The organism is Pseudorhodobacter sp. W20_MBD10_FR17 (genome assembly GCF_052119765.1).
Taxonomy (GTDB): domain Bacteria; phylum Pseudomonadota; class Alphaproteobacteria; order Rhodobacterales; family Rhodobacteraceae; genus Pseudorhodobacter.
In genome coordinates this window covers 1-56,948 of the sequence record NZ_JBGQOQ010000024.1, presented here as the reverse complement: position 1 = coordinate 56,948, position 56,948 = coordinate 1, and the positions used below count along the sequence as shown (strand labels likewise).

Sequence of the window (56,948 nt, the reverse complement as noted above, 5' to 3'; positions counted from 1 at the left end):
CGTATTCATCGACGATCACCAGCGGGTCGATGACGTTACCACGGGTTTTCGACATCTTCTCACCCTTCTCGTCGCGGACGAGCTGGTGAAGGTAGACGGTGTCAAATGGCTCTTGGCCCACCACAGCAAGCTGCATCATCATCATGCGGGCGACCCAGAAGAACAGGATATCCTGACCGGTCACGAGCACGTTGGTTGGGAAATACTTCTGCAATTCCGGCGTGTTATTCGGCCACCCTAATGTGCCGATTGGCCAGAGGCCCGAAGAGAACCATGTGTCGAGCACGTCTGGGTCGCGCCAAACCGGAAAGACCAGATGTGTTGGGTCCTGGTTAATGTTGTATTCGGCAAGGCTGGCGGCGAGCGTTTCAATCGCTGTTTGTTTGTCGGCAACCTCAACAATCCGCGCATGGCTGAGCGGGTTCGGAATATCGGCATTGTCGTCGAAAAAGCCGTTTTGCACGTCCTCAAACGACGCGGCGCAATGTTGAACCGTTCCGCGCTGAACCATGCCATCCGACAACAAAAGTCCAAGAAGATCGACTTCATCAAGGTCTTCGTCGTCTTCAAGTTTGGTCTCATAGCTTAGGTCAAGGCCGTACCAAACCGGAATTTGATGGCCCCACCAAAGTTGGCGGGAAATGCACCATGGCTCGATGTTTTCCAACCAGTGGAAATACACCTTTTCACCCGATTCCGGCATGATTTTGGTGCGGCCTTCGCGCACGGCATCCAGCGCGGGGTCGACGATTTTAGCGGTATCGACAAACCATTGGTCGGTCAGCATCGGCTCGATCACCACTTTGGACCGGTCGCCAAAGGGCTGCATTACGGGCTTATCCTCAACATAGGGGATCAGTTGAAGGTGTTCGGAATTGGTTTCTGGATCAATCGATTTGACCAGCTTCGTCACGGCGAGGCCCTCATAGGTGATGTCGGCGATCACCTTTTTGCGCGCCTCAAACCGGTCGAGGCCGCGGTATTCTTCGGGCACAAGGTTCATCGCGGCGATCTTGGCCTCGTCAAAGCTCTCGGTACCGTTTGCAATGGCTTGGGCAGTCGCGGCTTCCTCAACATAAGGGCGACCATCGGCACGCATCGCGCCCTTGGTGTCCATCAAGGAATACATCGGAATATTGTTGCGCTTGGCGACTTGGTAGTCGTTGAAATCATGCGCGCCAGTGATTTTTACGGCACCCGAACCAAAAGTTTTATCAGGATATTCATCGGTGATGATCGGAATCAGGCGGCGCTGCGCCTTGGGGCCAACCGGAATTTCGCATAATTTTCCGACGATTGAGGCGTAACGCTCATCCGATGGATGAACGGCTACCGCGCCATCGCCCAGCATAGTTTCGGGGCGCGTGGTGGCGATGGAAATGTAATCACGCGTCTCGCGCAGGGTGACATTGCCATCCTCGTCACGCTCGACATATTCATAGGTCTCACCGCCCGCCAGCGGGTATTTGAAATGCCACATATGGCCCGCAACTTCGATATTCTCGACCTCAAGATCGGAAATCGCGGTTTCAAAATGCGGGTCCCAGTTGACCAACCGCTTGCCGCGATAGATCTGGCCCTTGTTGTACATTTCTACGAAAACTTTAATCACGGCATCGTGGAAACCTTCGTCCATCGTAAAGGCATTGCGCGACCAATCACAGGAGGCACCCAATCTTTTCAACTGGTTGATGATCGTGCCGCCAGATTCCTCTTTCCATTCCCAGACCTTTTCCAGAAACGCAGGGCGGCCCATGTCCACACGTTTGGGCAAGCCAGCGGCGGCCATCTGGCGTTCAACTACCAGCTGGGTTGCGATGCCTGCGTGGTCTTGGCCGGGCTGCCAAAGCGTATCATAGCCCTGCATCCGCTTCCAACGTATCAGAATGTCTTGGATCGTGTTGTTGAACGCGTGCCCGACGTGCAAAGAGCCAGTGACGTTCGGCGGCGGGATCATGATGCAGAATGTTTCATCTTTTGAAGCATTTGCCCCCGCGCGAAAGGCACCATCGGCCTCCCACTTGGCAGAGATACGGGCTTCGGCCTCGGCGGCGTCAAAGGTTTTTTCCATCGGCATCTTGCGGCTCTTTCTATCAGGCGTTTGCAAGGGTTTTAGCGCGGTCTTGCGCGAAGGGGAAGCGCGGTTTCGTCAATCGACATGGCAGGTCGTTTTCGGCAAGGTTGCAAAGCATTCAGCGTATCTTTACCAAATCAATCATATGCTTGACGCGAGTATCCGAAAGAGGGGCCGGTTTTGAACCTTATACGCCGCATTCGTTCGTGGTTTAGCCAGCCCACATCCGCGATTTCCGAGGGGCTTTCGGACCATGGCCATGTGGTGCGCGGCGCGGTCGATCACATCATCATTTTAGATGGCACGATGTCATCCTTGCAGTCGGGCCATGAAAGCAATGCGGGGCTGGCATTCAAGCTTTTGGCCGAGGCCGGGCCAAGCGCCCATCGCAGTCTGTATTATGAGCCGGGCGTGCAATGGGTGGATTGGGCGCACATTACCGATGTTGCGCGGGGCCGTGGGATAAATCGGCAAATTCGCCGGGCCTACGGCTTTTTGGCCAGCCATTATGAACCGGGCGACCGCGTATTTTTGCTGGGGTATTCGCGCGGGGCCTATGCGGTGCGGTCATTGGCGGGGGTGATTGACCAAGTGGGCCTGCTGCGGCGTGACTGCGCGACCGAGCGTAATGTGCAACTGGCCTATCGGCATTATCAATTAGACCCAGTAGGCCATGCCGCCAAAGCCTTTGTGCGAAAGTTTTGCCACAGCGCAGTGCCTATTGAAATGGTCGGCGTTTGGGATACGGTCAAAGCCTTGGGCGTGCGACTGCCGTTTTTCTGGATGCTGAGCGAGCATGAGCACGCGTTTCACAACCATGCGCTTGGCCATTCGATCAAGCACGGCTTTCACGCCTTGGCGCTGAATGAAACGCGGGTGGTGTTTGAACCTGTTTTGTGGACCTGCCCGCCGAACTGGGCCGGCAATATTGAACAGGTTTGGTTTCGTGGCGCACATGCTGATATTGGCGGGCAGATCGGCAGCTTTCAGGCGGCGCGACCGCTGTCTAATATCCCTTTGGTCTGGATGCTGGAACGGATGGAGGCCTGTGGCACCTTGCTGCCCAAGGGCTGGCATGATCGCTTTCCATGTGACCCCGCCGCGCCGATGGTCGGAACATGGCGGGGCTTTGGCGCGTTTTTTTTGCTACGCAAGCGGCGGTACGTGGGGCGCGACCCGTCCGAGCATTTCCATCCCACAGCTCTGGCCAAACCATCGCGCTGGCGGTTGGGGCCAAAGGTTGTGCCAGGGCATTTGCGCCTGCCTTAGGGGGCTTGTCTGTTGCTGGGCGGATGGGCCAAGGTGAGGCGAACCAACCGGAGACCTGATATGCGCCCTGTTACCCTAGCCGCAACCCAATTCGCCTGTAGTTGGGATTTGCCCGCCAATGCAGATAAGGCCGAGGCTTTGGTGCGCCAAGCTGCGGCCAAGGGGGCGCAGGTGATCTTGATCCAAGAGTTATTTGCGACGCCCTATTTTTGCATCACCCAACGGCCTGAATATTTCAAACTGGCGCTGCCTATGGCTGGGCATCCGTTGATTGCGCGCTTTACCGATTTGGCCAAGGAACTCGGGGTTGTGCTGCCCCTGTCGTATTTCGAGGCGGCGGGGCAGGCGTATTTTAATTCCATGGCGATGATTGATGCCGATGGGCGCGTGCTGGGCAATTACCGCAAAAGCCACATCCCGCAGGGGCCGGGGTATGAGGAAAAATACTATTTCAGCCCCGGCGATACCGGATTCAAGGTGTGGGATACGGCGTATGGCTGCATTGGCGTGGGTATCTGCTGGGATCAGTGGTTTGCTGAGGCCGCACGCTCTATGGCACTGATGGGGGCGGAAATGTTGCTGTACCCAACCGCGATTGGATCCGAGCCACCAAGCCCCGGTTATGACAGCCAGCCGCATTGGGAAATGGTGATGCGCGGCCATGCGGCGGGCAACATCATGCCCGTTATGGCGTCAAACCGGATCGGGCGCGAGGTGGCGCCTGAGGGGCGGGATGTGACGTTCTATGGCACGTCGTTTATTTCCGACCATACTGGCCAGCTCTTGGCGCAGGCCGGGCGCAGGGAACAAGAGGTGATAACCGCGACAATCGACCTTGAGGCAGTTGCCGATTTGCGCAGCACTTGGGGCATTTTCCGCGATCGGCGCCCCCGACTGTATGGCAGCCTTCAGGGCATGGACGGGAAATAAAAAACGGCGGCCCCAAGGGCCGCCGTTTTCAATTAGGTTAAAAGGCTTAGCGCTTCTCTACCGGAACATAATCACGATAGGTTTCGCCGACATAAAGCTGGCGTGGACGACCGATTTTCTGTGTGGGGTCGCCGATCATCTCTTTCCACTGCGAAATCCAACCAACGGTGCGCGACAGCGCAAAAATCGGGGTGAACATCGCAGTTGGGAAGCCCATCGCATCCAGAATGATGCCCGAATAGAAATCAACGTTCGGGTACAGCTTTTTCGAGATGAAATAATCATCCTCAAGCGCGATCCGTTCCAGTTCCTTGGCAACTTGCAAGGTTGGGTTGTTGTGGATGCCCATCAGTTCCAAAACTTCGTCGGCGCTTTCCTTCATCACGGTCGCGCGCGGGTCAAAGTTTTTGTAAACGCGGTGGCCAAAGCCCATCAGACGGAAAGGGTCATCCTTGTCCTTGGCGCGGGCGATGTATTCAGGAATACGGTCGACAGTGCCAATTTCGCGCAGCATTTCAAGGCAGGCTTGGTTTGCGCCACCATGCGCCGGGCCCCAAAGGCAGGCGATACCAGCCGCGATACACGCAAAGGGGTTTGCACCAGAAGAGCCCGCCAAACGCACGGTCGAGGTCGATGCGTTTTGTTCGTGATCGGCGTGCAACATCATTATCCGGTCCATCGCTTTGGCGAGGATCGGATTCACTTTGTACTCTTCAGCCGGAACCGAGAAACACATGTGCAGGAAGTTTTCGGCATAATCCAATGAATTCTTTGGATAAACAAACGGTTGGCCGACCGAGTATTTGAACGCCATAGCCGCAATTGTCGGCAGCTTGGCGATCATCCGAATGGCGGCGACTTCGCGCTGCCAAGGGTCGTTGATGTCAAGGCTGTCATGGTAGAACGCGGACATCGCGCCAACAACGCCAACCATCGTGGCCATAGGGTGGCTATCACGGCGGAACCCACGAAAAAACTGGTGCATTTGTTCATGCACCATAGTGTGGTTGGTCACGCGGTGCTCGAAATCTTCCATCTGCGCTTTGTTCGGCAGATTTCCGAACAGCAGCAAGTAGCAAACTTCGAGGAAATGCGAATCCTCAGCCAATTGTTCAATCGGGTAACCGCGGTACAGCAACTCGCCTTTGTCGCCATCAATATAGGTGATCGCGCTTTCGCATGCGGCGGTAGAGGTAAAGCCGGGATCATAGGTGAACACATTCGCTTGCGCATAAAGCTTGCCGATATCAACAACATCCGGCCCAAGGGTCGGCGTGTAAATCGGAAGATCAATCGTTTTATCGCCAAGCTTGAGTTGCGCAGTTCCCGTCGATTCTACCATGGTTCAGCTCTCTTTCGGTTTAGGGCCAATCGCTGGATGCGTTGGGCCTTGTATTGAAATTCCCTTGCGGGTGTCGAGACCGATGGAAAGACGCCACGGATTAGGCGACGTCTTTCAATCGGGCAATCGTCTCATCCTGGCCCAAAACCAGCATCATATCGTAAACGCTGGGAGTTGCCGTGCGGCCTGCCAAAGCGGCGCGCAGGGGGGCTGCCAACTTACCAAAGCCGATGCCATGGGCGGCAGCGGCCTCAGTTAAAATGGGCTCCAACGTCTCTTTTGTCCAGCTAACATTTTGCAAGCGCGGCGTCAATGTTTTCAGTATACCACGGGATACCGCATCGAGCGATTTCGCCGATGCCTCATCCGCAACCACGGGCCGTGCGTTCAAAGCAAATTCAGCCTTTTCAATAAGATCGGGGAATTTCTTAGCACGGTCTTTCAAGCAATACATCGCGCGCGACATGCGGTCGCGTTGGCCATCATTTAGGGGTGTAAGACCTGCGGCGTTCAAATATGCCTCTAATTCATGCAGCAGTGCAGCATCGTCGCTGGCGGCGATATGCTGACCACAAAGGTTTTCCAGTTTCTTGAAATCGAGTCGCGCAGGGGCACGTCCGATTCCCTCAAGATTGAACCACTCTTTTGCCTGCTCAGTGGTAAAGAATTCGTCATCACCATGCGACCAACCTAGCCTTGTGAGGTAATTTCGCATCCCCGCAGCCGGATAGCCCATGGCCTGATACTCTTCTACACCCGTCGCACCGTGGCGTTTCGACAGTTTTTTGCCATCGGGGCCAAAAATCAGCGGGATATGCGCCCAAACGGGAATCTCCCATCCCATCGCGGTGTAAACCATGGTTTGGCGGGCGGCGTTTTGCAAATGGTCGTCTCCGCGAATGACATGGGTGATGCCCATATCATGGTCATCGACCACCACGGCCAACATATAGGTTGGTGTGCCATCCGAACGTAACACAATCATGTCATCCAGCAGATCGTTGCGGAAGGTTACCGTGCCTTGCACCGCATCTTCGATCACAGTGTCGCCCGTTTGCGGGGCTTTCATGCGGATCACATAAGGCAGGTCGGGAAATGTCGCCGGATCGGCATCACGCCAAGGGCTGCGGTAAAGGGTCGAGATTTTTTGCTCGGTGGCCTCTTGGCGAAATGCCTCAATTTCATCTTGCGTGGCAAAGCACTTATAGGCAGCACCACGCGCAAGCATTTCATGCGCAACCTCGGCATGGCGGTCTTTTTGGTCAAACTGGCTGACGGCCTCACCATCCCAATCAAGGCCCAACCATTTCATCCCGCGCAAAATCGCGTCGGTCGCCTCGGGGGTGGAACGTTTGCGGTCGGTATCTTCGATCCGCAGCAGGAATGTACCGCCGTGGCCACGGGCAAAAAGCCAGTTGAACAGGGCAGTTCTGGCCGTTCCGATATGCATATATCCCGTGGGCGAAGGGGCGATACGGGTGACGACAGGACGGGCAGAAGACATGAGGCATTAACCTTTCAGAAACCAAGCAGAGCGTAGGATTGGCCATTGTCTAGGCAATCATGCAAGGAGTGACAAGGTGGGCAGGCTGATCGCGCTGGTCCAGATGCCGTTTATCGCCCTTGCGCAAGCGTTTGAAACCGCACGGGGGCGGCTGTTTCCATGGGTTCCTGTGCTGATGGGCATTGGTGTTGGGCTGTGGTTTAGCCTGCCGATGGAGCCTGAGGGCTGGCACTACGCGTCGTTGGTGTTCGCGCTGTTGGTTGCAGTGCTATGCTACCGGATTGGGCCAGAGCTACTGCATCCGGTGCTGATCGCATTTATGTGCGTGATGCTGGGAATGTTGGCGGCGGGGGCGCGGGCGCATTTGGTAGAGGCACCGGTGCTTGGGTTTCGCTATTACGGCGCGGTTCAGGGGCGGGTGGTCATGATTGATCGTTCGCAATCCGATATGGTTCGGCTGACCTTGGATCAGGTCGTTCTGGCGCGCGTTTCCCCAAACCGAACACCTGCAAGGGTGCGCATATCGCTGCATGGCCAACAAGGATATGTTGCGCTGCGACCGGGGCAAGTGGTTGTAACAACAGCCCATTTATCGGCCCCCGAAGGCCCGGTGGAGCCGGGCGGTTTTGATTTTCGGCGCATGGCATTCTTTGACCGGCTTGGGGCGGTGGGATACACGCGGGTGCCTGTCCTGTTGCTTGCACCGCCTGCGGCTAGGTCGCAGTGGATCAACCGGTTGCGCGCGCAGATATCGGCGTCGGTTGAGGCGCGGGTCGCGGGCGACGCGGGCGGATTTGCGGCGGCTTTGGTGACGGGCGATAGGGCAGGGATAAGCCGCACGGCGCAGGATGATTTGCGGGCCGCGAACTTGGCGCATTTGCTGGCGATTTCGGGCCTGCACATGGCCTTGCTGACAGGGTTTATCTTTGCAACCTTGCGGTATGGCTTGGCGCTGGTGCAGGTTTTGGCGCTGCGGGTGAACTCGAAAAAGCTGGCAGCCGCCTTGGCATTGGCTGCGGGGGCCGTGTATTTGCTGCTCTCGGGCGGGAATGTGGCCACCGAGCGGGCCTTTGTCATGGTGGCAGTGATGCTGGGTGCGGTGCTATTTGACCGGCGCGCGCTTTCCATACGGTCGGTCGCATTGGCGGCCTGTGTATTGTTGCTGGCGCAACCAGAAACGTTGTTGGAACCGGGGTTTCAGATGTCTTTCGCGGCAACCGTGGCGTTGATTGCAGGCTATGGGGCATTGCGCGGGCGCAAGCGGCCCGAGCGCGTGCCGGGTTGGATAATGCCGCTGTTGGCGGTTGTGTTTACATCATTGCTGGCAGGGCTGGCAACGGCGCCGATTGCGGCCGCACATTTCAACAGGGTATCTGGATATGGACTGATTGCCAATGTCTTAGCCGTACCTGTTATGGGAACGGCGGTCATGCCTGCTGCGGTTTTGGCCGGTGTCTTGGCGCCCTTTGGGCTTGAGGGGCCCGCACTTTGGGTGATGGGCAAAGGTACGGCATGGATTTTATGGGTCGCCAATACCGTTGCGGGGTGGGACGGTTCCGTAAACGCAGTCGTCAGCCCACCTTGGTTTGTGCTTCCTGTGATGGCACTGGCTGCGCTTTGGGTCATCTTGTGGCGTGGCCCATTGCGTTTCGCGGGTCTGGCGCCATTGGCTTTTGCATTCGGTATGTGGGGTTTGACCGACCGTCCGCCGGTATTGATAAGCGACGATGGCAATTTGATCGGGCTTGCCACCCGCGAAGGCCGTGCGCTTTCAGCGCCGAAAGGCGCGGGGTTTTCTGCAAAGCAATGGCTGGAAAATGATGGCGAGATGGTCGACCAAATGACAGCTGCGGCCCGCAAAGGGTTTGAAGGGCCGGCCAAGGCGCGCCAATTCGAATTGGCGGGCTGGAAAATCATTCAGCTAAAGGGGAAAGGCGCCGAAGTAGCGGTGTCCGAGGCCTGCACAAAGGCGGATCTGGTGATTTTAAGCGCAAAACCATTGGGGGTGTATCCCATTGGATGCAGCGTTATAGATGAACAGATGTTACGCGCAACTGGCGCTTTGGCGCTTTGGCCACATGAAAATGGCGAGATGCGCGTTTCTCAAACAGAAACGCAAATGCGTTTATGGACAGGGCAAAACCGCGCACCAACCCAACTTGTGCTGCCAATGCGCGTGAGACCGGTAAAGCTAAACCTCGAGGATCAGTAGCTTCGGATCAAGCCAACCAAGCGACCTTGGACTTTTACCTGATGGTCAGGTAAAACGCGGGTTTCATAGACGGGGTTTGCTGCTTCAAGCGCGATCATATTGCCGCGGCGACGAAACCGCTTCAGCGTGGCCTCAGAATCATCGACCAAAGCGACAACGATATCACCATTTTCGGCAGTGGTTTGTTCGCGGATCACAACAATATCACCATCATTGATGCCGGCCTCAATCATCGAATCACCCTTCACCTCAAGCGCGTAATGCTGGCCCTTGCCCGATAGCATTGAGCCAGGTACGGCAACATGATGTGAGATCTCTTGAATAGCCTCAATCGGCACCCCTGCCGCAATCCGGCCCATGACAGGCAGTTCGATTGCATCGACGGTAGCAATGGGCATCGCGCCTTTGGGGGGGGCGACCTTATCGCCTTCGATCACTTTGGGCTTAAACCCTACGCGTTCCATCGCCTCGGGCAGTTTTACAATTTCAATCGCGCGGGCACGGTGGGCCAGACGGCGAATAAAACCACGTTCTTCAAGCGCCGTGATAAGGCGGTGAATCCCCGATTTCGATTTCAAATCAAGCGCCTCTTTCATTTCGTCGAAAGAGGGCGGAACCCCTTCGGCATCCATCCGTATCCGAATGAAATCCAATAGTTCCAATTGTTTGCGCGTCAGCATCGGCCCGTCCTTTTTAAAAGGTTGCCTGCCTGTTCTGCCCGTGTTCTTGTTTTGTGTCAAGTGTTTTGGCTAAATTGGCAGATATTCCACGATGTCGCCCGCGGCGCGCGGGCCATCCGCAACAGGCCGTAACAGGAGGGCATCAGCCTGCGATAAAATCGATAGCAGGGCCGAGTCTTGGGCCTTGAACGCCGTAATCATGGGCAAGCCTTCGGCCATTTGCAATTTCGCGCGCATGTAATGGGCGCGCGGGCCGTTTGCGGGCAAAGCTTCGGCCAAAACGGCCCGCTGCATCTGTGGGCCTTGCGCACCCAGACCTTGCAGAGCACGCAGCATTGGCAACATGAAGATGTGGCCACAAACAATTGAAGACACGGGGTTTCCGGGCAGTCCCAACATGGGCACACCGTTCAACTTGCCTGCCATCAACGGCTTGCCGGGGCGCATCGCGATTTTGTAAAACGAACGCTCCATGCCAAGGGTGGCTGCGACTTTGGCAACCAGATCATGGTCGCCAACCGACGCGCCGCCGATGGTGACAATCAGGTCGGCATCGGCTGCGAGTTCGAATACTTTGGACAGGCTCGCCTCATTGTCGCGGGCAATAGGCAGCAGACGGGCAATGCCACCAGCCGCCTCGATCATCGCCTTTAGGGCAAAGCTGTTGGAGGCAATGATTTGGTCATCACGCGGGGATTCGCCCGGCATGACCAGCTCGTCGCCGGTGGCGATAAGGGCTATGACGGGGCGAAGAATGACGGAAACTTCGGCCACATTCATCGCGGCCAAAAGGGCGATGTCACTTGGGCGTAGCAGGCGGGGGGACAGGCTGTCGCCCGCCAGAAAATCTTGGCCTTTGGCGCGGATGTTCAGCGAATCATCCACGGTACTGGACAGGATGATTTGGTCGCCCGAGCGGGTTACATCCTCTTGGATCACCACACGTTCGGCGCCAATTGGCACGGGCGCGCCGGTGAAAATACGGATCGTTTGGCCTGGGGTCAGCGCGCCGTGCCAAGCGTGCCCGGCGCTGGCCTCACCGATCACATGAAATGCAGGGCCGGTGCCGCAGGTGGCGTAACCATCCATCGCCGAGGCGGCAAAGGGGGGCTGATCGCGCTTGGCGGTTGCGGGCGCCGCCATCATACGGCCAGCGGCATGGGCCAATGGCACGGTTTCGGCCCCCAATGGGCGGACCAGGTCAAAGGCGCGAGACAGCGCCTCATCGACCGAAATCATGGGGCAGCCTCATAGCGGCCCGATTTGCCGCCGTCTTTCAGTATCAGCTTGGTTCCGGTGATTTCCATAGCCTTATCAACGGCTTTTACCATGTCATAGATGGTAAGTGCCGCGATGGAAACGGCCGTTAGCGCCTCCATCTCAACCCCGGTTTGGCCGCCGGTTTTCACCGTGGCGGTGATGATGATACCGGGAAGCGTGGCGTCGGGCATCAGATCAATTGCAACCTTGGTGATCGGCAACGGGTGGCAGAGCGGGATCAGGTCGGCGGTTTTTTTGGCCCCCATAATCCCCGCAAGGCGCGCGACGCCCAGCACATCGCCTTTGGCGGCGCGGCCATCGGTGATCATCGCCAGCGTCTCAGCCGTCATTTTCACCGCCCCTTGGGCAACGGCGATGCGGGCCGTCACAGGCTTTGCCGACACATCGACCATATGCGCGTGGCCTTCGCCATCAAAATGCGAGAGCGTGGGGCCCGTCATGTCAAAGCCCACCTTGCGCGACATTCGGTTTGGAAAGGATGGTACGGGTGGCCGCCTCGACATCCGTTTGCCGCATCAGGGCCTCGCCAATCAGGAAGCAGCGCGCGCCAAAGCGGGCAACATCGGCCAGATCATCAGGCGTGAACAGACCGGATTCGGACACGATCATCCGGTCTTCGGGCACGCGGCGGGCAAGATCGCGCGTGGTTTGCAGCGTCACGTCAAAGCTGTGCAGATTGCGGTTGTTGATGCCGATCATCGGCGATTTCAACAAAGCCGCGCGTTCCAGTTCAGCCGCGTCATGCACTTCGATCAGCACGTCCATGCCCAGCTCAAACGCGGCCTCTTCCAACTCGCGGGCTTGTGCGTCTGAAACCGAGGCCATGATGATCAAGATGCAATCGGCCGAAAGCGCACGGGCCTCGATCACCTGATAGGGGTCGTACATGAAATCTTTACGAAGGCAGGGCAGGTCGGTGGCATCATGGGCGGCGACCAAAAACTCATCGGCCCCTTGGAAGGATGGGATATCCGTCAGCACGGAAAGGCATGTGGCACCGCCGGCCTCATAAGCGCGGGCAAGGGCAGGCGGGTCAAAATCGGGGCGGATCAGGCCTTTGGACGGGCTGGCCTTTTTGATCTCGGCGATCAGGCCGTAGCCTTTGCTGGATGCCGCAAGCAGCGCGTGGTGAAAGCCGCGCGGCGCGGGGGCTGCATCGGCAAGGGCCTGAACTTGCGACAAGGGTTTTGCCGCCTTGCGGGCGGCAATCTCTTCCAACTTATAGGTTTTTATTTTGTCAAGAATCGTGCTCATCAGGGGCCCGTTCGGTTTAGGGATGGATTAGGCCGCAGCGGTTGTGATGCGGGCCACGGTTTCAAGGCGGGTACGCGCGGCACCAGAATCGATGCTGGCATTGGCTAGATCAACGCCTGATTTCAGGTCAGCCGCTTTGCCCGCCACTACAAGCGCTGCGGCAGAGTTCAGCAAAACCGCATCACGGTAGGCCCCTTTGGCCCCGTTCAGCAGCGCCCGCAAGGCCACCGCGTTTTCCGCAGGGCTGCCGCCCATAATTGCCTCAAACGGATGCACGGGCAGGCCCGCATCTTCGGGGTGGATGTCAAATTCGGTGATAGCGCCGTCTTTCAGCGCGGCCACCTTGGACGGCGCCGCGATTGACAGCTCATCCGTGCCATCGCCGCCGTGGACCAACCATGCCGAGGTGGATCCAAGCGCCAGCAGCACCTCGGCCATCGGCCGGATAAGATGCGGAGCATAGGCCCCTGTTAGTTGCATTTTAACGCCTGCGGGGTTGGTCAGCGGCCCAAGGATATTGAACAGCGTGCGGGTGCCCAGCTCGATGCGCACAGGGGCGACATGGCGGGTGGCGGGGTGGTGCATGGGGGCCATCATAAAGCCGATACCAGCCTCGCGCAGGCAGGCTTCAACCACCTTTGGGCCGACCATCACGTTTAATCCCATTTCGGTCAGTGCATCGGCCGCCCCTGATTTTGACGACAGATTGCGGTTGCCATGTTTGGCCACAACCACGCCAGCGCCCGCCACAACAAAGGCGGTGGCGGTCGAAATATTCAACGTACCCTTGCCGTCGCCGCCGGTGCCGACAATATCCATAGCCCCCTCAGGGGCCATCACGGGGTTACACTTGGCGCGCATTACATGGGCGGCGGCGGCGATCTCATCCACCGTTTCGCCGCGCGTGCGCAGGGCAATCAGCAAGCCACCAATCTGTGCGGGGGTCGCATCGCCCTCAAACAGCGCGGTAAAGGCGGTTTCAGCCTCGGCCCGAGTAAGCGGGCGGTCGCAGGCAATGCCGATCAGAGGTTTCAGACGGTCACTCATACAGGCTCCTTTTCGGGCGCTTTGGCGCGGTCCAGAAAGTTGCGCAACATCTGGTGGCCATGCTCGGATCTGATGCTTTCGGGGTGAAACTGCACACCCTCAATCGGCAAGGTTTTGTGGCGCAGACCCATGATCGTGCCGTCTTCCAGCCAAGCCGTGACTTCCAAAGCATCGGGCAAGCTGTCGCGATCCACCACAAGGCTGTGATAGCGCGTCGCAAGGAAGGGCGAGGGCAGTCCTTTGAACACGCCTTGGCCGTTATGGTGCATTGTGCCCATTTTGCCATGCACAATCTCGTGGCAGCGCACCACCTTGCCGCCAAACGCCTCGCCAATGGTTTGATGCCCAAGGCAAACGCCCAACAGCGGGATGCCCGCCTCGGCTGCGGCGAGGGTCAGCGGCAGGCAAATGCCCGCCTGTGCCGGTGCGCGCGGGCCCGGCGAAAGCACAATCATTTCAGGGCGCAGCGCCATTGCGGCCTGCACATCCAGCGCATCATTGCGCACAACGCGAATATCCGCCCCCAACTCGCCCAAATAATGCACGAGATTGTAGGTAAAACTGTCATAGTTATCGATCAAAAGCAGCATATTGCCCAGTCCGTGCTCTCTGATGTCTGTTTGGGGGTGAACCCGGCTCAGTGTCGCGCTATACATGGGCCGAGCGGTATAGGGGCGTCAAGGGAAACCATTCCTTTTAGATCCCATCCGAATAAGAGCAGGCAGGAGGGTTGCGGGTGGGCCGTGGGTTTTTAGCAGGGGCAGGATGGGGCACCGTGGTTGCGGGCCTGGGTTTGGTCGTGGCATCGCAAGTCACAGAGTTTGATCCAGCGGCGGGGACAAAGGTGGCCGTTGATGCCGCCGTGTCTAGTGCCGTGTCTAGGGCTGCGCCAAATGCAACAGCTGTTGCGCCTTTGGCCGAGGAGCAGCTTGTCTCCAAGGTGCCGAATGCGCCGCAAGATGCCATGCCTGTACTGACTGCGCCACCTACTGGCGTTGAAACTATGCCAGAGCTTCCAAACGATAATTCCGAGCCAAACATGGTGTCGGCGCCTGCATCGGTTGCCGCTGAAACCATGGGCACGGATGTACTGGACGGCGTGGCAACCAATGCCCCCGAGGCCATGCCCGCGCCAAAAACCGATTTGGCCGTGTCTGTAGCGCCAGAGCAGGGAACCGCGCCCGATGTGCCAAGTGTTACGGAGCTGGCACCAAACGCGGCCAGAATGGCGAGCGCTACGGCACCGCAACCCGGACCTGCGGATGCCGCGCCAGAACCGGCAATGCTGCCTGCCGAACCTGCCGCCGCCGATGCTGCTCCCGATGCCGATGCCGGTGACGCGGCGCAAGTTCAAGATATGACGGTGGCCAATACCGAAGGCACGCCTGTTGAAAGCCTCCCTGCTGAAAATTCCGTTTCAGAGCCCGCCGTTCCGGAGGCAGCGGTTCCAGAGACCACAGAGCCTGAGGTAGAAATTGTTGTCATTGACCCGCCTGTTGCCCGTCCTGAACCGGGTTTTGCTGTGGTGGATGGCGTAAAGACGGGGCGTTTGCCGACGATTGCCGCGACACCGGCGACCCAACCCGAGGACTCTGTGGTAAATGACGCCAATTTGCCGCCGATCGAACGGTATGCCAGAGAGTTTGCAAACCCCGCGCAAAAGCCGCTGTTTGCCATTTTGTTACGCGATACCGGCGGTCCGGATCTGGACCGTGAGGCCTTGGCCGCGATTCCCTTTCCGGTGTCGTTTGTGATTGATCCAACCCGACCTGATGCCGCCGTTGCGGCCCAGATCTACCGTGCGGCAGGCCAAGAAGTGCTTATGCTTGGGGCGGGTATTCCCGCGGGGGCGACCGCCTCTGATTTGGCAGTCAGCTTGGAAGCAATGAATGCGATCTTGCCCGAAGCGGTGGGCGTTGTTGATACCGAAACCAATGGGTTTCAGGGCAACCGCACCCTTGCAACCCAAGTGCTAGCTTTGATCGCCGACCAGGGGCGTGGCGTGATTTCTTGGGATAAAGGCCTGAATGCGGCGTCGCAGGTGGCGCAGCGCGAAGGGATTCGCAGCGCGGTGATTTTCCGCGCGATGGATGGTGCTGATGAAAAAAGTCCTGTCATCCGGCGCTATCTTGATCGTGCAGCCTTCAAGGCCGCGCAGGATGGACGCGTGGTGGTTGAGGGGCAAACCCGCCCTGAAACCGTGACGGCCTTACTGGAATGGGCGGTTGAGGGGCGTGCGGCGACTGTCGCGATTGCGCCCGCAACAGCGGTTATGACGGCGCAATAGTAGCTTTGGCCAAAGAATATTGCCTGATAGGCAGGTACAAAAAAGGGGCCAATGAGGCCCCTTTTGCGCTACACAAGATCGGTTCAACGCCTATCCGTTTATCGGTTTCCGGTGGCAAACAGGCCCGCATCCTCGGCCGCTTTGCGCAGGGCGTTGGACTTGTTGACGGTCTCTTCAAACTCGGCCTGCGGGTCGCTGTCATAGACAACGCCGCCACCGGCTTGGATATAAAGCTGCTCGTCTTTCAGCACGGCAGTGCGCAGGGCGATGCAAAAATCCATCTCGCCATTGGCGGCGAAATAACCCACGCCACCGCCATAAACGCCGCGCTTTTCGGGCTCTAGCTCATCAATGATTTCCATCGCGCGGACTTTGGGCGCACCGGAAACCGTGCCTGCGGGCATACCCGCCAACAGGGCCGAAAGCGCATCTTCGCCGTCGGCAATCTGCCCAACCACGTTGGACACGATGTGCATCACATGGCTGTAGCGTTCGACGATGAACTCTTCGGTTGGGTGAACCGTACCAATTTTGGCCACGCGGCCTACGTCATTGCGGCCCAGATCCAACAGCATCAGATGCTCGGCCAGTTCCTTTTCATCGGAAATCAGGTCCAGCTCATTCGCGCGGTCTTCCTCGGGCGTTTGGCCACGTTTGCGGGTGCCGGCAATCGGGCGCACAGTCACCTCACCATCGCGCAGGCGCACGAGGATTTCGGGGCTGGCGCCGATCACTTGGAAACCGCCGAAGTTAAAGAAAAACATAAACGGCGACGGGTTGGTGCGGCGCAAGGACCGGTACAGTGCGAAAGGCGGGGCCTCAAAGCTTTGGGTCCACCGCTGAGACGGCACGACCTGAAAGATATCGCCCGCGCGGATGTATTCTTTGGCGGCCTCAACCGCCTGAAGATACCCTTCATGGGTAAAATTCGACTTGGCCTCGCCCACAGGGGCAACTTCGCCAAAGTCACGGTCGGCACGCGGTGCGCGGTCAAGATCGCGCAGGGCGTCCATCACACGTTCTGCGGCTTGGGCATAGGCGGCACGCGCCGACAGGCCCGAGGCGGCCCAAGCCGGGGCGACAACCGTTACCTCACCCTTAACACCGTCAAGCACGGCCACGACCGAGGGGCGCATCAGCACCGCATCGGGCAGGCCCAGCGGGTCGGGGTTCACATTCGGCAGGTTTTCGACCAGCCGGATCATATCATAGCCAAGATAGCCGAACAGGCCCGAAGCGATGGCCGGTAAATCCACCGGCATCTCAATCGCGCTTTCGGCGATCAGCGCGCGCAGGCTTTGCAGCGGCTCGGCAGTGTCTGGCAGATAGGCTGATTGGTCAAAGCGGGCCTCGCGGTTAATTTCAACCGCGGTGCCGTCGCAGCGCCAGATCAAATCGGGTTTTAGGCCCACGACCGAATAGCGCCCGCGAATTTCGCCGCCGGTCACGGATTCGAGCATGAACGTATCGCCACGCGCCTCACCCAGTTTCAGCATAAGCGAGACAGGGGTATCAAGATCGGCGGGAATGCGGGCATAGACCACTTGGTTTTGCCCTGCGGCCCATGCCTGCTCGAAGCTGGCGAAATCGGGGGTTAGCTGTGCCATTTTATGCCGTTACCGAAATTGGGAATGCACGGCGTTGATCGCCGTAGTGTTCAACGTGATCCCTGCGTCTTGGGTCAGCGCGTTGGTGTAAAGCGTGAAAGCGTCTTGCGACAAGGCCTGTTCGACCTGCGCAGAAATCGCACCCTTTAGCGCGTCGGCGTCTTCACCGCTGGCCACACCGGGGGTGATGCTTTGCAATTGGACCAGACCAACATAGCTGGCATTGTCAGGCGTGTTGCCTTCGACCACGCGGGTTTCGCCGGTATCGATTTTGAACGTTTCGGTCAGGACTGCGGCCGGAACACCCTCAATCGTGCTGGATCGGGTAAGGTTGGGGATAACTTCGGTCACACCAAATCCGCCCAACGATGCGCCGGCGTCAACCTGCGCTTTGATCTCAGCCGCGAGGTCAGAGAGGGCCTTTTGGATTGCCTGCACGCGCCAGCTGCTATCAACCGCGTCATGGGCATCGGCCAGTGGGATCGGGGTTGGCGGCACGATTTCTTCGAGACGCAGGGCGAAAATGCCACCATCATCGGTTTGCACGACTTCGGGGAAATCGCCTTGTACGGCCTCTTCGGCGGCTGTGCGAAACGCAGGATAGGCAGCCATACCTTCGCTGGATTGGCCAGAGAAATCGATCTTGCCCAAGGTCATGCCAGACTCTTTGGCCAGATCCTCCAGCGTGGCTCCGCTGGCAAGTTGGTCATCAATCGCTTCGATCTTGTCGGCAATAGCGCGGCGGGCAGCATCGGTCGCCAGTTCCGCAGCCAGGTCGGGGCGGGCCTCATCAAAGCTGATGTTTTGGGCGGCCAAAATGCCGTTCATCCGAAACAAGGCAGGCCCGAGATCCGAGGCAAAGGGGCCAACAATACCGGGTTCGGCCAGTGCAAATACGGCTTCGCCTGCGGCACCAAGATCGGCCTGCGACTGATCGCCAAGGTCAATATCGGACAGTTTTATCCCGCGCTCGGCCACCAGATCCTCAAACGAGGTGCCTGCATCAAGCTTGGCTTTTGCGGCATCCGCAGCCTCTTGCGAGGGATAGACCAAACGCTCAACCAAGCGGCGCTCGGGCTGTACAAAATCGGCAATGCGCTCATCGTAAAGCTTTTTCAGTGCGGTTTCATCCAGCGTCATCGTGCCGGCGAGGTCTTCGGGAAGCAGAGAGGCATAGGTGATACGGCGGGCCTCGGGGGCGGTGAATTGGGCGATATTGGCGTCGTAATAGGCTTTCAACGCGTCTTCGGTCGGGTCGGCGACCGGTGTGGTCAAATCCGCCTCGGTCAGGTGCAACAGGTTCAAGCTGCGGCGTTCCGAGATATAGGCGTAAAGCGTTTCGGTCAGGGCAGCAGGGGCCGCAAAACCACCACTGACCGAGCCTTGGATCAAGGCGCGCGACAAATCTTCGCGCATTTTGCTTTCATATTGGGCTTCGGTCAGGTTGTTGTTTTGAAGGGTAAAGCGATAGGTATCGCGGTCAAACTTACCCGAAGCGCCTTTGAAGGAATTTGAGTCTGTAATCTCTTTGGCGATACGCGCGTCGCCAGCAGAAATGCCGATGCGATCGGCCTCATTGTCAAGGGCGGCCGCGCTGATAAGCTGTTGGCGCACTTGTTGGTCAAGGCCCAAAGATTGCGCCTGCTGCATGGTCAGTGCCGTGCCGAACTGTGCCGACAGCGCGTTCATCTGCTGTTGCAGGGCGCGCGCGTAGTCATTTACGTCAATCTCGCGGTTACCCACTGTGCCGATGGCGCTGACGCCGCCACCGAAGTTGGTGATGCCAAAGCCACCGAGGCCAAGGACGAGCATGGCCATAAGAGCCCAGACAACAATGCTGGTGGCTTTGCCCTTTTTGCGACGTGGTTCTTCGGTCGGATTTGACATGTGCTTTGCCTTCAGAAACTGGTTTTGCCCTATCTATGGGCTTAGGCGGGCGGGGGCAAGCGAGGCTTGGTCGGCGCTGGGTGGCTTCACGCCCCCCAGACCCCCCGTGGGATATTTGTAAACAGATGATAAGGTTAGAGATTAAGCGATTTGAGGCGGCTGAAGAATTGTGTAATTTCACTGCCGCCGATATTGGCAAAGGCTATGCGGAGCTGGCGTTTGCCTGCCGATGCGCCTGTGGGTTGAAACATCGTGCCGGGCAAGGTGAGCAGGCTGGCTTTTTGAACCAATGCTTTGGCAAGTTGGTCAGAGGGCATCGGGTAGGGGTGCTCGACATAGGCAAAATACGCGCCGCAACCCAGCAGGGTCCAATCGTTCAGGGTCTCGAAGCCACTTACCATTGCTGCGCGGCGGGAGAGGATTTCCAAACGTTCTGTTGCGACCCAGTCGCCTAGGTTTTGCATGCCCCATAACGCGCCGATCTGGCCAAGTTGGTTGGGGCAAATGGCGACCGTATCGAGGAATTTTTCAACCTGAACGAGGCGGCTTTCCGAGGCAACAATGGCACCCACGCGGTGGCCGGTCAGGCGATACGCCTTGGAAAAGCTGTAGAGGTGGATCAGGGTATTGGCCCATTGCGGATCTGTGAACAGCTGATGCGGTGCGCCTGTGCGGCTGTCAAAGTCGCGGTAGGTTTCATCGACGATAAGACTGATGCCACGCTCGCGGGCCAAGGCCATGAAATCAGCCAAGGTTTGGGCCGGATACTCGGCCCCGCCGGGGTTGTTGGGGCTGACCAGAACAATCGCGCGCGTGTTTGGGGTGATCAGGGCTGCGGCATCGGTGGCCTGCGGGATAAGGCCTGCGCCGGTGGCAAGCGGAACGGTGCGCACGCCTTGCATATCAAACCACATTTTATGGTTGAAATACCATGGCGTTGGCAAAATCACCTCATCCCCTGCGCCTGCCAAAGTGGACATGACAGCCGTAAAGGCCTGATTGCAGCCTTGGGTGATAGCGACTTGATTGGGTTGGATATTTCCGCCGTAGGAGGCTGACCACTGCTGTGCAATTTCCGTCCGCAGGGCGGGCAGGCCAAGCACAGGGCCGTAAAGGTGTGCCGCGTCATTGTATAGGGCGGCATCGGCAATCGCTTGGCGCAGAGCGAGCGGCGGCGGCTCGACCGGCGCGGCTTGGGAGACGTTGATCAGGGGGCGATCCTCGGGGAACACCACGCCATCAAGCCAGCGCCGCGCCTCCATCACGGGGGGGCTTTCGGTGGCGGCCATAGCGGGATGGAGAGGTGTTGTCATGGCGCGCTCCGGCATCTGGGTTAACGTAAATCTTGTGCCGCCAGAAGGGTGCCAGAACATGTTCTGACCCTGTGGCGGCAAAAGGTGGTTTTAATCTTTGCCACGGTAGGGCTGGACATATTGCAGCGCCATATCCCACGGAAAGAAAATCCATGTGTCTTGGCTGACCTCGGTGATAAAGGTTTCAACCATCGGGCGGCCCTGAGGCTTAGCATAGACTGTGGCGAAATGCGCCTTGGGGTAGAGCGACCGGACGAGTTCCAGCGTTTTGCCGGTATCAACAAGGTCATCGACGATCAAAATACCTTCGCCGTCGCCCATCACATCGGCTTGCGGCGCTTTGATCACTTTGGCTTCGGCGCGGTCTTGGTGGCTATAGCTTTTCACTGAAATCGTATCGACCACACGAATGTCCAACTCGCGCGCGACGATCATCGCAGGCACAAGGCCGCCGCGCGTGATGCCGACAACAGCCTTCCACGCGCCGTTATCGGGGCCTTTGCCATCAAGCCGCCATGCCAAAGCACGGGCGTCACGGTGGATTTGATCCCACGAGATGTGGAAGCCTTTTTCATGGGGCAAGCGTTCGGTCATGGTTGTCCTCTTTACTTAGGTAACGGCGATTTTCAGGCCCAGAATGGCAAGCATGCCGCCAAAGGTTCTGTCGATGATGGATTTAAGGCTGATATAGCCGCTGCGCGTCCGTTCAAAGGAAAAGATGCGCGCGACGAGAATATTCCACAGCGCCTCATTCAGGAACACCACTGTCAGCAGGGCGCCATAAACCCACATCGGCGTGTTGGGTGGCACAGTGCCGATAAAAATAGCAGAGAACATAACAGCTGGTTTGGGGTTGGTCAGTTGGGTGACAACACCAAGCCGAAAAGCAGAAAACGCGGTGCGGGGCAGGCGGCCCGATTGCGCCACGTCCAGTGGTTTGGCCGCATCGCGCCACATGCCCCATGCTATGTGCAACAGGTAAATCCCACCGATGATTTTCAGCGCCCAAAGCAATGCAGGTGCGGCCTGAAACACGATGGCAAGGCCAAACAGTGCCGCCATCGCCCAGATCACAGCGCCAAGCCCGATGCCAAAGGCCAAGAACGTGCCGGTGCGCAGGCCTTCGGTGACGCCAGTACGCGCGGACATAAGGACAGCAGGGCCAGGGCTGATCGCGGCCATAAGGTGCAAGAATGCGACGGCGAGAAATGCGGTAAGCGTCATGGCGGGCCTTTACGGGTTAAAAATAAGCAGGGCAGCTAGGGCCGTCATGGCGATAGCAGCAATCGTATCAATCCAGAACTTAGCCGCAAAATAGCGCTTGCGCATCGCATTTGTCGACATGGAAGTCGTGACGATGGCGTACCAAAACAGTTCGGTCCCAAGGGCTGTTGCATATATGGCAACAAGGGTTGCGGCCCCATGCGGATCGGGGAAAATGCTAAGGATCACCGCCGAATAAAACAGTGCTGGCTTGGGGTTGGACAGATTAAGAATGATCCCGCCCAGAAACCCATCGCCAAAGCGGCGTTTGGCTGCAGGTGGCAAAGGCGACCTTGCCGCGCGCCACAACCCCCACGCCATATAAAGCAAATAGACACCCCCGCCAAATTTAGCGGCGATGAACAGAGGCGGGTAAAGTTTGAATATGACTGCAAGCCCCAACAGCGCAAAGAGGCACCAAAGGGAGGCCCCGAATGCCAGCCCCAGCCCGTAAGGCAAGGCTTTTTCGCGGCCTTGGGCCAAGGCCATTTGTGTGGCGGCAATAATTGCAGGCCCCGGCGATAGAATCGCCGGGGTTAGAACCGCTATCAGAGCCAGAAATGGCTCTGGCGTCATTCTTCAGCCGATGGCGCAGCACCCTTTTGGGCTTTGGCGGTGACCACGTCGATATCGGGCGCGTCAACGGCCTTCATCCCAACCACATGATAGCCCGCATCGACATGCAGGTTTTCACCCGTTGTTCCCGAACCAAGGTCGGACAGCAGGAAGACGGCGGCCTTGCCAACCTCATCTTGGGTCACGTTGCGGCGCAGGGGCGAGTTCAGCTCATTCCAGCGCATAATATAGCGGAAGTCGCCGATACCCGACGCGGCCAGCGTTTTGATCGGGCCAGCCGAAATGGCGTTACAGCGGATACCGTCTTTGCCAAGATCCTCGGCGATGTATTTCACCGATGCTTCAAGTGCGGCTTTGCACAGGCCCATGACGTTGTAATGCGGCATAACCTTTTCGGCGCCGTAATACGTCAGCGTCAGCAAGCTGCCACCGGGGTTCATCATCGCCGCAGCGCGTTTGCACACGGCAGTAAAGGAGTAGACGGAAATATCCATCGACATCAGAAAGTTCTCGCGCCCCGTATCAACGTAACGGCCGCGCAGCTCGTTCTTATCTGAAAAGCCGATTGCGTGGACAACGAAATCAATGCTGCCCCAAACCTCTTTCAAATGCTCAAACACGCCATCCAGTGACGCCTCGTTTGTGACATCGCATTCGATCATCACGGATGAGCCAATCGATTTAGCCAAAGGCTCGACCCGTTTTTTCAGCTGTTCACCTTGATAGGAAAACGCAAGCTCGGCCCCTTGGTCGGCGCAGGCTTTGGCGATGCCCCAAGCGATGGATTTGTCGTTGGCAAGGCCCATGATGAGCCCGCGCTTGCCTGCCATTAATCCAGCCATAGTTTCCCCTATTTAAATCCGGAATGTTGATTATTGGTTTAAGCGAAACGCGTTGCGGCAGCAAGTCTCGTGGGGCAAGGGCTTGCGCTTGAGTGCCTAAAGGTTAAAACTTGGTGAAAGCGGCACTTAAGGCGTGTGCTGTAAACGAGGGGCTAAAATGGATAGAAGCGGGATTTTTGCGGGCGATGACCCGTTCGTTTTGGCGCAGACGTGGTTGGCCGAGGCCACGGCCACTGAAGTGAATGACCCCAACGCGATCGCGCTTTCAACGGTGGATAGCACCGGAATGCCGAACGCACGCATGGTGCTGCTTAAGGATATCGAGCCTGCGGCCTTTGTGTTTTATACCAATTACACCAGCCAAAAGGGGCAGGAAATTGAGCAGGCGGGCAAAGCCGCCTTCGTCATGCATTGGAAAAGCCTGCGTCGTCAAATTCGGGTGCGCGGCATCACCGAGCGCGAGGAGGGGCCGCCCGCAGACGCTTATTATGCATCGCGTTCGCTGAAAAGCCGCTTGGGGGCATGGGCCTCGCAACAGTCGCAACCGCTGTCGTCGCGTACCGCTTTGATGGCCGAAGTCGCAAAAGTAACGGCTGCACATGGCCCAATGCCAAAGCGCCCGCCGTTTTGGGGCGGTATTCGAATCATTCCAACCGAAATAGAGTTTTGGGCAGATGGTGCGTTTCGGTTACACGACCGTTTTAAATGGTCACGCCCTGATGGCAATAAACCTTGGGACATTGTGCGGCTTAATCCTTGACCGTGCGTCAACGCAGGTCGCAATGTGCGCTAATGTCGCAGAATAACCTTGATCCGCCGCGGCACTTCTAACAAAACGGGGCTTTAAAGGCTAAATCTGGGGAAAAGGCCTGATTATGGAAGCAGAAGAAAAGCCGGAGGAAATCCTCCACGGTCGCGTGAAATGGTTTGATCCGGTAAAAGGGTTCGGCTTTATCCTGTCGGAAGAGACGGGCACAGATGTTTTGCTGCATGCAAATGTACTGCGAAACTTTGGCCAAAGCACGGTCGCCGATGGCGCCGAAATCGTTGTAAATGTTCAACACACGCAACGTGGCGTGCAAGCGGTTGAAGTTTTCTCGATCACACCACCCGAAGGGACCGGGTTTGTGATGGCGAGCGAAGGCAACAGCTTTACCGCCGAAGAAATTGCGGCCTGCCCGCTGGAACCTGCACGGGTAAAGTGGTTCGACAAAGGTAAGGGTTTTGGCTTTGCCAACGTGTTTGGCCGTGCCGAAGATGTGTTTGTGCATATCGAGGTGCTGCGCATGTCGGGGTTTGCAGACTTGGCGGCAGGCGAAGCGATCAGCTTGCGAATTTTAGAAGGCAAACGCGGGCGCATGGCGGCGCAGGTTCTCGCTTGGGATGCTTCGCTGAAGGTTCAGAAATGAACCGGTTGGGATGTATTCTAGGGCTTCTATTAGCATCTCCTGCCGCTGTTTGGGCAGGATGCGCCCCTGATCAAGTTGAGATCAGGTTAACGAACGGTGGCATGGCGCGATTCTCGGTAGAGGTTGCGGATGACCCAGCTGAGCGGGCCAAAGGATTAATGTTTCGCGAAGAGATGGCATCCTCTGCGGGCATGGTCTTTTTCTACGAACGCCCCCAGCATGCCGTGTTTTGGATGAAAAACACGCTGATTCCTCTGGATATGATTTTCGCCGATTCTACGGGTCTGGTAAAACACGTGCATGCCAATGCGATTCCGCATGATGAAACCGGAATCGATGGTGGAACGGACATTCTTGCGATCCTTGAAATCAACGGTGGGTTGGCAAAAAAGCTTGGGATTACCGCAGGATCGGTGATGCGCCACCCAGATTTCAAACAAAATTCAGCTTCTTGGCCTTGTGACGCGAAATAGGTCTTTTCATCCCGGAAAGCATTCGTTAGTAAGCGCTCACGAACGGTTTGTAAGACAAGATCGTGGTTGAAATGTCGGGGCGTAGCGCAGTCTGGTAGCGCGCCAGTTTTGGGAACTGGATGTCGTAGGTTCGAATCCTATCGCCCCGACCATTTCAAAGTTTAACCTACTTTAGGGTTTTCACAATATAGCTTTGGTTGACGCGCCCTGCCGGTAATGGTGATATTGGGCGCTAAAATTATGGGGTTTTGGGTGTGATGAACGACAGTATCACCGATCGTCTGGCCGAACGGCTGCGCGCGGCCCGCAAGGCCAAAGGGTTAAGCCTTGATGCGGTAGCGGGGATTTCTGGCGTCAGCCGGTCAATGGTCAGCCAGATCGAGCGCGGCGAATCAAGTCCGACCGTGGCGACGCTGTGGAACCTGACCCAAGCGCTTGGCGTGGATTTTGCCGGACTGTTAGATGCAAGGCCCGAGCCGGGGATTGATGTAACCCGGGCGGCCGAGGCCCCGGTGATGACGGGCCACGGCAAAGGGGTGCGGATCAGGATTCTATCACCCGCCGAAACGGTCGGTGAGCATGAGGTTTATGATTTGGGCTTTGGTGCAGGCGGTACGCTGCGGTCGGCCCCGCATTCGACCGGCTGCCGTGAACATCTGACGGTGACCGAGGGCCGCTTGCGCGTTGTTTCAGGCGCGGACGTGGTTGAGATTGGCCAAGGCGATACGGCGCGTTATTTTGCCGACCGTGACCACGCGATTGAAGAGATTGCGGGGGCTGCGGCGCGCGCAATTCTGATCGTGCAAGGCAGCTAAGAGTTTCAGGGGGGCGTTGCCCCCTCGGTGCAAGGCACCTCACCCCCTAGGATATTTAGAAACAGATGATTCCAATATAGCGGAATTTTATCTGCTATATTGACGTTATTGGCGGGATATGGCAGTGTTTTTGGGAACATTGAGGGGCGATCGGTTATGTCGGAATTCTTGGACCACATTCGTAATGAGCTTGCAGCGATTGAAACGGCTGGTATGACCAAACATGAGCGGCTGATATCGGGACCGCAAGGGGCGCATGTCGCGATGGAGGGGCGGCAAATGCTGAACCTTTGTGCCAATAATTATCTGGGGCTGGCCGATCATCCTGATTTGATAGCGGCGGCGCACGGCGCGTTGAACGATCATGGGTTTGGCATGGCGTCCGTGCGGTTTATATGTGGAACCCAAGACTTGCACCGCCAATTGGAGGCACGGCTGGCGGGCTATTTGGGGCATGACGACTCGATCCTTTTTGCAGCCTGTTTCGATGCCAACGGCGGACTGTTTGAGCCGCTTTTGGGCCCCGAGGATGCGGTGATTTCGGACAGTTTGAACCATGCCTCGATTATTGACGGGATCCGGCTGTGTAAGGCGCGGCGCTATCGCTATGCTAATTCGGATATGGCGGACCTAGAGCTGCAACTACAAACTGCGCGGGCCGATGGCGCGCGGTTTATCATGATCGCGACCGATGGTGTTTTCTCGATGGATGGGTATTTGGCCAAACTGCCGGAAATACGGGCTTTGGCAGATACTTATGGCGCGTTGCTCATGGTGGATGATTGCCATGCTACCGGCTTTATGGGGCCGCAAGGGCGCGGCACACCGGCGCATTTCGGGGTGCAGGCAGATATTGTGACGGGGACCTTGGGCAAGGCGCTCGGGGGGGCTTTGGGAGGCTATATCGCAGGGCCGCAGGCGGTGATAGACCTGCTGCGACAACGGGCGCGGCCGTATTTGTTTTCCAATGCTTTGCCGCCTGCCATCGTTGCGGCAGGGCTGACGGCATTGGATTTGGTCGAACGTGCCGATGATCTGCGCGCACAGTTGTTTGCGAATGCCAGCTATTGGCGCGCCGGACTTGCGGACGCAGGGTTTGAATTGCTGCCGGGCGCGCATCCGATTGTTCCGGTCATGCTGGGCGAGGCGCGGTTGGCGCAAGCGATGGCTGCCGATCTGGGCAAGCGCGGAGTGCATGTGGCGGGCTTCTTTTTCCCTGTGGTGCCAAAGGGCCGTGCGCGGATACGGACGCAGATGAATGCGGCGCTGACGCGGGATGATCTGGATTTCGGGCTAGAGGCATTTGTGGCCGCGGGCCATAGCGTAGGAGTGTTGTAATGCGCAATGATATGAAAGCCTTGGTAAAGGCGCGTGCAGAGCCGGGGCTATGGATGGAGCGGCGCCCTGTGCCCGAAATCGGACCGGATGACGTGCTGATCCGCATCCGCAAAACCGGAATTTGCGGCACCGATATTCACATTTGGAATTGGGATGAGTGGGCGGCAAAAACGGTGCCTGTGCCGTTGGTTACTGGGCATGAGTTCGCGGGTGAAATCGTGGATATGGGGCGCAATGTTGAAGGGCTTGAGATCGGGCAGCGCTGCTCGGGCGAGGGGCATTTGATTGGCAAGAACAGCCGCCAAAGCCGCGCGGGCAAGTTTCATCTTGATCCGGCAACGCGCGGCATTGGCGTGAATGAGCAAGGGGCCTTTGCCGAATATCTGCGCTTGCCTGCCTTTAACGTGGTGCCGTTGCCCGATGTGATTGACGATGACATCGGCGCGATATTAGACCCGCTGGGCAATGCGGTTCATACGGCGTTAAGCTTTGATCTGGTAGGTGAGGATGTGTTGATCACAGGCGCAGGCCCGATCGGGATAATGGCGGCGGCTGTGGCGCGGCATGTCGGCGCGCGGCATGTGGTGATTACAGATGTAAACCAAGCCCGGCTCGACCTTGCGGCGCAGGTGGCCGATGTGGTGCCGGTGAATGTAGGCCATGAGGATTTGCCATCGGTGATTGCGCGGCTGAAAATGAAGCAAGGCTTTGATGTCGGTATGGAAATGTCGGGCAACCAAGCCGCTCTTGACCAAATGGTTGAGGCGATGACCATGGGCGGGCGTATCGCGATGCTTGGCATTCCCCCCGGCAAGTCGCCGGTGGATTGGAGCCGGATTGTGTTTAAGGCGATCACCATCAAAGGCGTTTACGGGCGTGAGATTTTTGAAACATGGTACAAGATGATTGCCATGCTGGAAAATGGGTTGGAAGTGCGGCGCGTCATCACTCACCGCTTTAAGGTCGATGACTTTGAACAGGGCTTTGCCGCTATGCGCTCGGGCCTTTCGGGGAAAGTCGTGTTGGACTGGACGTAACGCGCAGGCTGTTACAATTTCCATACATTCATGCCTTAGGGTTGCATATGTGCAGCTTTGGCAGCGGCGGTTAAGTGCTTGCCGTCATGCCATCGGGGCAGCAATGTACGCGTGTGAACACGATAGGATGACTTGCTATGGAAATGCCCCCTGCGCCACTGATTTTAGAGGGCATTCCGATGCCCGCTTTGCTGATCGCATCCGATGGCCGCATTGCTACGTTGAATAGTGCAGCGCGCGCCTCGATGGGCGAAGATCTGTTGGGGCGGCTCTATTTGATGGCGTTCAGGCAGCCCGCAATGGCCGATTGTATTGAGGCGGCCTTGCGCAACAATGTCGCCGCCGTGACGCGCTATATCCGCCAAAAAGGGACGGGAGAGCAGATCTTTCGGGTGACCGTGACCCCCGTGCCATCGGGCGCAATGTGTGCGTTTGAAGATATCAGCGAGCAGGAACAAGTGGGCCAGCTGCGGCGCGATTTTGTGGCGAATGTCAGCCATGAGCTGCGCACACCCCTGACCGCATTGATGGGGTTTATTGAGACATTACAAGGTGCTGCGCGTAATGATGCGGCGGCAAGAGATAGGTTTCTGGCGGTCATGGGGCGCGAGGCAGGGCGGATGAACCGGCTTGTCGGCGACCTGTTATCCCTTAGCCGGGTAGAGGCCCAAGAACGGGTGCGCCCGACGCAAATGATTAACATTTCGCAATTATTGGCGCGTGTGCTGTGTGACCTGCGCCCTGTGCAAGAGGCCGCACGGGTGGTGGTTGAGCTGACGAGTGAACCGGATGTGATGGTGCGCGCCGACACAGATCAGATGGCGCAAGTTCTGACAAATCTGATCGAGAATGCGGTGAAATATGGTGGCAGTGACAAGCTGGTTCGGGTGGTTTTGCATCAGATCCCGCGTGATCAGGCCCTGCGCAGCCCTGCCGTGCGGATTGATGTGATTGATCAAGGCGAGGGGATAGATGCCGTTCACTTACCGCGTTTGACCGAACGATTTTACCGCGTTGATTCGCACCGTTCACGCGAAAAGGGCGGTACCGGCTTGGGCCTTGCGATCGTCAAACACATCATCAACCGACACCGGGGCCGGCTGATGATTGCCAGTGAAAAAGGCGTGGGCAGTACCTTTAGTATTTCGCTGCCGATGGGTGAGGTTACAAGCGCCTGATCCGCTCGGTCAGCAGCGCAAAGAACCCGTCAGCATCGACATCGCCGATGAACAGCGCATTCGCTGCGCGGTCTGTCACGCCCCACCAATCGGCCACGGTCATGCCCAGCGTCAGCTCGGACGTGGTTTCAATTTCGACGTTGATCTGGCGTCCCTTGAACAAGTCTGGCTGCAGCAGCCACGCGATCACACAAGGATCATGCAGCGGCGCGCCTTCTGATCCGTATTTTTCCTTGTCAAACCGCTCAAAGAAATCGGTCCATTCCGCAACCATGCGGCCCGCTTCGCTGCCCATATCGCGAAACGCCTGAATGCGGGGTCTGGTCGTCAGCACTTTATGGGTTACATCTAGCGGCAGTACCGTTATTGGGATGCCAGATTTAAACACAATATCAGCGGCTTCCGGGTCGACATAAATGTTGAATTCGGCTGCGGGGGTGATATTGCCTACCTCAAAATAGGCGCCGCCCATCAGGACAATCTCGGCAATCTTTGGCGCGATGTCGGGGGCGCGTTGCAAGGCCGTGGCGATATTTGTTAGCGGCCCAAGCGGGCAGAGCGTAACACTGCCCGCAGGTTCCGCCCGTATCGTTTCAATAATGAAATCAACAGCGTGCTGGGTTTGCAAGGCCATCTTGGGCACGGGCAGTTGTGGGCCATCAAGCCCGGTTTTGCCGTGAACATGCTCGGCCGTGACCAGCTTGCGCGTTAGCGGCGCGTCACAGCCAGCAAAAACCTTAACATCGGGTTTGCCTGCCAACTCGCACACAATCCGCGCGTTTTTCGCCGTCAGCGCCAAGGGCACGTTGCCTGCAACCGCCGTGATGCCCAGCACGTCCAATTCATCCGGGCTGGCGAGGGCAAGCAAAATGGCCACAGCATCATCTTGGCCGGGGTCTGTGTCGATGATAATCTTGCGCGGTGCCATGGGTCTGTCCTTTGTCGTTTTGGATAGAAAAGCCGAAGCGCACAGATTTGTCCATCCGATAAAAAACGGAGGCGCGATGCCTCCGTTTTTCATGTGTTCAAAACGCCTTAGCCGTCGAAGTTGATCTCTTCCATGATGCGCAGGGCGGCGGGGCGTTCTTTGGCCACGGCGGCAAGGTCAAGGCTGTCTGGCGTAAACTCACCCCAGCTTTGTACCAGCGCCGACCGCGCAACGCCGGGCTTTACAGGGTACTCATAGTTGGTTTCGGCATAGATCTTTTGCGCGTGATCGCCCGAAAGCCATTCCATAAATTGCTGTGCAGCCGCTTTGTTGGGGGCTGATTTGGTCATCGCGACGCCAGAAATGTTCATATGGGTGCCGTCGCCTTCAAACACCGGAAAATCAACACGGATCGCATCGGCCCATTGCTTTTGCTCCGGGTCGTTAACGATCTGGCCCATGTAATAGGTGTTGCCGATAGCGATATCGCACTCGCCGGCCCAAATCGCCTTGGCCTGATCACGGTCGCCGCCTGCTGGTTTGCGGGCAAGGTTGGCCTTCAGCCCCTCGGCCCAGGTTTTCGCATAGGCCTCGCCATGGTGGGCGATCACCGCGCCCAAGAGGGCGACATTATAGTCATTGGTCCCCGAGCGTGAGCAGAGCCGCCCTTTCCACTTATCCGAGGCCAAATCCTCATAAGTCGTAATCTCGCCCTGCGCTACACGCTCTTTGGACGCATAGATAATCCGCGCGCGTGATGTAAGGCCGAACCATTCATTCCCCGCATCGCGGAAATTGGCAGGGATATTGGCCTGAAGAATGTCAGAGTCCACGGCTTGGGTGACGCCCGCATCGACGATCTGGGTCAATCGCGCAATATCGACCGTTAGCACCAAATCGGCGGGGCTGCGGTTGCCTTCGGCGATCAGCCGTTCGGCCATGCCCTTGTCAACAAACGCAATGTTCACGTCTATGCCGGTCTCGGCCGTAAAAGCATCGGCCAGCGGTTGAATAAGCTCGGGTTGGCGGTGGGAATAGACGTTCACCTCATCGGCCACGGCGGGCAATGCGACAGCGCCAATTGCAAGAATGGCAAGGGTGGGCAAGCGAAGTTTCATTGTTGACCTCTTTAGTCGGAATTTATGCAGCTCTTAAACCTGAGTCTTTTACTTTGGTCAATACCTGACAGATAAGCTCGGAAAAATTCCCCAATTTCATCTTGGCAAAAATACCTAATCCCGTGGCTGGCCCGCACGCTCTGCCTTGGCCGCCTTGTCCTCGGCTTTGGCGCGGTCCCACAATGTATCCATCTCAACCAGATCGCTTTGTGCCGGTGCCTTGCCCTCATCCGCCAGAAAGTCCTCAATGCGGCCAAAGCGGCGGGTGAACTTTTCATTGGCCGCGCGTAAAGCGGCCTCGGGGTCGATCTCCATATGCCGCGCGAGGTTGGCCATAACGAACAGTAAATCCCCAAACTCTTCGGCCTGTTCCGCCTTGGTCAGGCTGTCGCGGGCCTCTACCAATTCGTGCGTTTCCTCAATGATCTTGTCCAGCACTTGGTCGGTTGACGGCCAGTCAAACCCCACCCGCGCCGCCCGTTTTTGCAGCTTTACCGCGCGGGTCAGGGCGGGCAGCCCAAGTGCCACACCGTCCAGCACACGCGCAGGGCCACGCTCGGCCGCTTTCAGGCGCTCCCAATCGCGGGTTTGCTGTTCGGCGCTTTTATCACGCGACTCGTCGCCAAACAGATGCGGGTGACGCGCGACCATTTTATCGGCGATGGCCTTGGTTATGCTGTCAAAATCAAACAGCCCCGCCTCTTGCCCGATCCGTGCATGATAGACCGATTGCAGCAGCAAATCGCCCAGCTCGCCTTCCAACTCGGCCCAAGCTTTGCGCTCAATCGCGTCGGCCACCTCATAGGCTTCCTCAATCGTATAGGGTGCAATGGTAGCAAAGTTTTGCTCAATGTCCCACGGGCAGCCGCTGTCTGGGTCGCGCAGCCGCGCCATAATTTCCAACAGCCGCGGCATCCCGCCTTGCGGGTCGGCGATCAGCGCGTTGCTGTCTTCAAGCGTCTTGTCGGGCGTGTGCGGGGCCATTGCGGTTCCTATCAAATTACAGTCAAGTGGCGGGCAAAGCTTAGACCATAGGAGTAGCCCATGCCCGTCTTGAATGCCATTGCCGGATACGCGGATGAAATGACAGGGTGGCGTCGCCATTTACACCAGCACCCAGAACTGCGGTTTAACTGCTTTGAGACGGCGGCCTTTATCGCCGCCCGTCTGCGCGAATTTGGTGTGGATGAGCTGCATGAAGGCATCGCCACCAGCGGCATCGTCGCGATCATCAACGGCACAGGTGCCGGGCCGACCATCGGTTTGCGCGCCGATATGGATGCGCTGCCGATTACCGAGGCAACGGGCGTGGATTACGCCTCTACCGTGCCGGGGCGGATGCATGCCTGCGGCCATGACGGCCATGTCACGATGCTGCTGGGGGCTGCGAAATACCTTTGTGAAACCCGCCGCTTTACAGGCCGCGTCGCCTTGCTGTTCCAACCGGCCGAGGAAGATGGTGGCGGTGGCGAGGTGATGGTGCAAGAAGGCGTGATGGACCGTTTTGGCATCGCGCAGGTGTACGGCATTCACAACGCACCGGGCGTGGCTTTTGGTCATTTTGTCACCACGCCGGGGGCGTTTATGGCCTCGGTTGATACCGCGGTGGTCAAGGTGACGGGCAAGGGTGGGCATGGTGCCACGCCGCATGTCTGCGTAGATCCGGTTGTGGCGATTGTCGGCATGGTGCAGGCGATCCAAACCATCATCCCACGCAATGTTTACGCGCTGGATGAGGCGGTGATTTCGGTCACGCAAATTCACACCGGTTCGGCCAGCAATATCATCCCCGAGGATGGCTGGTTCTGCGCCACGATCCGGTGTTTTAAACCCGAAGTCCGCGAACTGCTAAAACGCCGCCTTTATGAAATCGTCGAAGGCCATGCTGTCGCTTACGGCGTCACTGCGGCAATCGACTATGATTGGGGTTATCCGGCCACGATCAACCACGCCGATCAAGCCGGTTTTGCTGTCGAGGTGGCCACCGAGATTTCCGGCGCCGATGCTGTTCAGGCCGACGGCCCGCGCGAAATGGGGTCCGAGGATTTCAGCTACATGCTAGAGGCGCGCCCGGGCGCCTATCTATTCATGGGCATCGGCGATGGGGCAGGGCTTCACCACCCCGCCTATAATTTCAACGATGACGCGGCCCCCGTTGGCGCTAGCTTCTTTGCCCGTCTTGTGGAACGCGCGCAGCCTTTGCCCTAATGCGCTGTCGCAGGTTTTTCCCTTTGAAAAACCTGCCATGCCCAACCTTGAGGCTGCAGTGCGGGGCCAGGCCCCGCGCTGATAACGAATGGCGGGAGAGGCCCCTTTCGTCCGCCCCGAATCGCAGCCTTTCCCGTCAACCTCCGTCGCAACCGCCAAGGATCGACGCAATCAACCTTTAGACCACCATATCTAGGCAACCGCTGTGTATAGCGTTTCTGATCGCCTAGTCAAAATATGATCAAAATGCTAAGCTCAGGCCAAAGATAAAGTGCAGGAGCCCGAAAATGACCAACAATTTCCCCCAGAACGGCCCAACGCCTGCAGAGCTTTGGCAAATGGACCACGATCATTCGCTGCATCCTTGGGCGAATTTCGGCCCGTTTGAAAAGGACGGTTCCTTGCTCATGGCGCGGGGCGAGGGGTGCTATTTGTGGGATGCCGAGGGGCGGCGCTATTTTGATGCGGTGGGCGGCATGTGGTGCACCAATATCGGGCTTGGCCGCGCGGAAATGGGCCAAGCGATGGCCGATCAGGCGGTCCAGCTTGGCTTTGCCAACAGCTTTGTCGATATGGCCAATGGTCCCTCGGCAATGCTGGGGGCCAAGCTCGCCAGCCTCGCCCCCGGTGATCTGAACCGCGTGCATTTCACCACGGGCGGCTCGACGGCAATCGATACCGCGTACCGAATGGTTCATTACTATCAAACCTGTATGGGCCGCCCCGATAAAACCCAAGTGATCGCCCGCAACTACAGCTATCACGGATCGACCTATATCAGCCAAAGCATCGGCAAACGCCCCGGCGATCGCGTGCCGCAGTTTCGCTATAAGGAAAGTGGTATCCACCACGTCAGCGCCCCCAATTTCTATCGCGCGCCCGACGGCATGGATGAGGCCGCGTTTTGCGACCATCTGGTTGCCGAGTTCGCCGCAAAAATCGCCGAGGTTGGCGCGGAAAACATTGGTGGCTTCTTTGCCGAACCGATCCAAGCCTCGGGCGGTGTGATTGTACCCCCCGAAGGCTATCTGCCGCGCATGGCCGCGATCTGCGCCCAGCATGATATCCTGTTCATCGCGGATGAGGTGGTCACCGCCTTTGGCCGCACTGGCCATTGGTTCGCCAGCCTAGATCAATTCGGCATTCAGCCCGATATGATCACTTGTGCCAAAGGTTTAACATCGGGCTATATCCCCTTGGGCGCCCTCATTTTTTCCGATCGTATCTGGGCTGCAATGGCCGCCGATGGCGGGCGCTGGTTTACCTCTGGTTTCACCTATTCCGGCCATCCGGTGTCCTGTGCCGCCGCCTTGAAAAACATCGAAATTATGGAGCGTGAGGATTTGCTGGGCAATGCCACCCGCGTTGGCGCCTATTTTGAAACGCGTATGGCCGAGATGAAAGCCCTGCCGATGGTCGGCGATGTACGCGGCAGTAAGCTAATGGTTTGCGTGGAAAATGTCGCTGACAAAGCCCGCAAAACCCTGCTGCCTGATGAGTTAGACGTCGGCAAACGCATCTCGGACACCGCCGAATCCATGGGCCTGATGGTGCGTCCGATGGGGCACCTGAATGTCATGTCGCCGCCCCTTACGATTACCACAGCGCAGGTTGATTTCGTGGCGGAAATCTTGGCCAAATCCATCCGTCAGGTTGTCGATGATTTGACCCGCGAAGGCGTGCGTTTGGCTTGACAGTTTGCAGGGTTTACCCCTTCCTGCACATTCCGGATTTTCGGCGTCTCCGGTAACGAAACGACGCTTTGCATATGAGGAAAAGCATGGCGTTAGAGGATGCAAAGAACGAAGTCGACGGGGCGTTCACGCGCCAAGGCCTGCGGGGCCTCGCGTTTGAAAATGCCTTTGCGGGGGCGACGTCGTTCCTGCGCCGTCGCTATACCAAAGACCTGACCGGGGTTGATCTGGCCATCACCGGCGTGCCGTTTGACCAAGCCGTGACCCACCGCACCGGCACCCGTTTCGGCCCGCGTGCGATACGTGAGGCCAGCACGCTGCAACCCTTTGACCCGCCTTACGGTTGGCCCACCAACCCGTTGGAAGATATGGCAATTGTCGATTACGGCGATGTGGCATTTGACTACGCTCATACCCCCAGCTTTCCGGGCCTTCTGACCGATCACATCCGCACCATCCTAAAGGCGGGGCCGGGGACAGTGACGCTTGGCGGAGACCATTTCATAACGCTGCCGATCCTGCGCGCCTATGCCGAGAAATACGGGCCGATGTCGGTGATCCATTTCGACGCCCATTCCGATCTGTGGCAGGATGATGATATGGAACGCATCGATCACGGCACGTTCTTTTATAAAGCTGTGAAGACCGGCCTCATCGACCCCAAAACCAGCGTGCAAATCGGTATCCGCACCCATTGTGATGACTACTTGGGCGTTGAATACATTGATGCGCGCACCGTGCATGAAAAGGGCTGCGCCTATGCTGTGGCCCGCGCCAAAGAAATCGTCGGCCAAAATCCGACCTATGTGACCTTTGACATTGATTGCCTTGACCCGTCTGCTGCCCCCGGCACCGGCACGCCTGTCTGGGGGGGCTTGCATACGTGGCAAGCTGCGGCCTGCCTGCGTGATCTGGCTGGTATCAACATGGTTGGCGGGGATATTGTCGAAGTGTCCCCCGCTTATGACACAACCGGCGCCACAGCCATTGCAGGCGCCCATGTCGCGCATGAGCTGATTTGCCTCTATCACTGGGCGCATCACCGGAAATGAAAGCAAGTTTTATGATTACGACCCTCGCTGTCATTCTTATCGTCGTGGCGGGCTTTGCGGCATATGTCCGCTTTGCCCCGTCTGATTCCGCCCGCTGGAATGTCGATCCAACCGCAGCCTATGTGGGCGACCAAGGCGCGACCGAGATCATCACCCAAATCAACGGGGCCACGCTGCGTATTCCGGCATCCGACGGGCTTTTGGCGCGGCTTGATGCCATCGCCATGGCCTCGCCACACACCGCCCGTCTTGCGGGCAGCGTGGATCAAGGCCGCATCACTTGGGTCACGCGCTCGGCGCTTTGGGGCTTTCCTGACTATACCACGGCGCAAACCAACGCGGATGGCCTCTACATCCATGCCCGCCTGCGCTTTGGCAAATCCGATCTTGGCGTCAACGCGGCCCGCCTCAAGGATTGGCTGGCCAAACTCTAATGGCTTCATCTTGGAAAAAATACCTCGCGCGGGGGCGGCGGCTTGTGCGTCACTGGTTCAAAAACCAGCCATCGCGTGTCGCTTGACCCAGCCTCGTTCATAGGACAAACCGCTCACATGGTCCCACTTGATACCCTCGCGCAGATCACCCAACGTTTCGAGTTTATCGAGGCGAAGCTTTCCGCTGGCGCACCGCCTTCTGAGATCGCCAAGCTCAGCCGTGAATATGGTGACCTGAAACCTGTGGTCACAGAAATTGACGCCTATCGCCGCGCGCTTGATGACTTGGCCGAAGCCCAGATCATGCTGACAGATCCCGAAATGCGCCGCTTGGCCGAAGAGGAAATCCCCGATCTCAAAGACCGGATTGAGGAAATGGAGGCCGCTTTACAGTTGGCCCTTCTACCCAAGGATGCGGCCGACGGGCGGCCCGCTATTTTGGAAATCCGTCCCGGCACGGGCGGCGATGAGGCGGCTCTTTTTGCTGGCGATTTGCTGAACATGTACCGCCGCTATGCCGAGAATCGCGGCTGGACCTTTGAAATTCTTGAACTCCAAGAAAGCGATCTGGGCGGCATCCGCGAGCTTACGGCCCATATCCAAGGTGAGGGCGTGTTTGCCCGTATGAAATACGAATCGGGCGTGCACCGTGTGCAGCGTGTCCCCGAAACCGAAAGCGGCGGGCGGGTGCATACGTCGGCGGCCACAGTGGCGGTGTTGCCCGAGGCCGAAGAGGTCGATATCGACATCCCCGCTTCGGATATCCGGATTGATACGATGCGCGCCTCGGGTGCGGGCGGTCAGCACGTCAACACCACAGATTCGGCTGTGAGGATCACTCACTTGCCTACTGGCATTATTGTGGTGTCAGCTATGAAATCGCAGCACCAAAACCGCGTGGCCGCCATGCAAGTTTTGCGCGCGCGGCTGTTTGAGGCCGAGCGCGAACGCGTTGATGCCGAACGGTCGGCCAATCGCAAAAGTCAGGTGGGGTCGGGCGACCGGTCCGAACGCATCCGCACCTATAATTTTCCGCAAGGCCGGATGACTGACCACCGCATCAACCTGACGCTCTATTCCTTGGGCCAGATTATGGGCGGCGATCTGGATCCGGTGATTGATGCGCTGATCTCGGATGATCAAGCGCGCAAACTGGCCGAGATGCAATGACGACTCTGTTTACAGCGCGGCGTGCAGCTGTTGCGCGTCTGCTAGAGGCCGGTGTTCCCGATGCCGCCCAAGATGTGGCCGTGCTGTTGGCGCATGTTCTGGGCTGTGATCGGGCGGGCTTGGCGCTGCGCTCTCCCCAAGACATGCTGGATGCCGCGCAACTCGCGCGCTTAACCCAAACCATTGAGGCCCGCGCCACCCGTCAGCCCGTTAGCCAAATCATCGGCGCGCGGCTGTTTTGGGGCCGGTCGTTTTCTGTCACCCCCGATGTTTTGGACCCACGCCCCGAGACGGAATGCCTGATTGCAGCGGCGCTTGCCGTGCCGTTCACATCGGTGCTTGATTTGGGCACGGGGTCGGGCTGCATCCTGATGACACTGCTGGCCGAGACTCCCACCGCTTGGGGGTGCGGCGTAGACTTGTCGCAGGCAGCGCTTGCTGTCGCCCAAGCCAACCAGAAACGGCTTCTGCCACAGGCGCGCGTCACATGGGGGCAGGGCAGTTGGTTTGACCCCGTGCAAGGGCAGTTTGACCTGATCGTTTCCAACCCGCCCTATATCGCGGCGAATGAGATGGCCACGTTGTCGCCCGAGGTCCGCGATTGGGAGCCGCATTTGGCGCTTACGCCCGGCGGTGACGGGCTGACGCCGTACCGAGTCATTACGGCCGGTGCTGCGGCCCATCTAAACGCAGGTGGTTGGCTGATGGTTGAAGTCGGGCCGACCCAAGGCGCCGCTGTCGCAGGTTTTTTCAGGGATAACGGCTTTTCAAATGTCGCGTGCTTGCCCGATCTGGATGGGCGCGACCGCGTGGTGCAGGGCCGGCTTATCGGCGCTTAATGCGGGTTTTAGGCATCTTATCCGCAATGAATCGCTAAATTCCTGAGGATAACTGCCACTTTGGCGAATTTTTACTTGTCAGACCATCCAACCCATGGTTAGACAAGACCTGTACAGGGGAATGCCCCGGGTTCGCTCGGTTCTCATACTTGTACGCAATGCCAAAATTTTTGATGCGCCCGGCTAAGGGTATGACGCGTCTATCCTAGACCGCCGGCGCAAAGTCAAAGCCAGATAGTTCTGGATAAAAGGACAAGATGAGATCTTCCAAGTCCCGCTCGCGTTCGAAATCGAACCGCCCGCGCACCCTCGGCAATATCACCAACCGTGTCTTCGACAGCTCCGGCCCCGAAGGCAAAGTGCGTGGTACGCCGCAGCAAATTATTGAAAAATACAACCAACTGTCGCGCGATGCGCAGCTGTCGAATGATCGGGTGAATGCCGAGAACTTCTTGCAGCACGCCGAGCATTACACGCGTATGTTGGCCGAAGCGCAGCGCGAAATGCAAGCCGAACAAGAGGCGCGCCGCCAGCAAGATATCCAGAACAATCAGCACCAGCAAAACACGCAAAATCAGCAGCGTGACCGTCAGCAAGATCGTGGCGATAACCAGCAGCCTGATTTGCGGGATGATCGTTCCGACAACCGTAACGAGGGGCGCAATGACGGTCGCCGTGACGAACGGCCCGATAATCGCCCCGATAACCGTTCTGACAACAGGAACGAGGGTCGTAATGAGGTCCGTCGTGATAATCGCGGCGAAGGCCGCACTGAAAATCGCACTGAAAATCGGCGCGACTCTGGGCGTTCTGACGATGCAGGTAATGTGCCTGATGTGATCGAAGCCTCTGTCGGTGACGATGATATCGGTTTGGTGGAAACACCTGAAACCCGCCGTCTGCCACGGCACCGTACCCCACGCCCAAAGCAAAATGTGGAACATGCTGAGGCGCAGCCTGCGGGCAAGCCCGATGCCTCGGCTGTTGATGATCAGCCCAAACCTGCGCGCAAACCACGTGCGCCCCGCAAGCCTAAGGCCGAGGCAGGTTCGGATGGACCGAAAACCGATACCGCTGGTGACCAAGCCGCCGAATAAGGTTTGAGGGTTACTGCCAAATACAAAAAGCCGGGGCATTGCCTCGGCTTTTTGTATTCGAAAAAGGAGGAACAGGTGAACCTAGTCAAACCCGCGCGATAACGCGCAGAATTTTTCTAGTGAGATTTCTTCGGCACGCGCGGTGGGCGCAATACCAACCGCCTCTAGCCGTGCCTCAATATCCGGCCCCATCGCCTTGAGGCTAGAGCGCAGCATCTTGCGGCGCTGGTTAAACCCCATCGCGGTTAGGCGTGACAACATCGGGCCATTGGCCGGAAAGCGCGGCTGTTCCAGCCGTGTCAAATGCACCACGGCAGAATGAACCTTGGGCGCAGGGCTGAACGCCTCGGGCGGCAGGGTCAGCACAATTTTGGGCTCGGTGCGCCATTGCGCCAGCAAGGCCAGCCGCCCGTAGGCCTTATCTCCCGGTTTGGCAACGATCCGCTGTGCCACCTCTTTTTGGAACATCAGGGTTAGGCTGGTCCAAAACGGTGGCCATGCGTCGGGCGACAGCCAGCGCACCAGCAGTTCGGTGCCGATGTTATAAGGCAGGTTCGCCACCACCCGCACTGGCGGCGTTAGATGTGCCGAGATATCAACGGTTAAAGCATCGGCGTTCAACACCTCTAGCCGACCAGGATAGACGGCGGCAATCTCATCCAGCGCAGGCATGCAGCGCGCGTCTTTTTCAATCGCCAGCACACGGCGCGCGCCTTCGGCCAACAGCCCGCGCGTCAGGCCACCGGGGCCGGGGCCAATTTCCAGCACGTCACATTGCGTCAGATCACCCGCCGAGCGCGCAATTCTGGAGGTCAGGTTCAGGTCCAGCAAGAAATTCTGGCCCAACTGCTTTTTCGCCACCAGATCATGCATGCGGATGACTTGGGCAAGGCTTGGCAGCCCGTCGATTGCAGCCATTAGTTTACCCCTCGGGCGGTCGCCATGTCATGTGCCATACGCAGGGCTGCGATCAGGCTGGTCGGGTCGGCGATGCCACGGCCAGCAATGTCAAAGGCAGTGCCGTGATCGGGCGACGTGCGGATAAACGGCAGGCCCAGCGTCAGGTTCACACCCCCCGCAAAATCAATGGTTTTGATCGGAATCAAGGCTTGGTCATGGTACATGCACACCGCCACGTCATAGCCCGCGCGGGCGCTGGCGTGGAACATCGTGTCGGCGGGCAAAGGGCCTGCGATCTGCATACCCTCGGCGCGCAATCGGTCCAGAACCGGCGAAATCAGCGTCAGTTCCTCATGTCCCATCGCGCCACCTTCGCCTGCGTGGGGGTTCAACCCCGCCACGGCAATACGCGGATTGGTTAGGCCAAAATCCTGCATCAACCCGCGATGGGTGATGCGCAGGGTCTCTTCCAACGCTTCGGCGGTCAGCGCGGCGGGCACGTCTGAGATGGCGATATGAATGGTCACAGGCACGACCCGCAGCTGCGGGCAGGCTAGCATCATCACCACACGGTCAACGCCGCCCAAAGAGGCGAGGTATTCGGTATGACCGGGAAAGGCAAAACCCGCGCCATCCTTTAGCGCTTTTTTGTGGATGGGCGCGGTACAAATCGCCGAGGCATCGCCTGCCTGAACCAAGCCTACAGCGCGGGCAATCACGGCGATCACGTCGGCGGCATGTTCGGGTTTTGCAGTGCCCGGCGTGGCAGGGCTGGCAAAAGGATGCGGCAGCACGGCAAGGCTATCCGCACCACAAACCACCTGCGAGGGGTGATCAATCATGTGAAACGCCGTACCGCTGGGCAAATGTCGCGGGTCGCCGATCCAGAAAAACGGCAGCTCGGCACCCAAGGTTTTGCGCGCCGAGACAGCTATTTCGGGGCCAATACCCGCAGGCTCGCCGCAGGTTAGGGCGATAGGCTTGCGTGCCGGTGCCATCGTTTAGGGTTTGCGAATGATGGCGTTAAAGCGCATCTCTTCCAAATAGGTTTGCGCCATGGCCCCGAACTTTTGGTTCAACACCCGCTCACGAACCTCATCGCGGGTGGGCTGCACCTCTTGCTCGGGTGTGCGCGAACATAGCATCAAGAACACATGCGCGGCACCACTTGGAAAATCAACGCTTTCACCCGGATCAAGCGCGGCCAAGGCACGGCCCACATTGGTTGGCAATGCAGTGGCGGCTTTTGTTTCGCGGATCAAACGGTCGGCAGGCTGGCCTTTGGCAATGGTGTAAAGGTCATCGCAAGTATCAACCTTGGCACGGATTGCAGCCGCCTCGGCCACACCAGTGGCGGCGGGCAGGGTGTATTGCGCATAATCAACGCTGATTGATGTCAGGCCTTGGTCTTGCATTTTCTCTAACCCGCGCAGCTGGAACAGACCAACGGCACCGCCCAAGGCCACAGGCTGCGACACCTCACCCGGGGCAAGCCCAAGGACCACCGGCGCAAGCGCTGCAGGCAGGTTCGCAAGCGGCATCCAATCAATTCGCCCGCCTCTGCCCGCAGTCTGCGAGGCTGAATACTTGCGCGCGGCTGCGGCAAAATCTGCTTCCGAACGGATCTGAGAGCGCAGCTGCGCGGCGCGTGCCATCACCGCCTCTTCTTGGCCGGCTGGGGCAGGGATTACCAACTCCGAGATCAGAATGCGCAGCGCGGCGGAACTATTGCCCATAGCAATCGCGCGATCAATCTCGGCATCCGATACAGTTACTTTGCCAATATATTTCTGCTGCGCCACTTGGCGCCAAAGCAGCCCTGCCTCGACAAAATCGCGGAAGGTTTCAGCGGCAACACCTTCTTGTGCCAAGGCGGCAACAAACTGATCCGCCGTCATATTGGCACGGCCCGCAAACTCTTCCATCCCGGCTTTGATCTGCTCTGGCGTCACGGTCAGTTTCATGGCCTTGGCGGCCGTCATGCGCAGTCGGTCCTCGACCAAGGCCTTGATGGCGGCCTCTTCCAAATCGCCGGGCGTGCGGAACAGCTTTAGCATTTGCAGCCGTTGCTGGACCTCAAACTCTGTGATGGCGCTGTCGTTCACATACATACGCGGCGCAAACAGGTTTTGGGCCTGAAGGGGGGCAGCACCAACCAAAAGGGTGCTAAGGGCGAGGGCAAAGCTTAGAGGGCGGATCATCGATTTCTTCTCTTGGCAAGGATCGTTCAGCCTTTCGGCGGTGATCTGGTCTAACTGTGGTACTCTGATGGTCGGGGTCATGGCAACACCTTAACCGCTACATGCGGCAGCAGCACCGCTTTTGCCCTTATTGCCAAAGCCCAACAGGTCAAATGACAGGCCAAAACTGGTAGAGGCGCTGGTGCTGCTTGAGGAACTATAGCCGTGCGACAGGTCCATCGCCACTTTCAGGCATTCGCTGCTGTAGGCAAGGCTTAGCCCCGAAGAGGATGCACGGTCTGCGACAAAATCATAACGCGAGCTCAGTTTCGCGCCCCAGTTCGGGGTTACCTGATAGCTGCCAGCGAAGGTCAGTTCCGACACATCATCATCGCGGTCTTCGCTCTCATCGGCCAAAAGCTTTACGTAGGAGGATGACAGGCTATAGCTATCACGGGTCAGTGCCACGCGGCTTTCGCCTTTGGTCAGTTTGAAATTATTGTCGAAAACCACCCGATTGGTCAATGAGACGCCGCCTGCAAGCGAAAGACGCACTGCGGCCAACCAGTCGGAGTTTATGCCGGACAGGCCCGAGGCATCACTAAAGTCTTCGTCATTGCTGCTGCGGTATACGCGGCCAACAACTACCCCCAAGGACCACCCTTTGGGGTCATAGCGCGTGTAGCCGATGCCGACATTGGCATAGGGGCCAACTTCAATATCATCCGCCCCCGGATAGCGGTTGATCGAAAAAAGGCTGCCTTCGTCAAATTCGACCAAAGTACTGTCTTCATTCGGAATATCGGTATCGTTTTGTTTGGCCCAGACAAGCTGGACAATCGGTTCGATCACATGGCTGGCGCCGTTTTGCGCCGCGTAGACCCATGGCCAGCGCAGCTCCACTCCTGCGCCTACGGCTGCGCGCGTGTAGTCGCCTTCATAGGTGTCATCTTGGTTGATGCTGTAAAAATCGCCATTGATTTCGGTCAAGGCCGTTCCCAAAACGCCGCCCGGCAAGATCCAGTTGCGCCGCCAATCCGCAGCAACCGAAAGTCGCGTGACATCACGACCATCGCTGATGCCATCGCTATCACTGTCGGACGAAATATCTGAGCTGCGGTAATGGCTGTGGCTCTGCAACCGAAACCCGCCCTCGCCGCCAATTGTTCCGGGCGAAAAGCGGCGTTGATAGGTTACATCGGTGACAATAGAGGGCAAGGTGCTATTCACATCGTCATCGCGCAGAGAGCGGTAGTTGATAAGCCTGCCCGAGATGTATTCGTTGCGCCGTGTGCGCAGAACTTCAACACGGCTGTCCAGACGGTCCTCGGATGAGATGCCGTAGTCTGACAGATAATCATTGTCAGACACCATAGTACCGGAAAAGGATAAGGTGAAATCACGCGGCAGGTCAAATTGGCCCTTGGTCACCAGATAAAAGCGGGTTTCGTCTGGATACAGCTGATCGCGCGACACTGCGCCGGTTGTCTCGACCTTGCCACTGTCAAAGGCCTGACGATAGCGCAGTTCAACCGATTGGGCATCATTGCTGGAAAGATAAGGGGTTACCGTTAAATCCTTGCTATCGCCGATCCGGATAAAATAGGGAATCTTTGTGCCAAAGCCAAGGTCGCTCGTAGTGCGGAACGAGGGCGCCAGAAACCCTGTCTGGCGCTTTAAGGTCGGGTCGGGAATACGCAGGCGGGGCACCCAAAATACCGGCACACCTGCCACGCGGAACGTTGCATTTTCAAAGTAAATCTGACGCTCTAGCTCATCATGGATGACACGTTTTGCGCGAATTTCCCACAAAGGCGTGGGATGGCTGGCGCAGACTTGGCATGACGACACCACGGTATTTGACAGGCTGGTATAGCGCCCGCCGATCCGCATCATCTCAGACGATGCAAGCTGCAACTGCTGGTCCAGCACCAGCCGCGCACTTTGCAAAATGCCATCGGAGAAATCGGATGAAAGCTCGGCCTGATCGGCAAGCACAATGGTCCCGCTGTCATCGGTCAGTACAATGGGGCCGACAATCAACAAGCGATCCGCGCCACGATCATAGGTGATCTTTGAAGCCTTCAGCCGCTTGCCGTTTTGAAAAATTTCTACATTGCCTTGGGCGACAAGCGTATCATTGCCCGCAATCGCCACACTGTCGGCGACAAGCGATGCCAAATCCTGCGCGCGCAGCGGTGCCGCGAACAAAACCAACAGACAGGTGAGCCGTAAAATCAGACGCATCAACCGTCCTCCAAGTGCAATAATAACCCAAGCGCCAGTAAAATCGCGGCGACAGGGGGGGTCCACGCCGCAAGGTATACAGGGATTTGCCCGCTATCCCCAAGCACCTGTGCGAAGTTGCGCAAGAAAAAGATAGCAAACCCACCCGTTAATGCCAACAAGACCCGCTGGCCCGTCTGACCAAACCGCGCATGACGCATGGTGAAGCCCGCCGCCACAAGCACCATTGCCGACAAAAGCAAAGGCAGCGCTATCTCCATCTGCAACCACACACGGTAGGACCGCGCAGAAAAGCCAGCCAGTTCGAGATTTTTGATATATCTTGGGAGTGACCAAATCGGAACAGCAGACGGCGTGCCAAAGCTATCACGGATGCGGTCACGCGTCAGGTCGGATGCGATCATCGCCGTGGGTTTCACCTGCGACGTAACCTCTGGGTTAGTCGCAGTTAGATCCCAGTATTTGGCATTCGTCAGCTGCCAAGCCCCCGATACCAACTCGGCCTCTTCGGCCTCGATGCGTTGGGTCGGCATGACTTGGTTGTCAAAAATCAGAAAGCTAACGCCAAACAGGCGGGTGCCATCAAGATCGGCACGGACGGCCTGAATGACAACCTGGCCATCAGCCCCGCCTTGCCGCAACCAAATGCCTCTATCGCTGATCGACAGCACACTTTCGGCGCCACGCGTTAAATGCGAAGAAAATTGCTCGTATTGTTTTGACGTTGCGGCAACCAAAGGATTTAGCACTGCCACCGCAAACGCGCCTATCACAAACGCAGCCGCCACAGGCGCCAGCAAAAACCGCAGGCCAGATCGGCCTGCCGCACGCACCACAACCAGCTCACTGCTTTTGGCCAAAGCCAAGAACAAGGCAATCGCCGCTAAAATGAAAATAAGCGGCAAAATAAGGTACAGTGTCGCGGGCACATTTAGCAGCGCCAAGGTTGCAACATCGGCAAGCGAAACGGCCTGACCCGAAAGGCGCCGCAACTGTTCAACCATATCTGTCAGCATTAAAATGCCGAAAAAGATGGCAAAAACTTGCGCGACAACTTTGACAAAACGGTAAATGAAATAGAGGCTTAGGGTCATGCGGCGGCCCCTTCGCTGCTATTTGGTCCGGGGCCTGCGGCATGGCGGCGGCGCGGGCGTTGCGCGACCCAAAGCATCACAACTGAGGCCGCAATACCCGTGACAGGTGCGATATAGACAAAAATCCAACCGTTTTCTGCGCCGCTAGAGGCCGAGAAGCCAGCGTTGTTTATCATTTGCACGACAATCAGCAAAATCACGGCACCCACGATCTGACGCCACAGGCCAAAGCGGCTGAACGCCCCCAAAAGCAGGGCCGCAAAACCGATAAGCGCGGTCGCCAGCGCCAAAAAGGGCTGGCCAATGCGTGCGTGGCCTTCGATCAAAAGGGTCGATTTCGTTTTGCCGACCTCTTGCAAAATCGCAGGCGAGGGGGACAAAAGCTCTGCCGTCGACAGCTCATCCAGCGAGCGTGCGGGCGTGTCAGAGGCCACCAGCAGCCCGCCCAGATCATAGGTGAAATCCGAGAAATGCGTCACCGAGAGGCGTTTTTTGACCGTGTCATGCGATTGGCTTAGGCCGTCAAACATGATCAATTTAGGCTCGATATCGCCGCGAACCAACAAGGCACGGCGCGCCGTATAGGTTGTCTGGATTGTGCGATCCCTGCTATCCACGAAAAAGACATCATGCAGTTCGCCGCTGTCGCTTATTTCACGAATGTAGAATGTGATGCCATCTGTCGGGTGCATAAAGGTGCCCTCTACCAGCAATTTCGCCGTAAGGTTTGCACTGATTTCGGCGGTTCGTGCCGTTAAAACCGTTCGACTGGCAGGCACAATCACATTGTAAAGCAACACCAGCATCACAGTGACCGAAAGACCGAAATAGGCGACAGGGCGGGCCAAGCGAAACGCCGAGAACCCGGTCGCTTGCATCACGACCAACTCTCCATCTTGGGTAAGCCGATTGGTGGTGTAAACGGCCGCGGCAAAGGCCGAAACAGGCAACACCACACGGATCACATTTGGCAACGTCAAAAAGGAGATTTCAAGGAAAACCAAGGCGGATTGGCCGTCGCCGATGATCTGGTCAAACAGGCCAACAGCGCGGTTTACCCAGTAGATCAACACAAGAATTAGGGAGAAAAACCCAAAAAGCGCAAGAAATTGTGACAGTAGGTATCTGTCGAATCTGGACACGCGCGTTTTCCCTTACCTAAAATCTTGTGCAACCGTAACGGATTTTCCCAAGGGTTAAAACTGATATATCGATGGGTTTCAGGCCCCGATCGGCAAAAAACGGCCAGAACTGTTGCATAAGGTCGGGTCTGGTAAACCCGATAGCCAAGGGCTAGGCTTTGGCAAACGCGGGCCATGCGATGAGGCTGCCCGCAAGGTGACGACCCAAACAGCGGAATAATTGACATGACACATCCTTTGCCGATCAAGTTTCTTGAAACCGATCTCGACGCGCTTGATGCTTTTGTAGGCCGCATCGCGCTTTTGGCGGCGCCTGATGAACTGGCTGCCCGCAGCCCCGCCGCGCGCCGGTTGAACCGTATGACCAAAGGCGCGCTGAACCGCTTTTTGGCGTCGGACGCTTGGGAAAAGGTAAAAATGGGCGAGGCCGCCGATTTGGCATGGCCCGCGGGGCTGAAAGCCGAAGCGTTGCAAGTTGTTAAGGCCGGGCCGCGTGCCGATGTGGAAACCGCCCGCAAAGCCGGGGCTGTGATTGGCAAATCTGTGGGCCAATCGGGGGCATTGGTGCTTGCTGGGACCATTCAACGCGCGGCCGAGGTTTCCTTTGGGATCGCCATGCGCGCCTATGATTTTGAGCCGCATAAAACGACAACACCCACCGCACGCGGGCCTGTCAGCCTGATGGTCAAAGACCCCGAGGCGGTTGCACTGGCTGCCAAGCCCAAGGCTGCGGTTGCCGAAGGCGTGTTTTTCACCCGTGATCTGGTGAACGAGCCTGCCAATGTGCTGACGACGTATGATTTCGCAGCACGGCTTGCCGCGATGCAAGAGCTGGGTCTGGACGTCGAGATTTTGGACGAAGAAGAACTGACCAAGCTGGGCATGGGCGCGTTGCTGGGTGTTGGCATGGGGTCGGAAAGCCCGTCCAAGGTTGTCGTCATGCAGTGGAACGGCGGTGGCGATGAGGCACCTTTTGCGCTGGTTGGCAAAGGCGTGGTCTTTGATACCGGCGGCATTTCCATCAAGCCTGCGGGCGGGATGGAAGATATGACCATGGATATGGGCGGCGCGGGTGTGGTGTCGGGCGTGATGCGCACGCTGGCGCTGCGCCGCGCCAAGGCCAATGTAGTGGGTATCGTCGGCTTGGTCGAAAACATGCCGGACGGTCGCGCGCAACGCCCCGGCGATGTGGTCAAATCGATGAAAGGCGACACGATTGAGGTGATCAACACCGATGCCGAAGGGCGTTTGGTGCTGGCCGATATCATGTGGTATGTGCAGGAACGGTTTAACCCGATTGGCATGATAAACCTTGCCACGCTGACAGGCGCGATTATTGTCGCCTTGGGCCATGAAAACACAGGGGTTTTTAGCAATGACGATGATCTGTGCAATGCGTTCCTGAAGGCCTGCAAAGCCGAGGGCGAGGGCGCTTGGCGGATGCCGATGGGCGATGTCTATGACGCCAAGCTGAAATCACGGATTGCCGATATGATGAACGTGGGCGGGCGCGATGGCGGTGCGATCACGGCGGCGCAATTCCTGAAGCGGTTTGTCAAAGATGGCATGCCGTGGTGCCATTTGGATATTGCCGGCACGGCGCTGGTTAAATCCGATACCACGTTGGCACCAAAGGGTGCGACCGGCTGGGGCGTCATGGCGCTTGACCGGTTGATCCGCGATAAGTTTGAGGGCTGATCCGATGGGCGTGGTGATGTTTTATCATCTGACCACGTCTAGCCTTGAAGAGACCGCGCGAACCTTGTTGGCGCGGTCGCAAAAGGCGGGTTGGCGCGTGATGCTGCGTGGGGTCGATGTGAGCCGCCTAAGGGCGTTGGACCGTTTTTTGTGGCAAGGCGCAGATGATGACTTTTTCCCGCATGGGATGGAGGGCAGCCCGCATGACGCCGCGCAGCCGATCTTGCTGGGGCAGGGCCAAATTGCAAACGGTGCGCAGGCGCTGATGACCATCGAGGGCGCAAGTATCGACCCTGTGGAGGCCGCCAGCCTTGAGCGTGTCTTTGTGCTATTTGATGGGCAAGATGAGGCGGCAGTCGCTGCGGCGCGCGTTCAATGGAAGGCGGTAACCGGCGCAGGCCTTGCGGCGCAATACTGGTCCGAAGCATCGGGCCGTTGGGAAAAGAAGGCGGGTTGAACCGGCCTGATTTCACCTGGATTTTTAGAGAATTTGCTTGGTATGCGGCCAAAATGGGGGCTTTCTGCCCCCAATAGGCAAACAAATATGCCGAATTTGAACGTGGGCGTCTCTTAGACGTAACCAACAAAAATACGGCGGACTTCGTCGCTGCGGGTTGTGCCGCGTGCTTCAAGCTCGGCGTCAGACAGTGCGTTCAGCTTGTTGACCGATTGCATCCGTGGGTGCGCTTCGGCGACCAACAGCAAGAAATTCCATACAGCACGGAAAGGGCGTGCGATCGTTGTTGCAAACGAAAATTCTGATTTTGCAGTTGCGATATAGGCCATTGGGAAACTCCTTGTTCCGCTCATAATTTCTTCCCTGCCTCATACTTAGCGCCTGATTGTTATGGATTAAACCGACGATGTCGAATTGCTGCATTGCAGCAAGCGCATAGCTCGCAGCACAGGCACCAAAAGGAAGCAGAGCAAAACCGCGCTGGGTTTTGCTCTGCTTCAGACCACAAAATAAGGCGTGTCAGGCCGAGATTTGTTCGCGCAAAATGGCGGCTGTCATTGAGATCATCAAATAGATGCCTGCAAAAATTAGCATCGCAACCAAGGTGCTTTCAAAAGCACGCGGGTAGGTTGGCTCATCCGGCGGGATCGGTTTCACTGACAGTGACAGATAGCGGGTTTGGCGATTGGCTTCGGCCCGTGAGGTTTCCATCGACTGGATCGACTGCGCCAACATCAGTTGCCGCGTTTGCACATCGGCCTGCGCGACCAGCAGCTCACTTTGAACTTGCGGCAAGGATTCGCCACCTTCCGAGCCCTCGGTCAATTTGCCACGTAAATCGGCAATCTCGGATTCGAGGGCTGCGATCCGGCGTTCGAGGGGGTCCATCCGCGCGGCATTCGGCTGGGCGTTGGATTTCATTTGCTGAAGCGACAACTTGTCTTGCGACAGAAGGGTTTCCAACTGGCTGATCTGCGCGGTGATCAAAGTGACTTCCACCTCGGAGGACAAAACTTTAAACCTTTCTTGCAACTCAACCACACGGCGCTGTGCCACCAGCATTTTGGCCTCGGCATTCTCATAGCCTTCGCGGGCGCCGCGCATCTGGTCTTCGCGCAAGCGTTGGGTCAGGTGATCAACCTGACCTTCGGCAAAGCCAATCAAGGCTTGGGCAAACTCGACGGATTTTTCCGGCGTTGTCGCAATAACTTCCATCTTTACCAGACCCTCGGTCGGGTCATATGAGATTTGGAAGTTGCGTTCATACACCTTATAGGCCGCTTCCAAACTGGCGTTTGGCTCGAGGCGTTGAATGGGGTCAATATCGGGGTTGCTATAATGAGCGCGAAATCCGTGTTCCTCATCCAGGCGGATCATCGCATCGCGTGACTGCAAATAGCCTTGCACCGCAATGCTGTCTTGCGATGTGGCCATAGGCGAGCCTTGCAGCAAGCCGCCCAACCCGCCCGCAGCCCCCGTTGGGTTTTGCGATTGTTGGATCACGAATTCGGTTTCGGTGGCGTAAAGCGGCGTGGCCACGGCGTAGTAATACCAGCCCGTGACAATCGTCGGCAACACCACGAAAAAGGCAAGCCGGATCATCAACAGCGCCGATTTACGCCGCCTGCGCCGCGCCAGATCCTTCTGGATTTTCATGATGTCGGCGACATGGTTCACCTCGGCGCGCACCTGCGTCGAAGGCACTTGGACGGGCTTTATCGTCTGGGGCAGTTTGACGCCATCGCCATCGGGCCGTTTAGCCAAGGCGCGCGAGTCTTCGGTTTGAATGGGTTTGCCACCAGCAGTCACCAAATCCAGCATCGAGGTGCGCTGAAACGGATCAACGCCCGCCGCACGCAGTAGGCGGACGGCGTCAAAGTCGGATGTTGCAGGCAAACCGTATTTTTGCGCCAGTTTGCGGGCCATGCGTAGCTGACGACCTGTCAGGCCTTCGTGCTTGATCGCCTCCATCGCGATTTCGGGTGCACCCTCTGTTGGACCAGTCGTCTTGGCGGTTGTTGGACCTGCGATATTGGCGGGGTTTGCGGTTGGAAACTGACCCGAATCAAAACCATCATCATGGTTGTCAAACAACCCTGAATCGCCCTGTACTGGGGCGGGAGGGGCCACTGGAACAGGCGGGAATTCCGGGCGACGGATGCGGAATCGTTTAGCTGTGAGCTTCATAATCATACAACCGTTTTGCTTCTTCGAGTGTTTCGAACATATAGAGCTTACCATTACGCAGCACAGCCGCCGAGCGGCAGAATTTTTCTAACGTCGCGGCCTGATGCGACACAACGATGATGGTGGCACTTTCCAGCCGTTGGCGCAGAATAGCACCAGCTTTGGCGTTGAACTCGACATCGCCAGTCGACGGCATACCTTCGTCGATCAGATAAAAGTCGAACTCCAGCGCGAGCATGAGCGCGAAAGAAAACCGCGAACGCATACCGGAGGAGTAGGTGCCCACAGGCATATCGAAATACTCTTTGATACCCGCCAACCAGCGGCAAAAGCTTTCCATATAGTCGGGGTCAATGCTGTAAAGCCGTGCGATATAGCGGGCGTTTTCGGTGCCGGTGTGTTTGTTCATCACCCCGCCCATAAACCCAAGCGGGAAAGAAATGCGCGAGGTGCGTATGATCTTGCCCTCATCCGGTTTCTCTAAGCCAGCCATCATGTTGATGATCGTGGTTTTGCCAGCGCCATTGGGCGCAAGAATACCGAGCGAGTTGCCTTTTTCCACCGTAAACGAGGCCTGATCAAGAATGATCTTGCGGGTCTTGCCTGTCCAAAAAGACTTACTCACATTTTCAAACGCGATCATTGCTCTGCTTCCGGTCGCCGCCTCTTGTTCTCGGTTTATTCCAAGATACAGGCTTGGTGTTACAAAAGTCTAAGCCGCAGCCCAAACTTTTGCCAAAGCACTGATAGCCCGACATTCTGGCAGCATTATGTCTATAGGCCCTGAATTCGGCAAGGCTATTGGCGCGGTGGCTTTGCCCCGCGTGGCGTCCGTGGGGGCTGCACGCGTGCAAGCAGTACCAGTGCAGGCCCGATGAGCAAGCTAAGGCCAAGGCCCAGTCGCGCGGCCTCTTGCATGGCGCCCCCCGGCAATGCGGTTTCCAAGGCCACCAAAGGCAGGGTAAACCCAATCGCCATCAGGCCAGCAATATAGCTGATTTCCTTAAAATTCAGGCGGTTTGGCAAGGGCTTGCCTATAGCCTTCAACACACCGGCGGCGACCAGAACCCCCAAAGGTTTTCCAAGCCACAAGGCGCCCAGCATGATCCATGTTGTCGGGCCAAATGCGCCAAGGTCCAATGCGCCATGCGTCAGGCCAAACAAGAATAGGATGAGTGTAACCGGCCCCATGAAAAAGTGGGACAGGCGGTTTAGTGGGTCGGTCAAATATCCTTCCGCCTCGGCAAACAGGCCAAAGCTATGGGTGCCGTGCATCATCGCTGGCAGCAAAGGCAAAAAGGCAAGCGTCGGTGGCAGGCCCGAGGCCGATACCCCGACCCAGCAGAAAAAGCCGATGACCAGCCACGGCCAAAGCTTGCCTGCGCTTTGGCGCTGGCGTTCGGATATGGTTAGGCTAAGTTGTGGGCGTGTCAGTTTAAAGTACCCATAACTGGCCGCTACCACTGGCAGGATCAGCCACAAAACCCGCATGTTATTGTTTGCAGGTGCTGCAAAGCCGCTGGCTATCAGCCCTAACAGCCCATCCAGAATGCACATAAACAGCAGCACTTGCAGCGCGGCATGGCCTTTGCCAAAAATCAACCGGCCAAAGAAAAACGCCAGCACCATATCGCTGCCAAAGGGCATCACCCAGCCCGTCGCATCCACCGCCTCTTCGGCGGTTTCTAAAAACGCGGTCAGAATTTGCCAGACAATTGCCGAGGCAGCCATGCCACTTAGAACCATCGCCAACGGGGCAAATGCCAGCTTGCCGCGCAAGCCGCCATGTTCCAAAACAAAGGCTTCCCAGATCTCTTTGCCAATCAGCAGCACAAAAATCGGCAACAACAGCGACGAGACAAAGGTCGCCACGTTAAAGCCGGGATAAAACAGCCGCAGCCGGTACAGTGGGGCGCTGTCGAACGGGTGCCACTCAATCGCATCATAATAGGTGCCCGGGGCAATATTGACGACAAGAGTCGCAATAGCTGCGCCCGCCAGCAGGGCTTTGGCATAGTTTTTCAAATGGGGGGAGGCAGGGGTCACGGTGGCTGTAGCCTTGTGAAAACAGGTGAGAGTAAGCGAACCCCTGTTTAGTCCTGTCACCGAGCCGCCGCAATCAAACTTATCGCGAAATGCTGCAATTGTGCTGTGCTTGCACCTTGTCGTGCAAGGGCTGCGCGCTTAATGCACCTGTAAACTGGGTGAAAAGGGGAATGATATGGCTGATAATGCAGGCCACGGGTTAGATGCAGCCTTTGCCGCGATGATGGCACAACCCGAAGATGACGCAGCCCGCATGCGCTATTACGCACGGTTGGCAGATGGAATGCTGTATTTGATGCTGGAACAAGAGGCCGAGGCCGGTTCGGTGCAGCCGGTTATGGTGGATATTGACGACACGCAGGTCGTGTTGGCCTATTCGACCGAAGAGCGGCTGGCGGCGACCACCGACACGCCCGTGCCCTATGCCGAGCTGCCTGGCCGTGTGATTGCCGCACAGTTGGCGGGGCAGGGCGTGGCGCTTGGCATCAACCTTGGCACCGGCGAAGGCGAGTTTCTGGTTCCGCCCGAGGCCTTGGTTTGGCTGGCGCAGACGCTTGAAAATAAACCGCAAGATGTGTCGGCGCGGCCTATCGGTTTTGACGCGCCGCGCGGTCTGCCTGACAGTCTGATGCAAGCGCTTGATGCCAAGCTGGCGCGGGCAGGCGGGCTTGCGCAGGCGGCGATGCTGGTGGCCGTACGCTATGAGGGCGGGCGCATGGGCCATATGCTCGCCTTCATCGGGGCGGCTCCGGGAGCCGAAACCGCGCTCACGCGGGCAGCAAGCGAGGCGCTGACCTTTTCAGGGATTGAGGCAGGCGAGATGGACGTCACCTTCCTTGCGCCAGAGCTGCCCGTAGTGGAGCGGATGGCCCGTGTGGCGCTGCGGTTTGACTTGCCACAGCCAGCGGCCACGGTGCCACATACGCCCGCCGCACCGGGAATGGACCCATTGGTGCCGCCAAAACTGCGCTAAGTGTGGGGTATTACTATACCTATTTCATAAGTCGTTGTTTTTGATTGATAAATACTGTTGCTGGTGGCTTGACGGCGCGCCCGCATTCAAAGATACAGCGTCATCCGAGATACTGGGGCTAATCCCCACAACACTTTAAAGGGTGTAACATGAAAACCTTTACCGCAACGCCTGCGGATATTACAAAGAAATGGATCTTGATCGATGCCGAAGGTATCGTTCTGGGCCGTTTGGCTACAATCGTAGCAAGTATCCTGCGCGGCAAAAACAAGCCTACCTTCACACCGCACATGGACATGGGCGACAATGTTATCGTTATCAACGCTGACAAAGTTCAAATGACCGGCAACAAGCGCGCAGACAAGCGTTACTACTGGCACACTGGCCACCCAGGCGGGATCAAGTTCCGCACGGCTGCCCAAGTGTTGGACGGTGCGCACCCAGAGCGCGTTGTGGTCAAAGCTGTAGAGCGTATGATCACCCGCAACTCGTTGGGCGCACAACAGATGACCAACCTGCGCGTTTATGCAGGCGCTGAGCATCCGCATGAAGCACAATCGCCAACCGTTCTTGACGTGGCAGCGATGAACCCCAAGAACACGCGGAGCGCTTGATCATGTCTGATATCAAATCCCTCGACGATCTGAAGGCAGCTGTGGCTGATACGCCTGCCGCTGCTGTACAAGCCGCTGTTGTTCGTGAACCAATGCGCGACAAGCTGGGCCGTGCCTATGCAACTGGCAAACGTAAAGATGCGGTTGCCCGCGTCTGGATTAAGCCAGGCACAGGTAAAGTAACCGTGAACGGTAAAACTATGCCTGAGTATTTTGCACGCCCTGTGTTGCAGATGATTCTGCGTCAGCCATTCACTGTTGCTGGCGTTGAAGGCCAGTTCGACGTGATGGCAACTGTTGCTGGTGGTGGTCTTTCGGGCCAAGCTGGCGCGGTTAAGCACGGTGTTTCCAAAGCGTTGCAGCTTTACGATCCAACCTTGCGCGCAGCCCTGAAAGCTGCTGGCTTCTTGACCCGCGATAGCCGCGTTGTTGAACGTAAGAAATACGGCAAAGCCAAAGCGCGTAAGAGCTTCCAGTTCTCCAAGCGCTAACTACGAACGAGTATATTACCCAACAAAAACAAAGGGTTCGCATTTTGCGAGCCCTTTTTTCATGCATAGCAGCTTTGTAGCAGCGCACTGATATCATTGACGTATTGGTTTAGCGAAATTAGCATATCGATAGCGTTTAAGGCATGTTTGAAGCGGATTTGATTTGGCATTTTACCAGAACAAGCGGGAACACTACGGCGGCGCACTTGTGCTGTTTCAACGCAACCTCGCTGTCGCTGTACCCAACTCAAAATCTCACCGTCAGCAAACTTGGTATATGCGGCTGAAAATTGGTGGACGCAAAGGCTATGTTACACGCAGCACAAAGTTGACGATGTACGAGGATGCATACGAGTTTGCGAAAAGTGAGCTGCTAAGGCTGCAACAAGCTGCGCGGCTTGGGCACAGCTTCGATGAGTACACGTTTGAGAAGCACTGGAACGATTGGTATGAGCGCAACTTGCGCAACGGCACATGGCAAGAAGCGCGTGCACGTTGGCACAAAATGTATTTCAACCGTTATTTCAAAGACTACTTTTCGAACGCCGACAAAAGTTCAATGTCGTTGAACGACATAACTTCACAGTTCGCTGCAGGGTATTGGGATTGGCGTAAGGGCTATTGGAGCACTGAAAAGGCTGCGAAGCTGCAAAGCTACAATCCAAAACGGCGTCGCGCGAAAACGGAGTTATTGTCAAATCTGGTGTTTGAGGCTTGTCGGTCATGCGGCGATCTGGTCTGGGGTTGTGGCTTCAATTCCG

The 56,948-nt window shown here is 57.4% G+C and carries 52 protein-coding genes, 1 tRNA gene and 1 pseudogene (1 of these 54 running past the window's edge); 25 read left to right on the top strand and 29 right to left on the bottom strand.

The genetic code is table 11. The features are described 5' to 3' along the window. On the bottom strand, positions 1–2,077 hold the 5' portion of the coding sequence (locus tag ACEN2J_RS15320; protein ID WP_442106978.1) for a valine--tRNA ligase. The gene continues 1,004 nt to the left of window position 1, outside the view; 2,077 of the gene's 3,081 nt are visible here — the first part of the coding sequence; the start codon lies at positions 2,075–2,077; the stop codon falls past the left edge of the window. Positions 2,078–2,254: 177 nt separating this feature from the next. Here ACEN2J_RS15320 and ACEN2J_RS15315 point away from each other — a divergent pair, with 177 nt between their 5' ends. Together ACEN2J_RS15315 and aguB are read left to right on the top strand one after the other, a co-directional pair. Next, positions 2,255–3,343, top strand: a complete 1,089-nt coding sequence (locus tag ACEN2J_RS15315) for a DUF2235 domain-containing protein (RefSeq protein WP_442106977.1) — start codon at positions 2,255–2,257, stop codon at positions 3,341–3,343. Between the two features lie 60 nt (positions 3,344–3,403). Further along, a complete protein-coding gene (gene aguB / locus ACEN2J_RS15310; RefSeq protein ID WP_442106976.1) occupies positions 3,404–4,273 on the top strand; it encodes an N-carbamoylputrescine amidase in 870 nt (289 codons plus the stop codon). A 46-nt stretch (positions 4,274–4,319) separates the two neighbouring features. On the opposite strand, the gene gltA is transcribed toward aguB, so the two are convergent. Both gltA and gltX read right to left on the bottom strand, forming a co-directional pair. Further along, positions 4,320–5,615: a citrate synthase gene (gltA, locus tag ACEN2J_RS15305; protein WP_442106975.1), complete on the bottom strand. Its 1,296-nt coding sequence runs from the start codon at positions 5,613–5,615 to the stop codon at positions 4,320–4,322. 100 nt (positions 5,616–5,715) lie between these two features. Next, on the bottom strand, positions 5,716–7,119 hold the full coding sequence (gene gltX / locus ACEN2J_RS15300; RefSeq protein WP_442106974.1) for a glutamate--tRNA ligase: 1,404 nt from the start codon (positions 7,117–7,119) through the stop codon (positions 5,716–5,718). 103 nt (positions 7,120–7,222) lie between these two features. On the opposite strand from gltX, the gene ACEN2J_RS15295 reads away from it, so the two are divergent. After that, positions 7,223–9,331 (top strand): ComEC/Rec2 family competence protein, encoded by a 2,109-nt coding sequence (locus tag ACEN2J_RS15295; protein WP_442106991.1) that lies wholly within the window; start codon positions 7,223–7,225, stop codon positions 9,329–9,331. Here the strand turns inward: ACEN2J_RS15295 and lexA are convergent. The 6 genes from lexA to ACEN2J_RS15265 form a co-directional block, all read right to left on the bottom strand. Beyond that, a complete protein-coding gene (gene lexA / locus ACEN2J_RS15290) occupies positions 9,325–10,011 on the bottom strand; it encodes a transcriptional repressor LexA (protein ID WP_442106973.1) in 687 nt (228 codons plus the stop codon). The two genes, ACEN2J_RS15295 and lexA, sit on opposite strands and share 7 nt — an antisense overlap. Before the next feature lie 69 nt (positions 10,012–10,080). After that, entirely contained in the window at positions 10,081–11,250 is a 1,170-nt protein-coding gene (locus ACEN2J_RS15285; protein ID WP_442106972.1) for a molybdopterin molybdotransferase MoeA, read from the bottom strand. After that, positions 11,247–11,732, bottom strand: a complete 486-nt coding sequence (gene moaC / locus ACEN2J_RS15280) for a cyclic pyranopterin monophosphate synthase MoaC (RefSeq protein ID WP_442106971.1) — start codon at positions 11,730–11,732, stop codon at positions 11,247–11,249. The genes ACEN2J_RS15285 and moaC overlap by 4 nt, the downstream gene beginning before the upstream one ends. Position 11,733: 1 nt before the next feature. Then, positions 11,734–12,546 (bottom strand): indole-3-glycerol phosphate synthase TrpC, encoded by an 813-nt coding sequence (trpC, locus tag ACEN2J_RS15275; protein WP_442106970.1) that lies wholly within the window; start codon positions 12,544–12,546, stop codon positions 11,734–11,736. A 27-nt stretch (positions 12,547–12,573) separates the two neighbouring features. Continuing rightward, entirely contained in the window at positions 12,574–13,593 is a 1,020-nt protein-coding gene (gene trpD / locus ACEN2J_RS15270) for an anthranilate phosphoribosyltransferase (protein WP_442106969.1), read from the bottom strand. Next, positions 13,590–14,183, bottom strand: a complete 594-nt coding sequence (locus ACEN2J_RS15265) for an anthranilate synthase component II (protein ID WP_442106968.1) — start codon at positions 14,181–14,183, stop codon at positions 13,590–13,592. The genes trpD and ACEN2J_RS15265 overlap by 4 nt, the downstream gene beginning before the upstream one ends. Positions 14,184–14,368: 185 nt before the next feature. Between ACEN2J_RS15265 and ACEN2J_RS15260 the strand changes: the two genes are divergently transcribed. Continuing rightward, positions 14,369–15,880, top strand: coding sequence for a divergent polysaccharide deacetylase family protein (locus ACEN2J_RS15260; protein ID WP_442106967.1), 1,512 nt, complete (start codon positions 14,369–14,371; stop codon positions 15,878–15,880). A 98-nt stretch (positions 15,881–15,978) separates the two neighbouring features. On the opposite strand, the gene trpE is transcribed toward ACEN2J_RS15260, so the two are convergent. From trpE to fabI, 7 genes are all read right to left on the bottom strand, one after another. Continuing rightward, positions 15,979–17,487, bottom strand: coding sequence for an anthranilate synthase component I (trpE, locus tag ACEN2J_RS15255; RefSeq protein ID WP_442106966.1), 1,509 nt, complete (start codon positions 17,485–17,487; stop codon positions 15,979–15,981). A 9-nt stretch (positions 17,488–17,496) separates the two neighbouring features. Continuing rightward, positions 17,497–19,374 carry a SurA N-terminal domain-containing protein gene (locus tag ACEN2J_RS15250; RefSeq protein WP_442106965.1) on the bottom strand — a complete coding sequence of 626 codons (1,878 nt, stop codon included), beginning with the start codon at positions 19,372–19,374 and terminating at the stop codon, positions 17,497–17,499. A gap of 134 nt (positions 19,375–19,508) precedes the next feature. After that, positions 19,509–20,687: an aminotransferase gene (locus ACEN2J_RS15245; protein ID WP_442106964.1), complete on the bottom strand. Its 1,179-nt coding sequence runs from the start codon at positions 20,685–20,687 to the stop codon at positions 19,509–19,511. A gap of 90 nt (positions 20,688–20,777) precedes the next feature. Beyond that, a complete protein-coding gene (gene gpt, locus ACEN2J_RS15240) occupies positions 20,778–21,281 on the bottom strand; it encodes a xanthine phosphoribosyltransferase (RefSeq protein ID WP_442106963.1) in 504 nt (167 codons plus the stop codon). Between the two features lie 15 nt (positions 21,282–21,296). Then, positions 21,297–21,911, bottom strand: coding sequence for a LysE family translocator (locus ACEN2J_RS15235; protein WP_442106962.1), 615 nt, complete (start codon positions 21,909–21,911; stop codon positions 21,297–21,299). Between the two features lie 9 nt (positions 21,912–21,920). Next, the gene (locus tag ACEN2J_RS15230) at positions 21,921–22,526 is read right to left on the bottom strand and encodes a LysE family translocator (protein WP_442106961.1); all 606 of its coding nucleotides are present in this window, start codon (positions 22,524–22,526) and stop codon (positions 21,921–21,923) included. After that, entirely contained in the window at positions 22,523–23,368 is an 846-nt protein-coding gene (gene fabI, locus ACEN2J_RS15225) for an enoyl-ACP reductase FabI (protein WP_442106960.1), read from the bottom strand. Before fabI ends, ACEN2J_RS15230 begins: the two co-directional genes overlap by 4 nt. A gap of 157 nt (positions 23,369–23,525) precedes the next feature. On the opposite strand from fabI, the gene pdxH reads away from it, so the two are divergent. The 8 genes from pdxH (at position 23,526) to ACEN2J_RS15185 (ending at position 29,618) form a co-directional block, all read left to right on the top strand. Beyond that, complete coding sequence (gene pdxH / locus ACEN2J_RS15220) at positions 23,526–24,128, top strand: pyridoxamine 5'-phosphate oxidase (protein ID WP_442106959.1); 603 nt, start codon at positions 23,526–23,528, stop codon at positions 24,126–24,128. A gap of 115 nt (positions 24,129–24,243) precedes the next feature. Beyond that, a complete protein-coding gene (locus ACEN2J_RS15215) occupies positions 24,244–24,777 on the top strand; it encodes a cold-shock protein (RefSeq protein WP_442106958.1) in 534 nt (177 codons plus the stop codon). Beyond that, positions 24,774–25,250 carry a DUF192 domain-containing protein gene (locus ACEN2J_RS15210; protein ID WP_442106957.1) on the top strand — a complete coding sequence of 159 codons (477 nt, stop codon included), beginning with the start codon at positions 24,774–24,776 and terminating at the stop codon, positions 25,248–25,250. Before ACEN2J_RS15215 ends, ACEN2J_RS15210 begins: the two co-directional genes overlap by 4 nt. A 75-nt stretch (positions 25,251–25,325) precedes the next feature. Continuing rightward, positions 25,326–25,402 (top strand) — tRNA-Pro (locus ACEN2J_RS15205). A 105-nt stretch (positions 25,403–25,507) separates the two neighbouring features. After that, positions 25,508–26,065: a helix-turn-helix domain-containing protein gene (locus ACEN2J_RS15200; protein WP_442106956.1), complete on the top strand. Its 558-nt coding sequence runs from the start codon at positions 25,508–25,510 to the stop codon at positions 26,063–26,065. A gap of 156 nt (positions 26,066–26,221) precedes the next feature. Further along, positions 26,222–27,403 (top strand): glycine C-acetyltransferase, encoded by a 1,182-nt coding sequence (gene kbl / locus ACEN2J_RS15195; RefSeq protein WP_442106955.1) that lies wholly within the window; start codon positions 26,222–26,224, stop codon positions 27,401–27,403. Positions 27,404–27,414: 11 nt separating this feature from the next. Continuing rightward, positions 27,415–28,440 (top strand): L-threonine 3-dehydrogenase, encoded by a 1,026-nt coding sequence (tdh, locus tag ACEN2J_RS15190; protein ID WP_442106990.1) that lies wholly within the window; start codon positions 27,415–27,417, stop codon positions 28,438–28,440. Positions 28,441–28,577: 137 nt separating this feature from the next. Beyond that, positions 28,578–29,618, top strand: coding sequence for a sensor histidine kinase (locus ACEN2J_RS15185; RefSeq protein ID WP_442106954.1), 1,041 nt, complete (start codon positions 28,578–28,580; stop codon positions 29,616–29,618). Here the strand turns inward: ACEN2J_RS15185 and ACEN2J_RS15180 are convergent. From ACEN2J_RS15180 to mazG, 3 genes are all read right to left on the bottom strand, one after another. Next, positions 29,605–30,546, bottom strand: coding sequence for a nucleoside hydrolase (locus tag ACEN2J_RS15180; protein WP_442106953.1), 942 nt, complete (start codon positions 30,544–30,546; stop codon positions 29,605–29,607). The two genes, ACEN2J_RS15185 and ACEN2J_RS15180, sit on opposite strands and share 14 nt — an antisense overlap. A gap of 107 nt (positions 30,547–30,653) precedes the next feature. Then, positions 30,654–31,664: a Fe(3+) ABC transporter substrate-binding protein gene (locus tag ACEN2J_RS15175; RefSeq protein ID WP_442106952.1), complete on the bottom strand. Its 1,011-nt coding sequence runs from the start codon at positions 31,662–31,664 to the stop codon at positions 30,654–30,656. Positions 31,665–31,778: 114 nt separating this feature from the next. After that, positions 31,779–32,579: a nucleoside triphosphate pyrophosphohydrolase gene (mazG, locus tag ACEN2J_RS15170; RefSeq protein ID WP_442106989.1), complete on the bottom strand. Its 801-nt coding sequence runs from the start codon at positions 32,577–32,579 to the stop codon at positions 31,779–31,781. A gap of 129 nt (positions 32,580–32,708) precedes the next feature. On the opposite strand from mazG, the gene ACEN2J_RS15165 reads away from it, so the two are divergent. The 7 genes from ACEN2J_RS15165 (at position 32,709) to ACEN2J_RS15135 (ending at position 40,158) form a co-directional block, all read left to right on the top strand. Next, positions 32,709–33,872, top strand: coding sequence for a M20 aminoacylase family protein (locus ACEN2J_RS15165; RefSeq protein WP_442106951.1), 1,164 nt, complete (start codon positions 32,709–32,711; stop codon positions 33,870–33,872). A 287-nt stretch (positions 33,873–34,159) separates the two neighbouring features. Next, positions 34,160–35,566, top strand: coding sequence for an aminotransferase (locus ACEN2J_RS15160; protein ID WP_442106950.1), 1,407 nt, complete (start codon positions 34,160–34,162; stop codon positions 35,564–35,566). An 86-nt stretch (positions 35,567–35,652) separates the two neighbouring features. Beyond that, the gene (speB, locus tag ACEN2J_RS15155; RefSeq protein ID WP_442106949.1) at positions 35,653–36,618 is read left to right on the top strand and encodes an agmatinase; all 966 of its coding nucleotides are present in this window, start codon (positions 35,653–35,655) and stop codon (positions 36,616–36,618) included. 11 nt (positions 36,619–36,629) lie between these two features. Beyond that, positions 36,630–37,052 (top strand): DUF1499 domain-containing protein, encoded by a 423-nt coding sequence (locus ACEN2J_RS15150; RefSeq protein ID WP_442106948.1) that lies wholly within the window; start codon positions 36,630–36,632, stop codon positions 37,050–37,052. 117 nt (positions 37,053–37,169) lie between these two features. Continuing rightward, on the top strand, positions 37,170–38,222 hold the full coding sequence (gene prfA, locus ACEN2J_RS15145; protein WP_442106947.1) for a peptide chain release factor 1: 1,053 nt from the start codon (positions 37,170–37,172) through the stop codon (positions 38,220–38,222). Next, positions 38,219–39,061 carry a peptide chain release factor N(5)-glutamine methyltransferase gene (gene prmC, locus ACEN2J_RS15140; protein ID WP_442106946.1) on the top strand — a complete coding sequence of 281 codons (843 nt, stop codon included), beginning with the start codon at positions 38,219–38,221 and terminating at the stop codon, positions 39,059–39,061. The genes prfA and prmC overlap by 4 nt, the downstream gene beginning before the upstream one ends. A gap of 257 nt (positions 39,062–39,318) precedes the next feature. Continuing rightward, complete coding sequence (locus ACEN2J_RS15135) at positions 39,319–40,158, top strand: DUF4167 domain-containing protein (RefSeq protein ID WP_442106945.1); 840 nt, start codon at positions 39,319–39,321, stop codon at positions 40,156–40,158. 81 nt (positions 40,159–40,239) lie between these two features. On the opposite strand, the gene rsmA is transcribed toward ACEN2J_RS15135, so the two are convergent. The 6 genes from rsmA to lptF are packed head-to-tail and all read right to left on the bottom strand — an operon-like array spanning position 40,240 to position 47,721. After that, complete coding sequence (gene rsmA / locus ACEN2J_RS15130) at positions 40,240–41,076, bottom strand: 16S rRNA (adenine(1518)-N(6)/adenine(1519)-N(6))-dimethyltransferase RsmA (protein WP_442106944.1); 837 nt, start codon at positions 41,074–41,076, stop codon at positions 40,240–40,242. Then, positions 41,076–42,056, bottom strand: a complete 981-nt coding sequence (gene pdxA, locus ACEN2J_RS15125; protein ID WP_442106943.1) for a 4-hydroxythreonine-4-phosphate dehydrogenase PdxA — start codon at positions 42,054–42,056, stop codon at positions 41,076–41,078. The genes rsmA and pdxA overlap by 1 nt, the downstream gene beginning before the upstream one ends. Positions 42,057–42,059: 3 nt before the next feature. Next, complete coding sequence (locus ACEN2J_RS15120) at positions 42,060–43,340, bottom strand: peptidylprolyl isomerase (RefSeq protein WP_442106942.1); 1,281 nt, start codon at positions 43,338–43,340, stop codon at positions 42,060–42,062. A 9-nt stretch (positions 43,341–43,349) separates the two neighbouring features. After that, entirely contained in the window at positions 43,350–45,485 is a 2,136-nt protein-coding gene (locus ACEN2J_RS15115; RefSeq protein ID WP_442106941.1) for an LPS-assembly protein LptD, read from the bottom strand. Beyond that, positions 45,485–46,579, bottom strand: a complete 1,095-nt coding sequence (gene lptG, locus ACEN2J_RS15110) for an LPS export ABC transporter permease LptG (RefSeq protein WP_442106940.1) — start codon at positions 46,577–46,579, stop codon at positions 45,485–45,487. The genes ACEN2J_RS15115 and lptG overlap by 1 nt, the downstream gene beginning before the upstream one ends. Next, the gene (lptF, locus tag ACEN2J_RS15105) at positions 46,576–47,721 is read right to left on the bottom strand and encodes an LPS export ABC transporter permease LptF (protein ID WP_442106939.1); all 1,146 of its coding nucleotides are present in this window, start codon (positions 47,719–47,721) and stop codon (positions 46,576–46,578) included. The genes lptG and lptF overlap by 4 nt, the downstream gene beginning before the upstream one ends. 225 nt (positions 47,722–47,946) lie before the next feature. Between lptF and ACEN2J_RS15100 the strand changes: the two genes are divergently transcribed. Continuing rightward, complete coding sequence (locus tag ACEN2J_RS15100; RefSeq protein ID WP_442106938.1) at positions 47,947–49,419, top strand: leucyl aminopeptidase; 1,473 nt, start codon at positions 47,947–47,949, stop codon at positions 49,417–49,419. A 4-nt stretch (positions 49,420–49,423) separates the two neighbouring features. After that, a complete protein-coding gene (locus ACEN2J_RS15095) occupies positions 49,424–49,876 on the top strand; it encodes a DNA polymerase III subunit chi (RefSeq protein WP_442106937.1) in 453 nt (150 codons plus the stop codon). Positions 49,877–49,989: 113 nt separating this feature from the next. Here ACEN2J_RS15095 and ACEN2J_RS15090 read toward each other — a convergent pair whose 3' ends face one another. From ACEN2J_RS15090 to ACEN2J_RS15075, 4 genes are all read right to left on the bottom strand, one after another. After that, on the bottom strand, positions 49,990–50,205 hold the full coding sequence (locus ACEN2J_RS15090; RefSeq protein ID WP_442106936.1) for a hypothetical protein: 216 nt from the start codon (positions 50,203–50,205) through the stop codon (positions 49,990–49,992). Positions 50,206–50,395: 190 nt separating this feature from the next. Then, positions 50,396–52,063 carry a capsule biosynthesis protein gene (locus ACEN2J_RS15085; protein WP_442106935.1) on the bottom strand — a complete coding sequence of 556 codons (1,668 nt, stop codon included), beginning with the start codon at positions 52,061–52,063 and terminating at the stop codon, positions 50,396–50,398. After that, positions 52,047–52,706 (bottom strand): ABC transporter ATP-binding protein, encoded by a 660-nt coding sequence (locus tag ACEN2J_RS15080; RefSeq protein WP_442106934.1) that lies wholly within the window; start codon positions 52,704–52,706, stop codon positions 52,047–52,049. The genes ACEN2J_RS15085 and ACEN2J_RS15080 overlap by 17 nt, the downstream gene beginning before the upstream one ends. Positions 52,707–52,861: 155 nt before the next feature. After that, entirely contained in the window at positions 52,862–54,109 is a 1,248-nt protein-coding gene (locus ACEN2J_RS15075; RefSeq protein ID WP_442106933.1) for a Na+/H+ antiporter NhaA, read from the bottom strand. Positions 54,110–54,284: 175 nt separating this feature from the next. Between ACEN2J_RS15075 and ACEN2J_RS15070 the strand changes: the two genes are divergently transcribed. The 4 genes and pseudogenes from ACEN2J_RS15070 to ACEN2J_RS15055 all read left to right on the top strand — a co-directional run. After that, positions 54,285–55,082 carry an SseB family protein gene (locus tag ACEN2J_RS15070; protein WP_442106932.1) on the top strand — a complete coding sequence of 266 codons (798 nt, stop codon included), beginning with the start codon at positions 54,285–54,287 and terminating at the stop codon, positions 55,080–55,082. 149 nt (positions 55,083–55,231) lie between these two features. Further along, positions 55,232–55,696: a 50S ribosomal protein L13 gene (rplM, locus tag ACEN2J_RS15065; RefSeq protein WP_442106931.1), complete on the top strand. Its 465-nt coding sequence runs from the start codon at positions 55,232–55,234 to the stop codon at positions 55,694–55,696. A gap of 2 nt (positions 55,697–55,698) precedes the next feature. After that, on the top strand, positions 55,699–56,187 hold the full coding sequence (gene rpsI, locus ACEN2J_RS15060) for a 30S ribosomal protein S9 (protein WP_442106930.1): 489 nt from the start codon (positions 55,699–55,701) through the stop codon (positions 56,185–56,187). Positions 56,188–56,350: 163 nt separating this feature from the next. Continuing rightward, a pseudogene (locus ACEN2J_RS15055) lies at positions 56,351–56,948 on the top strand (hypothetical protein); the annotation flags it as partial.

Excerpts from the sequence above, each read along its gene's own strand:
- aguB (WP_442106976.1), top strand. The coding sequence starts at position 3,404 with ATGCGCCCTGTTACCCTAGCCGCAACCCAATTCGCCTGTAGTTGGGAT.
- gltA (WP_442106975.1), bottom strand. The coding sequence starts at position 5,615 with ATGGTAGAATCGACGGGAACTGCGCAACTCAAGCTTGGCGATAAAACG.
- gltX (WP_442106974.1), bottom strand. The coding sequence starts at position 7,119 with ATGTCTTCTGCCCGTCCTGTCGTCACCCGTATCGCCCCTTCGCCCACG.
- ACEN2J_RS15295 (WP_442106991.1), top strand. The coding sequence starts at position 7,223 with ATGCCGTTTATCGCCCTTGCGCAAGCGTTTGAAACCGCACGGGGGCGG.
- lexA (WP_442106973.1), bottom strand. The coding sequence starts at position 10,011 with ATGCTGACGCGCAAACAATTGGAACTATTGGATTTCATTCGGATACGG.
- ACEN2J_RS15285 (WP_442106972.1), bottom strand. The coding sequence starts at position 11,250 with ATGATTTCGGTCGATGAGGCGCTGTCTCGCGCCTTTGACCTGGTCCGC.
- moaC (WP_442106971.1), bottom strand. The coding sequence starts at position 11,732 with ATGACGGGCCCCACGCTCTCGCATTTTGATGGCGAAGGCCACGCGCAT.
- trpC (WP_442106970.1), bottom strand. The coding sequence starts at position 12,546 with ATGAGCACGATTCTTGACAAAATAAAAACCTATAAGTTGGAAGAGATT.
- trpD (WP_442106969.1), bottom strand. The coding sequence starts at position 13,593 with ATGAGTGACCGTCTGAAACCTCTGATCGGCATTGCCTGCGACCGCCCG.
- ACEN2J_RS15265 (WP_442106968.1), bottom strand. The coding sequence starts at position 14,183 with ATGCTGCTTTTGATCGATAACTATGACAGTTTTACCTACAATCTCGTG.
- trpE (WP_442106966.1), bottom strand. The coding sequence starts at position 17,487 with ATGGCACAGCTAACCCCCGATTTCGCCAGCTTCGAGCAGGCATGGGCC.
- ACEN2J_RS15250 (WP_442106965.1), bottom strand. The coding sequence starts at position 19,374 with ATGTCAAATCCGACCGAAGAACCACGTCGCAAAAAGGGCAAAGCCACC.
- ACEN2J_RS15245 (WP_442106964.1), bottom strand. The coding sequence starts at position 20,687 with ATGACAACACCTCTCCATCCCGCTATGGCCGCCACCGAAAGCCCCCCC.
- gpt (WP_442106963.1), bottom strand. The coding sequence starts at position 21,281 with ATGACCGAACGCTTGCCCCATGAAAAAGGCTTCCACATCTCGTGGGAT.
- ACEN2J_RS15235 (WP_442106962.1), bottom strand. The coding sequence starts at position 21,911 with ATGACGCTTACCGCATTTCTCGCCGTCGCATTCTTGCACCTTATGGCC.
- ACEN2J_RS15230 (WP_442106961.1), bottom strand. The coding sequence starts at position 22,526 with ATGACGCCAGAGCCATTTCTGGCTCTGATAGCGGTTCTAACCCCGGCG.
- fabI (WP_442106960.1), bottom strand. The coding sequence starts at position 23,368 with ATGGCTGGATTAATGGCAGGCAAGCGCGGGCTCATCATGGGCCTTGCC.
- pdxH (WP_442106959.1), top strand. The coding sequence starts at position 23,526 with ATGGATAGAAGCGGGATTTTTGCGGGCGATGACCCGTTCGTTTTGGCG.
- ACEN2J_RS15215 (WP_442106958.1), top strand. The coding sequence starts at position 24,244 with ATGGAAGCAGAAGAAAAGCCGGAGGAAATCCTCCACGGTCGCGTGAAA.
- ACEN2J_RS15210 (WP_442106957.1), top strand. The coding sequence starts at position 24,774 with ATGAACCGGTTGGGATGTATTCTAGGGCTTCTATTAGCATCTCCTGCC.
- ACEN2J_RS15200 (WP_442106956.1), top strand. The coding sequence starts at position 25,508 with ATGAACGACAGTATCACCGATCGTCTGGCCGAACGGCTGCGCGCGGCC.
- kbl (WP_442106955.1), top strand. The coding sequence starts at position 26,222 with ATGTCGGAATTCTTGGACCACATTCGTAATGAGCTTGCAGCGATTGAA.
- tdh (WP_442106990.1), top strand. The coding sequence starts at position 27,415 with ATGAAAGCCTTGGTAAAGGCGCGTGCAGAGCCGGGGCTATGGATGGAG.
- ACEN2J_RS15185 (WP_442106954.1), top strand. The coding sequence starts at position 28,578 with ATGGAAATGCCCCCTGCGCCACTGATTTTAGAGGGCATTCCGATGCCC.
- ACEN2J_RS15180 (WP_442106953.1), bottom strand. The coding sequence starts at position 30,546 with ATGGCACCGCGCAAGATTATCATCGACACAGACCCCGGCCAAGATGAT.
- ACEN2J_RS15175 (WP_442106952.1), bottom strand. The coding sequence starts at position 31,664 with ATGAAACTTCGCTTGCCCACCCTTGCCATTCTTGCAATTGGCGCTGTC.
- mazG (WP_442106989.1), bottom strand. The coding sequence starts at position 32,579 with ATGCCGCGGCTGTTGGAAATTATGGCGCGGCTGCGCGACCCAGACAGC.
- ACEN2J_RS15165 (WP_442106951.1), top strand. The coding sequence starts at position 32,709 with ATGCCCGTCTTGAATGCCATTGCCGGATACGCGGATGAAATGACAGGG.
- ACEN2J_RS15160 (WP_442106950.1), top strand. The coding sequence starts at position 34,160 with ATGACCAACAATTTCCCCCAGAACGGCCCAACGCCTGCAGAGCTTTGG.
- speB (WP_442106949.1), top strand. The coding sequence starts at position 35,653 with ATGGCGTTAGAGGATGCAAAGAACGAAGTCGACGGGGCGTTCACGCGC.
- ACEN2J_RS15150 (WP_442106948.1), top strand. The coding sequence starts at position 36,630 with ATGATTACGACCCTCGCTGTCATTCTTATCGTCGTGGCGGGCTTTGCG.
- prfA (WP_442106947.1), top strand. The coding sequence starts at position 37,170 with ATGGTCCCACTTGATACCCTCGCGCAGATCACCCAACGTTTCGAGTTT.
- prmC (WP_442106946.1), top strand. The coding sequence starts at position 38,219 with ATGACGACTCTGTTTACAGCGCGGCGTGCAGCTGTTGCGCGTCTGCTA.
- ACEN2J_RS15135 (WP_442106945.1), top strand. The coding sequence starts at position 39,319 with ATGAGATCTTCCAAGTCCCGCTCGCGTTCGAAATCGAACCGCCCGCGC.
- rsmA (WP_442106944.1), bottom strand. The coding sequence starts at position 41,076 with ATGGCTGCAATCGACGGGCTGCCAAGCCTTGCCCAAGTCATCCGCATG.
- pdxA (WP_442106943.1), bottom strand. The coding sequence starts at position 42,056 with ATGGCACCGGCACGCAAGCCTATCGCCCTAACCTGCGGCGAGCCTGCG.
- ACEN2J_RS15120 (WP_442106942.1), bottom strand. The coding sequence starts at position 43,340 with ATGACCCCGACCATCAGAGTACCACAGTTAGACCAGATCACCGCCGAA.
- ACEN2J_RS15115 (WP_442106941.1), bottom strand. The coding sequence starts at position 45,485 with ATGCGTCTGATTTTACGGCTCACCTGTCTGTTGGTTTTGTTCGCGGCA.
- lptG (WP_442106940.1), bottom strand. The coding sequence starts at position 46,579 with ATGACCCTAAGCCTCTATTTCATTTACCGTTTTGTCAAAGTTGTCGCG.
- ACEN2J_RS15100 (WP_442106938.1), top strand. The coding sequence starts at position 47,947 with ATGACACATCCTTTGCCGATCAAGTTTCTTGAAACCGATCTCGACGCG.
- ACEN2J_RS15095 (WP_442106937.1), top strand. The coding sequence starts at position 49,424 with ATGGGCGTGGTGATGTTTTATCATCTGACCACGTCTAGCCTTGAAGAG.
- ACEN2J_RS15090 (WP_442106936.1), bottom strand. The coding sequence starts at position 50,205 with ATGGCCTATATCGCAACTGCAAAATCAGAATTTTCGTTTGCAACAACG.
- ACEN2J_RS15085 (WP_442106935.1), bottom strand. The coding sequence starts at position 52,063 with ATGAAGCTCACAGCTAAACGATTCCGCATCCGTCGCCCGGAATTCCCG.
- ACEN2J_RS15080 (WP_442106934.1), bottom strand. The coding sequence starts at position 52,706 with ATGATCGCGTTTGAAAATGTGAGTAAGTCTTTTTGGACAGGCAAGACC.
- ACEN2J_RS15070 (WP_442106932.1), top strand. The coding sequence starts at position 54,285 with ATGGCTGATAATGCAGGCCACGGGTTAGATGCAGCCTTTGCCGCGATG.
- rplM (WP_442106931.1), top strand. The coding sequence starts at position 55,232 with ATGAAAACCTTTACCGCAACGCCTGCGGATATTACAAAGAAATGGATC.
- rpsI (WP_442106930.1), top strand. The coding sequence starts at position 55,699 with ATGTCTGATATCAAATCCCTCGACGATCTGAAGGCAGCTGTGGCTGAT.